Raw genomic sequence first — 56,121 nt, 5'->3', positions numbered from 1 at the left:
GAGTTGGAGCATCCTGCGCGGCACCCCGGTTCGTACTCACCCACACGGGGTGATGTATTCCGCCCGGCCGCGACGGAGGATTCGGGCACGTCCACCAGCCCGAACGAGGTGACGCCATGGTCGCACCCGGAAGCGGCTTCGAGATCCGGATCAACGGACGGGTGGTCGGGGCGCTGGAAGAAGCGTTCAGCGAGCTGACCATCACGGTTCATCCGGCGGAGACCGTGCTGCGCGGCAGCCCTCTGGACCAGGCGGCGCTGTACGGGATCCTGGACCGCATCCAGTCTCTCGGCCTGGAGCTTGTCGAAGTGCGCCGGCTGCCCGGCGGCAGACCCAATCAGGAGAGCGAATAGGGCAATTAGGCCCTATCGGCCGCGCCGCGGCGGGCGGAAGATGCATATGCGACAGTCCCCAGGAGGGGGTGAGCACATGCCTGCACCATTCGTCCGTCCGTTACGGCAGGCGCGGCCGGCGCTCAGTTCTCCCGGCCCCGGGCGCGCGGACACCCTGCGCAGCGAGCTCAGCGCGCTCGGCTGCGACCCGTTCACCGCGGAGGCGGTGGTGTCCCTGTTCGTGTCCTCGTTCGCCGACACGCTCTGCGACGCCGCCCATGTGATCCGCGATCCACGCCTCACCGAGCTGTTGCTGGACGAGTCCGCCGCGATCCTGGCTTCGGCCGACTACGGTCTGCCGCGGACGGCGCGGGCGGGGCGCGGCTCGCACCGGCCGGAGCCCGCCCCGCCGCTCACCGAGCGGGAAGCCATCGTGCTGCGGCACCTGTCGAGCGAGCAGTCGCTGCGGGAGATCGGCGACGCGCTGTACCTGTCGGTGAATACGGTCAAGAGCCATGTGCGTGCCATCTACCGGAAGCTGGACGTCACCACCCGGGAGGCCGCCGTCCGCCGCGCCCGCGGACTCCGGCTCGAGTGAACAAGGGGGTGCGTTCCCGGACTTCGTCCCGGAGCCTGCCGGCCCGGCCCCACTGCGCTGCCGGCGGAACAGGCTCCGGGAAGGCCTGGGTCAGGTCGATTTCCCCAGCCGCCTGGCCGCGAGACCTCCGGACGACTCCTCGGCGGTCATCGCGTCGAGTGCGAGCACGGCCTGCGCGACCTCGGAGGCCACCGGTCCGAGCGTGTCCGGGGTGAGGAACCCCTCCGCGGTGGGCACGCCGCCCGCTTCGCGGATCAGCCGCCGCAGCGTCCTCGCCCACACGTGCTCGAGCAGGACGTATCCCGCGGCGGCGCCCGGCTTGAGGTCGTTGCCCATCTCCTTGATGTCGTCTCCGGTCAGCCCGAAGGGGTAGCCCTCGTCCGCCATCTGCTCGAGCTCCGCGACCTCTTGACGCGTCCGTTCACCGAGGCCGAGCAGCGCGGCGATGGTGCTTCCCAGGCCTTCCGCCTGGTAGTCGCGGGCCATCAGGGTGCCGTCCTCCTGCTTGAGCACGAAGAGCAGATCGATGACCCGGATGAAGCCGAAGCGCTCGAGGCTCTCCAGCTCGCGGATGATCTTCCCTTCGAACTGTGCGTCGGGCCCGAACTCGACCGCCAGCATCTGTACCGGACCGATCTTGATCATGATGTCTCCTTCCGCTCGGCACTGCTGTCCATCCAGTCGGACGGCGGCCCGCGGCGCGTCACCCGGAAAGGGTGATGGGCGACGGGCCGCCAGGTCCGAGGGTGGGCCGCAGCGCCGCAAGGGCACAGCCGCGCGGCGCCCCGGCCGAGGGGGAGTCATGGCAGCACCCGAAACCAGCGGGCCGATCCCGCCGACGAGCCCGGGCAATGGCCAGGGCGAACTTGACCGGCTGCGGGCGGAGGTGGCCGCGCTGCGCGCCGAATCAGCGGCACGCACCCGGCGGCACGGGCTCGGGCTCGCGATCCGTAGGACCATCGCCGCTCTGCTGATCGCCGTCGTCGGCTTCTGCACGGTCGCTTCGGTGATCGGCGTATGGGGCGCGCGGACGACGCTGAACACCGACCGGTGGGTGGCCACCGTCGGACCGATGCCGGAGGAGCCGGCGGTCAACGCGGCGGTGACCAAGCTGGTCACCGAGCAGATCTTCACCGCGGTGGACGTCGAGGACCGGCTGGCCGAAGCCCTGCCGCCGAAGGCCGGGTTCCTCGCCGCGCCGGTCAGCGGGGCGGTGCGGGACTTCGTCAGGGACAAGGTCTCCGCGCTGCTGAAGACCGACGAATTCCAGCAGCTCTGGGAGAAGGCGAACCGCACCGCACACGCGCGTATCGTCGCGGTGCTGGAGGACCGCAACGACAACGTGTCGGTCCAGGGCAGCACGGTGACGCTGAATCTGCTGCCCCTGATGAACGACGTGCTGAACGTGCTCGAGAGCCAACTGCCCACGCTCTTCGGCAAGGACCTCGACCTGCCGGCCATCGGCTCGGGAGAGATCCCGCCGGGTCTGCACGACAAGATCGAGAGCGCCCTCGGGGTCTCGCTGCCCGCCGACTTCGGGAAGATCACCCTGTACGACCGCGACAAGCTCGGTCAACTGCAGGACGCGGTGCTGCTCTTCAAGCGCGGCGTGCTGGGACTGGTGATCGGCACCCTCGTGCTCCTCGGCATCGCCCTGTGGGTCTCGCCGAACCGCCGCCGGACGGTGCTCCAGCTCGGACTCGCGCTGGTGATCTCCGTAACCGTGCTCACGAGCATCCTGCGCGCGGTGAAGGACCAGGTCCTCCGCGAGCTGCCGGGAGGCGTCTACGAGGACGGCGCGCGATCCGCGATGTACACGCTCTTCACCACCTTGCGCGAACGCGGCGACCAGCTGCTCTGGCTCGGCATCGCCCTGGCCGTACTCGCGTATCTGGTCGGCCCCGGCCGGCTGCCCGTCGGCCTGCGCCGCTACACGGTGCAGGGCGCCAGGGCCACCGGCCGGCTGACGGCGCGGGCCACCCGCCAGGTCGCGGGCAGCACGGCCCTCAGGGCCTGGATCCGCCGGTACGTCGACGGGCTGCGCATCGCGGGCGCGGTGCTCGCCGCGATCGTGGCGCTGGCGCTGACCACCTGGACCGCTCTGCTGGTGGTGGCGGTGCTGCTGCTCGGATACGAGGTGCTCGTCACCGTACTCGCGCGATCGGGGGCCCCGGCCGACGGGCAGCACGCCGGGGCCGAGCCGACGGAGAACGGGCAGGCCGAGCAGGAGGAAGCGGAGGCGGAGCCGACCTCGGGTCAGTCCGCGAAGGCGGCGGTCACCGGGGCCCCGGGGTGACGCATCGGCTTCGGACACCACGGCGGCTCTCCGTGGCCAAGGGCGGGCTGATCGCCGCCCGCGGCGTGTACGGCTGCATCGTGGTCCTGGCGCTCCTGCTCGCCCTGGAAGAGCATCCGCCGCCGGCGTTCGAGGCCGCGTCGCTGCTCGCGGCCACGGTCACCGGAATCGTGCTCGCGGAAGGGTTCGCCACGGCGATCGGTCAGGAGGTGGAGCGCGGCCGGCCGCTCACGCGCGCCGAGCGGGCAAAAGCCCTGACCGAAGGCGCGGGCGCCTTCATGGCCGCGCCCGCGCCGCTGTGCTTCCTGCTGCTGGCCGGCTTCGGAGTCCTTTCCGAGGAACGGGCCCTGACGCTGTCCCGCTGGGTGACGCTGGCCCTCCTCTTCGGCTTCTGCAGCACGGCGGGCGGCCTGGCCGGCCGGACCCGCAAGAGCGCCCTGCTGGCCGGCGCCGGGGCAGCGGTCATCGGCGCCGTGCTGGCGAACTTCAAGTCCCTGACGCACGGCTAGCACGTACCGCCGACGCGCGCCCACTCCCGCTCCCACCAGTCGGCTCGCCGGCGCTCGAGACTCAGGCGGACGGTCACCAGGACCAGCACGAGCAGCAGCGCGTACATCAGCGCGACGCACACGCCCAGGGTGATCCCGCGCGTCACCGCCTGCCCGGGGGTGGGCGGTGCGGGGACGGCGTGCCGCCCCCCGTCGGCGGTCCAGATCGTCGCGCTCGCGCCTGCCCGTAACCCCGCCCGCACCTGGGTCTTGCCCGTACGCTCGACGCCCGCGGCATCCGTCCAGCGCACCTCGGCACGCACGCGGGTGCTGTGCGAGGAGCTCGGATACTCCTCCGTCACCTGCGACGCAGGGCGGTCGGCGTCCTCGAGCAGCACCGCGGCGGTCGGCAGCCGCTCGTGGCGCTGCCGGACCAGATCCTGGTGGTAGACCGCACCGGAGGCCACGCCCAGCAGCGGGCTGCCGATGACCAGCAGCACCCCGGCGATCAGCACAATCCACGCCTCGGCGACATCAATGCGCCTGCTGAGCGGGTGCCGCCGCCGGCGCCACAGCAGCCGGGTCCTACCGGGGCCCTCGGTCATCGCTGCCTCGTCATCCCGCCGACCGGTGCCTGACGTCGGCCGACGAAGCCGGAGCGGGTATCTGACACGCCTTACGAGACCGCGCGAGCGAAAGGGAGTCTATGGGCCATACAGGACATAGCCGTTGGTGAGCACGGCGTCCGCGGTCTCCGGCGCGGTGAGTCCGGTGGAGTCGAGGACGTTCGCCTCGTACGGGCCGAGGTCGGCGAAGCCGTCGTAGATCCGGGCGAGGATCTCGCGGTCGGTGAGCGGGTGCTGGGAGCGGGACGTGCCGCGCCGCAGCGCCGTCTCGCGGTCGGGGCGGAGCACCACATACGTCAGGCCGACGCCCGCGGCCTTCGCCGCCCGCTCGTACGCCTCCAGGAACCACGGGCCGACGACCCCGTCCACCACGGTGTGGTAGCCGCCCGCGGCGTAGCCGGCGGCGGCCCGGGCGATCACGCCGGTGACGGTCTCGTTCTGCGCCTGGGCCTCCGGCAGGTACGGCGCCAGCGCGCCCTGCTTGATCGCCGCGTAGAAGTCGTCCGTGTGCAGATGCACGGCGGGGGAGAGCCGGCTCTCGGCCAGGATGCGCGCGACGGTCGTCTTCCCCGAGCCCGAGGGGCCGCTCACCAGGATGATCCGCATGCCCTCCACCCTAGGCAGACGCGCGGGGGAGGGGTTAACCCCACCATCGATCCGGATGATCGCCCCATCGCTCCGGCGCGTCACCACAGGGATCGTGGAGGGCAGTTGACAACCCTGACGATCAAGGACGTGCAACGGTGATGAAGCACAAGCGTGCCCTGGGTGGCGCACTCACACTGGCCGTGGCGATCGGTGTCGTGGGCGGCGTACTGCCGGCCACCGCCACCGCGACTCCCGCCGCGAAAACCGCCGCCGAATCCCCGTCCCACGCGGACGACGCGCGGCTGCGTGCCCTGCTGCACCGGCTGACCACGGTCGACGGCGCACCCGGAGCGCTCGCCGAGGTGCGCGACCGGCACCGCAGCAGAGTACTGACCAGCGGCGTCGCGGACATCGAGAGCCGCACGCCGGTGCACCGCGACAGCAGGTTCCGGATCGGCAGCATGACCAAGACGTTCACCGCGACGATGATGCTGCAGCTGGCGGGGGAGGGGCGGGTCGACCTCGACGCGCCGGTGGAGCGCTATCTGCCCGGCGTCGTCCGCGGCAACGGCAACGACGGGCGCAGGATCACCATTCGGCAGATGCTGCAGCACACCAGCGGGCTGCCCGACTTCCTGGCCTACCTGAAGCCGCAGGATGTCGTCCAGGACCCGATGGCCGACCGCGACCCCCGGGACCTGGTGAAGCTGGCGCTCGCCCACCCGCCGACGTTCAAGCCCGGCACCGGCTGGAAGTACTGCAACACCGGCTATCTGCTGGCCGGGATGATCATCGAGAAGGTGACCGGCCGCTCGTACGGCGAGGAGCTGCAGCGCCGCATCGTCGAGCCGCTGCACCTGCGGGGGACGTCGTACCCGGACGACGACCCGGCGATCCCCGGCCCGCATCCGCGCGGTTACGCGCAGCCGGGCCCGGACGCGCCGCTGCTGGACATCACCGCGATCAACCCCACGGTCGGCGGCACGGCCGGCGGGATCATCTCCAGCGGCACCGACATCAACCGGTTCATGAGCGCGCTGGTGGGCGGCAGGCTGCTGCCCCCGGCGCAGCTCAAGGAGATGATGACGACCCGCCCGACCGGCGGCTCTGACGGCCGTGCGTACGGCCTCGGCCTGGAGAGCAAGCCGCTGCCCGGCGGCGGCGTCTACTGGGGGCACACCGGCGACTTCCTCGGTTACGAGACGGCCGCCGGCGTCACCCTCGACGGCAAGGCGGCCACGGTCATGGTGAACCTCGGTCCGGGCAGCTCGGACGCGCAGAGCGACGACATCCAGGCGGCGGTCGAGACGGCGCTGTCCTAGCCGGAACGGCCGGATATGGGCACGGCGGCGCGACGCGGGCAAACGTATGGGGGCAAGGGGCCCGTCAGGGTCACTGACCCGGGGCCGGCTTCGCAACGGCACCGAAGGGAGGCCGCGATGACCGTTCAGCGTCGCCACTTGAGCGTATCCGGCCTGGCCAGCAGTGACGGGTGCGCGGTCCTGCGCGTCTCCGGGCAGCTGGACCATCACTCCGAGCGGGACTTCCTCGTCACCATGGGATCGGCGGTGGCGGAGGGCCGCCGCTACGTCGTCCTCGACGTCACGGCCCTCGCGTTCTGCGACTCCCGCGGCCTGAACTGCCTGCTGGGACTGCACTGGATCCTCGACCGCCGCGGCGGGACCCTGCTGCTGGCCGGCGCCGGCAGCAGGCTCTCGCAGCTGCTGGAACTGACCGGCAGCGCGGCGCTGCTGCCGGCGCACACCGCCGTAAAGGAAGCGCTGCAGAACGTCCCGGAGGACGACCGGCCGGCCTGGCCGCCGGCCCCTCAGCAGGAGCGCTGAGCCCGTCCGGGGGACGGGATGTATGTCTGCGGAAAGGCGGGGCAAACGCCGCAATAGATCAGGTGACAGCGGCACTAGGAGAGATTCGACGTGGGCGGGTCAAGGAACCGGGACGAGGGTGAGGTCCTGCTGGCCGCGATGCAGGGCGAGCTGATGGTGACGCACTTCGCGGGCGGCACCTGCTGTGTGAGCCGTGCGCGGGACGTGGCCGAGACCTTCCTCGCCGACCTGAAGCGGGCCCGGCCGCCCAACTCGCGGGCGGCCGTGGATGACGTGCTCCTCGTGGTCAGCGAGCTCGCCGCGAACAGCGTGCGGCACGCTCCCGGACCCTTCGTCCTCACCCTCCGTGATCCCGGGGACGCCGTCCATATCACCGTCCGGGACACGAGCCCTGAATTCCCCAGGCTCCGCCCCATGGACCGATTCGGGAAAGGCGGCATCGGCTGGAATCTGATCCGCCTGCTGGCGAGCAACAGCTATGTCGTCGCCGAGCCCGACGGGAAATCGGTGCACGCCTTTCTGCCCTGGTGACGGTCGCTCGGGCGGCGCGCCCTCAGGAGTCCACGCGCTCCTCCAGGAGGACGGTCACGGTGTCCCCCTCCTCCTTGCCGATCGCCTTGCGCACATCCGCCTTCACCGGCAGCTTGTGCGTGCCGTCGCCGAGGGCCATGAAGGAACTGCGGAACGGGTGGCCGTCGATCGTGCCCCGTACCTTCACCAGGCCGCGGGTCCCGAAGAACTCCGCCGCCTCCGGCCACACGACGTAGGTCCAGCCGCCTTTGTTCGGGCTTTTCCGCAGGGTCGCGGTGAACTTCTTGTCCAGCATGGGATGCCGCCTTTTCAGGAGATCTCGTCGTCTTCGTCAAGGTAGACGGAGACGGGCGGCAAAACTCATCGGCCCTTCAGTTCTTCTTCAGTTCCTCGGCGAGCATCACCAGGATGCCGCTGGGGCCGCGGACGTACGTGAGCTTGTAGACGTCCTGGTACGTCGCCACCCCGCGAAGCGGCCGGCATCCGTGCCTGGCGGCCGTCTCGAGGGCCTGGTCGAGGTCGTCGACCGCGAAGGCGACGCGGTGCATGCCGATCTCGTTCGGAAGCGTGGGCTCCGTCTCGATCGCCTCGGGGTGGATGTACTCGAAGAGCTCGAGGCGGCCCTGGCCGTCCGGCGTCTGGAGCATCGCGATCCTGGCGTGATTGCCGTCGAGGCCGACCGCGGTGTCGGTCCACTCACCGCTGACCGTGTCCCGGCCGAGGACCGTCAGGCCGAGGTCGGTGAAGAAGGAGATCGCCGCTTCGAGGTCGCGGACGGCGATGCCCACGTTCTCAAGTCTGATGGCCATGCGCCGCATGCTAGCCGTACGGGACCGGAGTGCGTCATCCTGTGGCGGCCCCCCACGGATGCCGTCGCAGCACTGACACCCATCCGGGAGGACGCATGTCCCGCCGTCTGCTCACCGTTTGCATCACATCCGTGGCGCTGGCCACGCTCGGCTCGCTGGCCTCGGCGCCCGCCTCGGCCGCCGCCGCCGACCCGACCGGGCGGGTCTTCATGGTCAACCCGGTGCAGTCCTCCGGCACCCAGACCCTCACCGACCAGAAGGACTCCGATGCCGCGGTGCGGCCCTCCGACTACGCCGAGGCGCCGATCCGCAATCTCGACGGCAGCGGTGAACTGCACGGCAAGTGGGTGAGCGTGGTCTCCGACACCGGCAAATCCGCCACTGCCGGCGATGACGGCCGGTTCGACTACACCCGCAGCGCCGACCAGTTCGAGCAGGTCATGACGTATTTCTGGGTCAACGAGGCGCAGGAGTATCTGCAGGGCCTGGGCTTCGGCAGCGAGCTGCCCGGGGTCAATGACCGGCAGCAGCCGATGCGGATCAATCAGTGGGGCGCCGACAACTCCTTCTTCACCGACAAGAAGGCCGAGATCCGCCTCGGCAAGGGCGGCGTGGACGACGCCGAGGACGCCGAGGTGATCGTGCACGAGTACGGGCACGCCGTGCACCACGCTCAGGTGCCGGGATACGGCACCAGCGTGGAGGCCGGTTCGATCGGGGAGGCCTTCGGGGACTATCTGGCCGTCACCGTCGGCGACTTCGCCGACCAGCGGTACGGCTGGCCGCGCAAGGCCGACCTGGCCTGCGTCGCCGACTGGGACGCCGTCTCGTACACGAGCACCGCGCCGCACTGCCTGCGCCGGGTGGACGGGAACAAGGTGTACGGGGACCGGGTCGGCCAGGTGCACGCGGACGGCCAGATCTGGTCCCGGGCGCTCTACGACATCCGCGGGGCGCTGGGTGCCCGCGCCGCCGACCGCATCATCATCAACGCCCAGTTCGACTTCGCACCCGACACCAGCTTCACCGCCGCGGCGCGGGCCACCATCGCGACCGCGGCGGAGATGTACGGGGAGAAGGCGGCGGACGCGGTGCGCAAGGCGTTCCGGGCGCGGGAGATCCCCGGGGTCTGACCTGGTGGCTCAGGCGGCGGGCGCGTTCGTGCCCGGCTTGCCGTCGGCCGCCCCGGCGGTCAGTTCGCCGATGGCGTCGGCGATGTCCTTCCAGGCCGAATCGGGGAGGTCGTGGCCGACGCCGGGGAGGATCCGCAGGCGGGCGCCGGGGATACGGGCGGCGGTGCGCCTGCCGCCGGTGGGCTTGATCAGGGGGTCGTCCGCGCCGTGCAGCACCAGCGTGGGCACCGTGATCTCGGTGATCTTCGGGCCGTGCCACTGGGCGCCGATCTGGCGGCTCTGCGCCTTCGCGTCGTGCAGGCCGCTGTCGGCGACGCGCTCGGCCGTCTCGCGAGCCGCCGCCTCGTCGAAGGGGTGGTTCGGCGAGGCGAGCAGCCGCTGGATGGCGACCCCGGCCTCGACCGTGCCCTCCCGGGTGTCGGGGAACTTCAGGCGGGCGAACTTGCTGAGCGTGCCCGTCCGGATGTACTTCAGCGTGCCCATCCCCGCCGCGTCCCCGGGGATCGCGGACATCGAGGTCAGGGTGCGTACCCGACCGGGGTGCCGCAGCGCGATGCGCTGGGCCACGGCGCCGCCGAGCGACTGGCCGAAGAGATGCGCGGACTCCCAGCCCAGGGCGTCGAGCACGGAGATCGCGTCGTCCGCCATGTCCTCGGCCGTGTACGCCTCGCCGCGCTTGCGGAAGAGCGACGTGATCGGGTTGCTGGTGGCGGTGGGCGGCAGGTGGGTGGACTCGCCGGCGTCCCGGTTGTCGTAGCGGGCCACGGCGAAGCCGCGCGCGGCCAGCTCCGCGCACAGCCCGTCCGGGATCATCCGGCGGGAGGCGCCCAGGCCGGAGACGATCAGGAGCGGCTCGCCGCCGGCTTCCGGCTGCCACCGGTCGTAGGCGAGCTGCACCTGCCCGTTTCTGGCCCAGGCGACCGGTGTCCACCGCGATGTCGACGGAGTGCTCATGATCCTTTTCCCTTCCCAGATACTGCGAATGGCGTTCGCACTATTAGAGTGTACGGCATGAACGCTGAGGAGCCGGTGACGGTATGGACGCGCCCCGAGCGCGGCGCGCGCGGCCCCGCCGGCGGGTACAGCCGCGCGCGGATCACCGCCGCCGCGATCGAGCTGGCCGACGCCGACGGGCTCGCCGCCGTCTCGATGCGCCGGGTGGCCGGCAAGCTGGGCACCGGCCCGGCGTCCCTGTACCGGTACGTCGCAGGGCGTGACGACCTCCTGGACCTGATGAGCGACGAGGTCGCGGGGGAGGTCGACCTCGGCGTCCCGCTGACCGGGGACCCCGTCGAGGACCTGCTGTCCCTGGCCGTACGCACCAAGACGGCGCAGCTGCGGCACCCCTGGGCGCTCGACATCCCGCCCGAGCCGCTGCGCCTCGGCCCGCGCGGCCTGGACTATCTCGAGTACGCGCTGCGCGCACTGGAGCCCGCGCCTCTGTCGGGAGGGGCCAAGCTCGAAGCCATCGGGCTGCTGAACGCCCAGGTCACGGTCTTCGCCCGCACCGAACTGCAGGGCCGCCGCGCCGACACCGGCCGCCGCGCGGCCCAGGCCGCCTATCTCGCCCAGGCGGCCGCCGCGGGCGACCATCCGGTGCTCGCGGCGACGATGGCCGACGCGGCGGCCGCCCCTCCCGTCGAGGATCTTTTCGAGCGTTTGGTACGTCGCGTGCTCACCGGCCTGCTCGGCTGATCAGCCGCCCTGCAGCCCGAAGAACTCGGTAATGAAGTGGCTGGAGCAGATCGAGTCGAGGAAGTACGCCCCGGCCGTCCCGCACTGCTGCTCGCCGGAGCCCGGGTCCACCGGGGTGCCGTGACTGATGCCGGGCACCTTGTCGACCTCCACCGCGACGCTGCCGTCCTGGGCCAGATACTGCTCGCGCTGGGTTCTGTTCGGCCCGATCGTGGCTGTCTTGTCCGGCGTCTGGTCGGTGCCGTGCACCGCCGTCCACTGGTCGCGCAGCTCATCCGCGTTCTTCGGCACCACCGTGGTGTCGTTGTCGCCGTGCCAGATCGCGACCCGCGGATAGGCCCCCGAGTAGCCGGGATAGCCGTCCTTGACCTGCTGCGCCCACGCCTCCGGGGTCTTGTCGGTCCCCGGGCTCATGCACGTATACGGGGACGAGACCGCGCTGCAGTCGTACGGCAGCCCGGCCACCACGGCGCCCGCCTTGAACACGTCCGGGTAGGCGGCGAGCATCACCGCCGTCATCGCGCCGCCCGCCGACAGTCCGGTGACGTACGCCTTGCCGGTGTCCGCGCCGTACGCCGCGCCGGCGTGGGCGACCATCTGCGCGATCGAGGCGGCCTCGCCCTGGCCGTGCCGGATGTCGGCGGTCTGGAACCAGTTGAAGCACTTGTTGAGGTTGTTGGACGACGTGGTCTCGGCGAAGACCACGAGGAAGCCGTGCTTGTCGGCCATCTCCGGGAGCCCGGAGTGGTCGGCGTAGCCCTGCGCGTTCTGGGTGCAGCCGTGCAGTGCCACCACGACCGGCGCGTTGGCGGGCGCCGACGACGGCTTGTAGACGTACATGTTCAAGGCACCCGGATTGGCGCCGAAGTCGGCGACCTTTTCCAGGGTGACCGCCGCGCTTGCCCTTGACGACGGGATGACCAGGGTGGCGAGCGCGGCCAGCGCCGCCGCGATGGCGAGCAGTGCGTACGTGCGCACAGGAGACCTCCTAGGTGGGGGGATGAGACACCGTAGGAGGCGGTGCGGAGGGGCCGACATGGTGAGCGCGTCCACAGTCACCGGGCCCCGTACCGCCCGCGGGACTGTTGCCGCGGGCGGAACGGAGCTGCTACGCCGTCGTGTCCGGCTTCCAGTCCTCGGCGAGCAGGCCGAGCAGCACCGAGTCCATGAACCGGCCCATCACCCAGGTCGCGGAGCGCAGCACGCCCTCGCGGACGAAGCCGTTGCGCTCGGCGGAGCGCAGCATCGCGACGTTGTCCGACAGCGTCTCGATCTGCAGCCGGTGCAGGCCGCGGACGACAAAGCCGTAATGGCACAGCACCGCGACGACGTCGGTGCCGTAGCCCTTGCCGCGGGTGGACGGCAGCAGGCCGAGGCCGATGTGCGCGGACCGGTGGTGGGTGTCGATGCCCCAGAACGTCGCGGTGCCGACCAGGGTGTTGGTCTCCAGCTCCACCACAGAGAACGGGACCTTGCCCGCGTCCTTGTCGTCCACCACGAGCCGCGGATCGCTCGACCCCGGCGTGATCGGCCGCCACGGCGCGCCTTCGGCCCGGGCGGCGTTGACCACGTCGTCGTAGAGCTCGGTCCGCAGGATCGGTATGTCGTCGTCGTGCCGGGCCCGGAGCCCGATCTTGTTGCCTCTGAGCATGCAGGCTTCCTATCAGGCGTCCTGGAGGATGAGGTCGGCGGCATGCCACGCCAGGGCCGAGACCGGGCCGTTGAGATTGCCGGAGATCATGGTGGGGAACGCCGAGGCGTCCACGACGCGGAGTTGGGGCACGCCGCGTACGCGCAGTCGGGGGTCGAGGACGTCGGTGTCGTCCGGGCCCATGGCGCAGGTTCCGATGGCGTGGAAGCCGGTACTGCCCATGGTGAGCGCGGCGTCGATGATCTCCTGGTCCGTGCGTACGCCGGGCCCGGGCATCGTCTCGTGCGCGATCCGCTGGGCCAGCGGCTCGGCGGCGAACAGGCGGCGGATGCCGCGCAGGACGCCGACGGCTGTGGTGCGGTCGTGCTCGGTGGCGAAGAAGTTGGGGTCGATGTCCAGCGGAGCGTCGGGGCCCGCGGCCGTGATGCGGATGCTGCCTTCGCTGTCGGGGCGGAGGAGATAGGCCACGCAGCACATGCCCGGCTCGCGCTCCACCTGGACGGCTTCACCGGGTGCGGGCGGCCTGAACGACACCGGAGCGATCTGGAACTGGGCGTCGGGGCGATCGAGTTCCGGATGGGTCTTGAAGAAACCGGCGATCTCGAACGACGGCGCCGCCAGCGGTCCGTCAGCGTTCGCCTGGTACTGCGCGGTGACGTCCCGGAGGCCTTCCTCCGTGCCGAGCATCTTGTTGTAGCCGAGGTCCTCGGCGAGCCGGAACTGCAGCAGGAAAACGCGGTGTTCGCGCATCCGCGCTCCCACGTTCGGGCTGTCCACCACCACGTCGACGCCGGCGGCCCGCAGCGCGACCGCGGGGCCGACGCCGGAGAGCTGGAGGATCTTGGGCGTGGCGATGGCGCCGGCGGCCAGGATCACCTCGCGGCCGGCGCGGGCCTCGACGTCCTGCCCGCGTTGGCGGCCCCGGACTCCGACCGCGCGTCCGCCCTCGATCAGCACGCGGTCGACGACCGTCTCGGGCCAGACGCTCAGGTTGGGACGGTCCGTGACCGGGTGGAGGAACGCGGTGGCCGCGGTGACGCGCCGGCCGTCGCGGATGGTCGCGGTCGCGTAGCCGAGGCGTTCCTCGTCGGTCTCGTTCAGATCCCGCATCCGCCGCCAGCCGAGTTGGCCGCCGGCGGTGAGTACGTCCTCGAGCAAGGCGTCGCCACCGTCGCCGGTCGACACCTGCAGCGGGCCGTCCGCGCCGCGCAGGGCGGAGGCACCGAGCGAGTGGTCCTCGATCGTCCGGAAGACCGGGAGCACGTCGTCCCAGCCCCACCCGGGGTTGCCGAGGCGCTCCCACTCGTCGTAGTCCGCGCGGTTGCCGCGGTTGTAGATCATGCCGTTGACCGCGCTCGACCCGCCCAGCGTCTTGCCGCGCACCCAGACGTCGGTCTGCTTCGCCGGTCCGAAGGGGCGGGTGGGATAGTGCCAGGCGGTGTCCGGATCACCCAGCAACTGGGCGTATCCCTGGGGTACCGAGATGAGCGGGTTCGTATCCGGGCCGCCGGCCTCTATCAGCAGCACGCTGATCCCGGGATCCGCGGAGAGCCGGTTGGCGAGCACACACCCGGCCGGGCCCGCGCCGACGATGACGTAGTCGAACGGTGTCACAGACATCTCCTCTATGTGGGGGGCTGCTCCTCAAGGCCGGGGCGGACCGTCGACGGGGCGGTCGTCCCGGTGGGCGGCGTAGAAGTCGGTCTGGCGGGCCATGATCGTGCGCATCGGGGTGTCGCGGGGGACGCCGTAGACGGTGCCGGGGAAGTCCAGGGGGCGTTGCTTCTCCCAGAGTTCGGGGTGCCGGTCGGGGGAGAACAGCTCGGCCGGGTCCCCGGCGGCGATCCAGCCGATCGGGAGGACGGTGTCCGGGAGCAGCCGGGAGTTGACGTGCAGGATGCTGTTGATACGCAGTTCCGAGCCCGTCCCGGCCACCGCGCCGGGGAAGACCGACACGCCGGTGGCGATGAAGACCTCGTCCTCGACGGTGGCGCCGTTGACGTGCGCGTGCGGGCCGACGAGAACCGCGTCGCCCAGCGTCGCCGGGTGGTCGGCGCGGCCCCGGATCAGGGCGTTCTCCATGACGACCACGTCCGCCCCGGTGCGTACGGCGCCGTCCTCCGCGGTCAGCACCGCGCCGTGCAGGATGCGGGCGCGTTCGCCCAGCACGACCTCGCCGCAGAGGACCGCGGAGGGGGCGACATAGGCGGATTCGGGGACTACGGGCTGCTTGCCGCGGTGTTCGATCAACATGCCGCCGAGCCTAAGCGGGGCCGCCGGGTGTTGCCCTGGAAGGCCGGATGTTGTGGTTGAGGTGGAAGACGTTGTCCGGGTCCCAGGCGTCCTTCAGGGCGGTGAGCCGCGCGAGTTGTTCCGTGCGGTACGCGCTCCGGACGCCGGCGCTGCCCTCGTCGGCGAGCACGTTGACGTACGCGCCGCTGGCGAAGGGGCTCAGCGCGCGGCCGTAGCGGCGGGCCGCGGCCATCCGGGCCTCGTCCTCGGCCGGGTCGTCCCAGCGGGCGGCGGCGACGAACTCGAAGAGCGCGTCGCGCTGGCTGAACGCGGTGTCCGCGACCGGTACGGCCGCGATGGCGCCGCCGTAGGCCTGCAGGCTCGCGGCCGGCAACCCCTCGCCGCGGCCGTCGGGCGTGCCGCGCAGCAGGAACGCCTCGATCGCGGCGTCGGACAGCTCGCTGAAGTACTGGCCCTTCCAGTACCGGCGGAAGGTGTGGCCCTCGACGCTGTCGTCCATCGTCTGCAGTTCGAGATACGTCAGCTCCCTGACGCTCTCCGCGGCCGGGCGGCCCAGCGCCCGTAGCGCGGGCAGCAGCTTGCGCCCCTCGTCCGGGTCGCCCACCCAGACCAGGCCGACACTGGCCTGCGGGCGGCCGTCCTTGTCGCCGACCCATGCGGTGAAGGTGGCCTGGCGAGGCGCGGTGGCGTTGAGGTCGCGCCAGCCGCGGAAGGCGGCCGGGGCGTCGTCGAGTTCGAAGAAGAAGTCCGCGAGCAGGGTGCGGCCCGCTTCGGGGTGCAGCGCGAACTCGAAGTCGGTGACGACCCCGAAGTTCCCGCCGCCGCCGCGCAGCCCCCAGTACAGCTCGGGGTTGTCCTCGGCGTTGGCCTGGACTCTGCGGCCCTCCGCCGTCACGACCTCGAAGGAGACGACGTTGTCGCAGGAGAGGCCGTGCTGTCTCGCCAGCCAGCCCATCCCGCCGCCGAGGGTGAGACCGCCGACGCCGGTGTGCGAGACGTTCCCTGCGGTGGTGGCCAGGCCGTGCGCCTGCGAGGCCACGTCGAGCGCGCCCAGCAGGGCACCGCCCTGCACCCGCGCCCGGCGGGCTCGCGGATCGACCCGGACCGCGCCCATCGGCGTGAGGTCGATCATCAGACCGTCCTCGGGGACGGCCGCCCCCAGAATGCCGTGCCCGCCGCAGCGCACGCCGATCTCGAGGTCGTGCGTCCTGCCGAAGCGGATCGCCGCCGCGACGTCGGCGGTGTTCGCGCAGCGCGCGACGAGGCGCGGCCGGCGGTCGACCATGGCGTTCCAGACCGCCCGCGCCTCGTCGTATCCGTCGTCCCCGGGCAGCAGCAGCGGGCCGTCGAGCTCATCCCGCAGGGCCTTGGTGCTGATGTCGAAACCGCCTGGCATGGCGTCCCCCTCACGTCAACGCACAGCAACGGAAGGGACTCTGGCAGAGAACGCCGCGTCGCGTAAGGCGCCGGGCAGCGCTCAGGCCGGCGGCTCGAGGCTGCCGTCCTGGACCATGGCGTAGAGCTTCTCGCCGGGGCATTCGGTGGCCAGGTGGTCGCGGTGGCCGTTGAGGCCGGTCGCCGCGCCGCCCTGCTCGCGCAGGCGGCCGATGGCGTGGTGGAAGCCGTCGACGAGTTCCGCGGTGATGGTGTCGTAGTCCTGCGTGGTGCCGCCGACGAGGCCGCAGACCGCGTACCAGTTCTGGTTGCCGGGGTCGGTGCCGTTGGCGGCGGTGCGGCGGCCTTCGCCGCGGCCCTCGAAGACGTAGCCGTGGACGCAGGTGAGATGGCTGTAGGCGATGTCGGCCCAGCCGTTGCTGTCCATGTGGTCGTTCTGCACGGCGCGGACCTGGCCCGCGCACTCGGCGTGGTCCGCGGCCGCCCACTTGGTGCCGCTGTAGTGGTGGATGGTCACGCCGCCGTTCTCCGGCGTGATGTTGTTGTTGATGTTCGTCGGCGGGCGGGCGCCCCATTCGGCGCGGGTGACGAAGGTGGCCATCAGCCGATCCCCTCCCGGCGGCCGTGCAGCCCGCAGGCCACGGAGGCGTTCAGCGGCTCGGCGCCGGGCTCTGATTCGGTGCCGGGAGCGAAGTGGGCCGCGGGATGGCGGCGGTTGGTGACGACGGGGAGTTCGGCTCCCGCGGCGTACGAGGGTCCGGAACATATGACGGGCAGGGCGGCGGCGGTGCCGAGAGCGGCGGCGGCGCCGAGAAAGCCCCGTCTGCTGGGACGAGCGGACACGTCATCCTCCTGGGCAACGGTGGGGCGATGCCGTTCAGCGTTTGACGGTACAGAGTCAAACAGTCGGGTCAAGAGGGCACCTGTCCCTTGTGATCGACAGGGCCTGCGGCCAAGATGCTCCGCAAACGCGATGATCGGAGCCTCTCCATGCCCGCGTCCCGTCCCCGCCCGGCCCAGCTCGACTCCGCACTTCTCCCGAAGATCATGAAGTACATGTCGCGGACCCAGGTGTGGTTCTACCGGCGAACGCGCGGCAGGCTGGGCGGGAAGTGGCGGGTCGGCGCCGGCTTCCGCAAGCCCGTGCCGGTGCTGCTGCTGGAGCACCGGGGCCGTAAGACCGGCAAGGTCTTCACGACCCCGCTGCTCTACGTCACCGACGGCGACAACATCATCGTCATCGCCTCACAGGGCGGCCGGCCGCGACACCCGCAGTGGTTCCACAACCTGCGCGCCGCCCCGGACACGCACCTCCAGATCAAGGCGAACCGCAGGCCGGTACGCGCGGAGGTCGCCGAGCCGGAGGACCGCCCCCGTCTCTGGTCCCTGGCCACGGCGGCGTACGCCGACTTCGACAACTACCAGGCCTGGACCGAGCGGGAAATCCCGGTCGTGATCCTCAAGCCGCGGCCGTGACCACCGCGCACCTCAGTCGCGCAGCAGTTGGCGGGCCACCTCCGCGTCGGTGATGAGGGTGTTGATCCAGCCGCCTGCGACCGCGCCGCGGATTGCTGCCACTTTGTCCGGGCCGCCGGCGACGCCGATGCGGCGGTCGACTGCGCGGAGGTGGTCCGGGTCGATGCCGATGATGCGGTCGTTGAAGGGGGCGTCGACGAGGTTGCCGGTGGCGTCGAAGTAGCGGGCGCAGACATCGCCGACGGCGCCGAGCTTGGTGAGCTGGGTCTGGTCGGCGGCTGTGATGGCGTTGCCCGAGCGGCGGAGCAGCGGGGACGGGGCGAGGGTGCCGATGCCGAGGAGGGCCACAGTGATGCGGGACCAGGCGCGCATGGCTTCGGCCATGGCCGGCTCGCGCCAGAGCAGGTCGCGCAGTTCGCGGCTGCCGACCAGGGCGGCGGACGGGGCGAACACCGGCTGGGCGCCGGTGAGTTCGGCGAGGCGGCTGGTGAGCCGGGTGGCGTGCAGCTGGACCTCGGGGCTGCCGGCGCCGCCGATGACCTGGACCACCTCCTGGGCCGTGGTCGACGTCCTGGCGCGCATGACGTTGACCGATTCCAGGAGGGTCGCGCTCCAGGAGGAGACGCCGATGACGTCGCCGGTGGCGAGGGTGGCGTCCAGATAGGTGGCGGTGGCGGCGGCGAGCGCGGGGATGACGTCTGACACCGCGCTCTCCACCTCGACCACCAGCACGTCGCGCAGCCCGTAGCGCTCGATGAGGGCGTCCTCGAGCTCGGCGTGCACGCCCTCGGGGGAGACGACCACGGTGCGGACGACGCCGCGGTCGACCGCCTCCTTCAGCAGACGCGACACCCGCGGCTGGGACATGTGGAGATGCGCCGCGATCTCCGGCTGCCGCACCCCACGCTCGTGGTACATGCGGGCCACCTTGACCAGGAGCCGCATGTGATCAGGGCTCGGAGTGGACGACGAAGCCGCCACCGTACCTCCATCCATTGTCGATTCCGGCGTTACGGGTCCCTGCCGGGCTGCACACTACCGGCAGCGGATTCGGCGTCAGCGCCGCGCGAACAGGCCGAATTCGGCGGCGTTCTCCTTGGTGACGAGCTCGCAGTCGATGGCCTGCTTCTCGGGTTGCCCGGTCTTTCCGGTCTTGATGTACTTGTCCGCCTGCTGCACCGCCCGCTCGGCGCCCAGCGCCGCCGGCTGCAGCACGGTCGCGTGCATCTTCCCGGCCTTGATCTGTGCGATCGCGTCCGGGCTGCCGTCGAAGCCGACGACCACGACGTCCTTGCGCTTGTCCGCCTTCAGCGCGGCGACCGCGCCGAGGGCCATCGTGTCGTTGCCCGCGATCACGCCCTCGATGTCGGGGTGGCGCTGCAGGATGGTCTCCATCTTGCTGAACGCCTCCTGCTGGTCCCAGTTCGCCGTCTGCCGGGCCACCCGCTTCAGATCGGGGTACTGCGACAGCACGTCCTTGAATCCCTTGGACCGCACCCCGGCGTTGGTGTCGGATTCCTTGCCGGTGAGTTCTACGTAGTCGCCCTTGCCCTTCATCGCCTTGACGAACTCCTGCCCGGCGAGCTGCGCGCCCTGCGCGTTGTTGGAGACGATCTGGGCCTTGGCTATTCCGGTTTCATTGATCTCGCGGTCGATCAGGAAGACGGGGATGCCGGCCTTGGTGGCCTTGCGGACCGGGCCTATGGAGGCGTCGGCGCCGGCGTTGTCGAGAATGATCGCCGCGGATTTACGGGAGATGGCGCCGTCGATGAGTTCGCTCTGCTTGTTGGGGTCGTCGTCGTGCGAGGCCACGGAGGTCTGGTAGCCGAGCTTCTCGGCCTTCTTTTTCGCCGCGGCGGCCTCGGCCTTGAAGAACGGGTTGTCGGAGGCGGGGGTGATGATGGTGATCAGGTTGCTCTTTGACGACTTCGCTTCGGACGAGCCGCCGTCGTCACCGCAGGCGGTGAGGAGGAGGGCGCCGGCGAGCGCGGCGCTTCCCAGGGCGGTCGTGCGAGTGCGGGTACGGCTGGACATGCGGCTCTCCTAGGTTGCGGGTCGGATGGTGGGGACTCGGGACTTCAGGCTTTCGCCGGCGCAGTCGGCGGAGCCTCCGAGTCCTCGTGCTCGGCGGCGATGGCGGACGCGGCGGCCCGGTTCCGCTGGAAGCGCTGCTGGCTCTGGTCGAGCACGACGGCGAGGACGATCACGGCGCCCTTGATGAGCATCTGCCAGAAGGTCGAGACGCCGAGAATGACCAGGCCGTCCGCGAGAAAGCCGATGACGAAGGCGCCGACCAGCGTGCCGCGCACATTGCCGCGGCCGCCGGAGAGCGCGGCGCCGCCGATGACGACGGCCGCGATGGCGTTCAGCTCGAAGGTCTCGCCGGCCTGCGGCGCGGCCGAGGTCAGCTCGGAGGCGATGATGAGCCCGGACATCGCCGCGCAGGCGCCCGAGATCACGTACACGGTCACCTTGACCCGCTTGACCGGGACACCGCTGAGCTGAGTGGCGCGCTCGTTACCGCCGGTCGCGTAGAGCCAGCGGCCGAAGGGCGTCGAGCGCAGCAGCAGCGTGACGAGTCCGGCCAGCACGATCATGATCCAGACAGCGACGGGGAGGCCGAGCGGCCGGCCCTCGCCGAGCCAGCCGAAGCCGGTGTTGTTGGTGGCCGGGTCGCCCGCCAGGTCGGGGTAGGTGGTGCCGCCGGAGATCAGCATGGCGGCGGCGCGGGCCATGTAGAGCATGCCGAGGGTGGCGATGAACGGGGCCACGTTGAGGCGGGTGATGAGCAGGCCGTTGACCGCGCCGACCACCGCGCCCACCGCGATGCACAGCACGATCACGGCCCAGACCTGCGGATACGCGACGGCGTCGAGGAAGCCGATGTGCAGGCCCTGCAGCAGCTCGCCGGCGATGACTCCGGAGAGGCCGACGGTGGAGCCGACCGAGAGGTCGATGCCGCCTTTCAGGATGACCAGCAGCATGCCCAGGGCGAGCACCGCGTTGATGGCGACGTGCTTGGTCATGGTGATGACGTTGTCGACCGTAAGGAACGAGTCGGACAGCAGGCTGAAGACGACGATGAGCACGCCGAGCGCGATGAAGGCGCGCAGCTCGAAGAGCGATTCGAGGGTCTTCAGCCGCCGGGCCTGGGTGGCCGCGTCCCGGCGCTGCTGGAGTACGACCTCGTGGTCCTTGGCCAGGGTGTCAGTCATGTGGTGCCTCTTCACTCGGTGCGGCTCCGTCGGCCAGGCTCATCAGGCGGTCGCGGGTGAGCTCGCCGGGGCGCAGGTCGGCGATCAGCCGCCCGCGGGCGACGATCAGCAGCCGGTCGGGGATGTGCAGGGCTTCCTCCGGCTCGGAGGTGGTGAACAGCACGGCCAGGCCGCGCTCCGCCTGCTGGGCCATGAGCGCGAAGACATCGGCCTTGGCGCCGACGTCCACGCCGCGCGACGGCTCGTCCAGCAACAGCACGCGGGGGCCGGTCAGCAGCGCCTTGCCGATGACGACCTTCTGCTGATTGCCGCCGCTGAGCGAGCCGATGGGCGCGTCGGCGCCGGGGGTCTTGACCGTGACGTCGGTGATCATGGCGTCCACGGCGTCGCGCTCCGTCCCGCGGTGCACCAGCAGCCGGCGTACGAACCGGGGGACCGAGGCCAGCGACAGGTTCTGGCCCACCGTCATGGACTGAACGAGGCCATCGCGCTGCCGGTCCTCGGGGACGAGCACCACGCCGGTGCGGATGCGCCGCCGGACGTCGCCGGTGAGCGGCTCGCCGTGCAGCCGGACCGTGCCCGAGGCGGCGGGCAGCCGGCCGGCCAGGCACTCGAGCAGTTCGGTGCGGCCGCTGCCCATCAGGCCGTAGATGCCGACGGTTTCGCCGGCCCGTACGGTCGTCGAGATGTCGTGGACGGCGAGCCGGCCGGGGGTGGCTGGGTCGGCGACGGACAGCCCTTCGATCTCCAGCGCGGGCTCGCCGAGGGTGGGCGCGCGGTCCGGGAAGAGGTCGTCCTGATCGCGGCCGACCATGGTACGGACGATCCAGGCCAGGTCGACGTCGGCGGCGCGGGCGGCGGCGACCATGCTGCCGTCGCGCAGCACGGCCACGTCGTCGGCGATCGCCAGGGCCTCCTCCAGGTGGTGCGAGATGTAGACGATGGCGACGCCGGTGGCCTTGAGTTCGCGGATGACCCGGAAGAGGACCTCCACCTCGGGTGCGCTGAGCGCGGAAGTCGGCTCGTCCATGATCAGCACGCGGGCGTCCTGCAGCAGCGCGCGGGCGATCTCGACCAGCTGCTGCTGCCCCAGGCGGAGGTCGCCCACCGGGACTTCGGGGTCGATGGTGCCGTCGAGCCGGTCCAGGGCCCGGCGCGCGAGATCCTTCTGGCCGGCGCGGTCCAGGAGGGCGCCGCCGCCGCGGGTGTGCTCGCGGCCGAGGAAGAGATTGTCCTGGATGCTCAGGTTGGGGCAGAGGCTGAGCTCCTGGTGGATGATCGAGATGCCGTGGTCGGCGGCCTGCCGGGCGGCGCCGAACGCCACGGTGCGGCCGTCGAGTTCGATGTGTCCGGTACTGGGCGGCTCGACCCCGCTGAGGATCTTCATCAGGGTCGACTTGCCGGCGCCGTTCTCGCCGAAGACCGCGGTGGTGCGGCCGGCCGCGATGTCGAGCGAGACGCCCCTGAGCGCGTGCGTGCCGCCGTACACCTTGGTGACGTCCGCGGCGCGCAGGACGGGCGGGGCCGCCGTCATGACGCCTCTTCGATCGCGATGGGCGTGATGGTGAGGACGTCGGGGGTGAGCGGGGTCATGGCGCCGGTGACGGTGAGCTTGTCGCCCTTGGCCGCCGCGGCGTCGAAGCCCTTGAGCACCTGGCTCTTCACCCGGGCGTTCAGTGCGGTCGCGGCGTCGGCGTAGTCGACCTGATTGACGAACTGGCTGAACTTGATGAACCCGGCCGCGTCGCGCAGCGCCGTGCCGCTGACCGCCGGGCCGATCTGCACCGAGACCCGGGTGTCCTTGCCGAGCCCGGCCACGGTGACCGGCAGCAGCCCGCCGCGCGCCGTGCCGGCGGTGCCGGTGAGGGTGACGGCATAGCTGTACGCGCCGGCGCCGGCCCGGTGGCCGTAGCGCTTGCCCGCGGCGTTGGGGTCGTCCGTGAGCGCCTTGTGCAGGGTGGCGAGGTCCACGGCGTCCTTCTTGATGGCGGGCACGACCTTCGGCCCGTACGTCTTGGCCGCGTACTTCGCCGGGTCGAACGCGGGCTTGGCGCCGGCCTTCGCCTCGCTGTCCGAGCGATACGTCGTGGTCGTCGCGATCGCGATCGCGAGCAGCACGGCGGCGAGGAGGGAGCCGCGGCCGAGGGTCAGCCGGAAGCGGCCGACCGCCGCGCGTGGTGGGTCCGGTGTCGTCATGGTGTCTCCTGCTTGTCGCGTTGCCCGAGGTCGCGGGCGGCCGCGAGCCGGCGGTGCCAGCGCGCGAGCGCGCCGCGGCGCCGGGCGTCGTCCCAGGTGGGTGTGAAGGCCCGCATTCCGTCGTCCGCGCGACTCTCGAGCCCGTTGGCCGTCCACAGCCCGAGGCCGAGGCCGGCGAGCCGGGCGGCGCCCGCGGCAGAGAGTTCGTGGTGGTCCGTACGGAGCACGTCGACGGCCGCGACGTCGGCCTGGAGCTGCATCAGCGCGTCGCTGCGGCTCAGCCCGCCGTCGGCGACGACCTGCCGCACCCCCGGCAGCGCCGCGAGCACATCCGCCACCTGGTGGGCGACGGACTCCAGCGCGGCGCGCGCCAGTTGCCCGCGGCCCGTACCCAGGTCGAAGCCGGCCAGCACCGGCACGGCGTGCGCGTCCCACCAGGGCGCGCCGAGGCCGCCGAAGGCCGGGATCAGGCTTACGTCACCGGCGTCCGCGCCCGCCGCCAGCTCGAGCAGCTCCTCCGGCCCGGTGCCGAGCAGCTCCGCGAGCCAGGTCAGCGTGCGTCCGGTGGAGCGGATGTTGGCCTCGTGCGCATATGTGGTCCGGCCGCCGTGCGCCCAGGCGATCGTGCCGCACAGCCCCTCGGACGGGCGGGGCGACTCGGCCGCCGTCATGGCCGACGAGCCGGTGCCGTACGTGACCTTGACGACGCCGGGCCGCCAGCCCGCGTGCGCGAACAGGGCCGCGTGCGAGTCGCCGAGCACGGCGAGGACCGGGGTGCCGTCGAGCAGTGGGTCGAGGCCCCGCAGTTCGCCGAAGGGGCCGTCGGACGGAACGACCCGTCCCAGGGCTGTGGGCGGCACGTCGAAGAGGCCGAGGAGTTCGTCGTCCCAGTCGCCGGTGGCGAGGTTGAGCAGCTGGGTCCTGGAGGCGTTGCCGATCTCGGTGACGAGGTTCCCGGTGAGCGCGTACAGCAGGAAGGCGTCGACGGTGCCGAGACGCAGCTCGCCGGTGGCGCTGCGCCGCCGGGCGGGATCGTGCTCGTCGAGCAGCGCGGCCATCTTCAGCGCGGAGAACATCGGGTCGAGCGGAAGACCGGTACGCCGCCGGATCTCCTCGCCGGCGTCCGCCAGTTGCGCCATCCGCTCGCCGCCGCGCTGGTCCTGCCAGCTGACCAGGGGCGCTACGGGCTGCCCCGTAGCGGCGTCCCACAGCACGGCCGACTCGCGCTGGGTGCTCAGCGCGACCCCGGCCACAGCGGCGGGCTCGACGCCCTTCATGCAGTCCGCGACCGCGGTGCGCACGCCGTCCAGGAGCTCCTGCGCGTCCTGTTCGACCAGGCCGGGCTCCGGGTGGGTCTGGGACAACGGCGCGGACGCCCGGGCCACGACCTCACCCGCGTCGTCGAGCAGCAGCGCCTTGGTGGCGCTGGTGCCCTGGTCCACGGCGAGCAGCAGCGGCCTCATCGGGTCCGCCCGAGGACCGTACGGGCGGCGTCGGCGATGCCGGCGGCGTTCAGGCCGAAGTGGTCGAGCAGGAAGGAGGTGCCGCCGGTGGGTGCGAAGGCGGGTACGCCGACCATCCGTACCGGCACCGGCTGCTGCTCGGCCACGACCTTGGCGACGGCCGCGCCGAGGCCGCCGGAGAGCAGCCCCTCCTCCGCGGTGACGATGGCGCCGGTCTCCGCGGCGGCGGCCACCACGGCGGCGACGTCCAGCGGCTCGACGAACGTCATGTTCAGCACCCGTGCCGACACGCCCTCGTTGCGCAGGAGTTCGGCAGCGTCCAGGGCCCGCGAGACCATCGTCCCCACCGCGATCAGCGTGACATCGCCGCCCTCGGCGAGGCGTACGGCCCGGCCCGCCTCGAACGGCGCGTCGTCCGGGGTGACGGCGGGCACCTTGAAGCGCGGCACCCGCAGATACGTGGGCCGCCCCGACTCGGCGGCCCACCGCACCGCGGCGCGGGTCTGCGCCGGGTCGGCGGGCACGATGATGTCGAGCCCCGGCACCGCGCGCATCCAGGAGATGTCCTCCACCGCGTGGTGCGTGGGGCCGAGCGCGCCGTACGCCATGCCGGGGCTCTGGCCGCACAGCACGACGTGCCGGTGGCTGTAGGCGATGTCGGCCTTGATCTGCTCCAGGGCGCGGCCGGTCAGGAAGGGCGCCGCGGCCGAGGCGAAGGGGATGAACCCGGCGTTGGCGAGTCCGGCCGCGACGCCGACCAGGTCCTGCTCGGCGATGCCGACGTTGACCAGCCGGGTGGGGAACTCCTCCCGGAAGGCGACGAGATTGCTGGAGCCGACGGAGTCATTGCACACCGCCACGATGCGGTCGTCGGCGCGGGCCAGCTCGGCCAGCTCGGCGGCGAAGTCCGCCCGGCAGTCGAAGGTGGGCGCCGCGGTGGCCTGCGAGGTCATCGGCTCAGCTCCTCGAGCGCGCGGCGGACCTGCTCGTCGGTGGGCACCTTGTGATGCCACTCGACCCGGTCCTCCATGAACGAAACTCCCTTGCCCTTCACGGTGTTGGCGATCACCGCGACCGGCCGCCCGGTGGTGGACGGCCCGTACGCCTCCTTGATCGCCTTGTGGTCGTGGCCGTCGATGACCCGCACCTCCCAGCCGAAGCTCGCCCATTTCGCGTCCAGCGGTTCGAGCGACTTGGTGTCCTCCGTGCGGTCGCCCTGCTGCAGCCGGTTGCGGTCCACCACCGCGGTCAGGTTGGCGAGCCCGTGGTGGGCGGCGGTCATGGCGGCCTCCCAGTTGCTGCCCTCCTGTATCTCGCCGTCGCCGAGCACCACGAGGGTCCGCCACGGCTCGTCCCGCAGCCTGGCCCCGAGCGCGCAGCCCGCGGCGACGGGCAGCCCGTGTCCGAGCGGTCCGGTACTGGTCTCCACGCCGGGCACCTTGAGCCGGGCGGGATGGCCGTTGAGCGGGGAGAGCGGCGCCATGAACTCGCGCAGCCGGGCCTGCGGGAAGAAGCCGCAGGAGGCCAGCGCCGAGTACAGGGCGGCGGCGCAGTGGCCCTTGCTGAGCACGAGGCGGTCGCGCCCCGGGTGGCCGGGGTCCGCGGGATGCACCCGCAGCGTCCCCCACAGCGCGGTGACCAGCAGGTCGGTCACCGACAGGTCCCCGCCGACGTGCCCCATGCCGGCCGCCTGGATGGTGGTGAGGATGTCCCGCCGTACCGCCGTGGAGATCTCCGCGAGCTCGTCGGCGGCGGCGCCCGGCGGCGCTTCCCGCAGCCGCGCGCTGCGCTCGCGGTAGGCCTGGGCCGCGGCCTCGTCGGGCAGCAGCGGCGGGGGTACGTCCACGATGGCGGTCACGCGGTCTCGCTCTCCGCGAGCGCGCGGAACAGCGCCCGCTTCGCGATCCGCTGCGCGGCCAGGGCGTCCTGCCGCGCCTGGGCGTCGGCGAGCTGGTCGCGGTCGAGGTAGCTGAGCGCCCGATGGAAGGCGCGCATCGTGCGGATGCCCGCGCGGGCCGCCTCGACCGGGTCCTCCCGGAACGGGAACTGATCGAGCTGCCACACGCCCTCCCACCCGGCGTCGTGCAGCGCGAAGAAGAACTCGAACGTCTCCAGCAGATGCACCGAGCCGACGACCATGTCGTCGTCCCAGCCGCGGAAGTTGTCATTGACGTCGATGGCGAACAGCCGGTCGTGGGCGATCGCCATCCGCGCGGCCTCGGCCGGGGTCTCGCCGCCGTAGAGCGAATGGCCGAAGTCCAGCAGCACGCCGACGTTGTCCGCGCCCGTCTCCTGGATGGCCAGCAGGGTGCGGGCGACGGAGGACAGGATCATCCGGTTGCGCGGCTCGCGCGGCTTGTACTCGATGGCGAACTTCAGGTCGGGGAAAGCCTGGGCGAGTTCGCGCAGCGCGCCGGTGGTCTTGCCCCACAGGTCGGCGTAGTCGGCCTGGAAGGGGTAGTCGTAGCCGTCCTGGCCCGGCCAGAGCTTGATGTAGTCGACGCCCAGCTCGCGGCCGACCTCCGCGGCGGCGGCGACGAGTTCGATCGCCTCGGTGCGCACGGCGGGATCGGGGTTGGTGAAGCCGCCGCGGGCGAAGCGGCCGGTGTAGATCTCGGGCGTCAGGGCGATCGCGCGCAGCCGGTGTTCGTCGAGCGCCTTCTTCACCTCGGCTGTGCTGATGTCCCCTGGTGGAAACGGCCAGTTGAGGTCGAGAACCGACAGGTCACCCACGGATCCGGCGAGCGCGATGCCGTCGAGGACGGTGCGCGGCTCGCCGTATCCGTCGGTGGCGTAGCGGTCGACGTAGGTGGCGAAGTGCCAGACGCCGGCGCCGTAGACGGGTTCGTTGCCGCTCATCTGGCGCATATCCATTCGCTGTTGACTCGACATGCCTCGAAGCTACGAACGGGTGCCGGGCCGCGTCAAGACCCGTGCATCGTGAAGCCGGTTGCGATCAACCGCCGCTCGTGCCGGACCCGTTGACAGCGGCACACATCCCTCCCAGAATCCGCCGAGGCATTTCAATGCGCTGATGCATTTCTATTCATCGGGTGCGCGCGAGCACGCCCCGGAGAGCGGAGGAACGGGATGGCAACCGGGAAAACGCGAGGTGCGGCCGCGGCGGCCGCGCTCCTCGCCGTACTGACACTCGGCACCACCGAACCGTCCGCCGCGGCGGCGAAGCCCCCGACGCCCGCCCCCGCGCAGGGCGACCACCGACCGCGGACCATCGTGACCACCGACCCGGAGCTGGACGACTCGAACTCCCTGGTCCGATATCTGCTCCACAGCAGTGACTTCGACACCGAGGGCATCATCTACGCCAGCAGCCAGTTCCACTGGAAGGGCGACGGCAAGGGCACCAAGTGGTGGCAGCCGGGCCGCGAGTACGACCGCTTCGGCCTCAGCGGACTGTGCCCGTGCACCTCATGGCGCTGGTCCGAGGACGAGCGGTTCATCCACGACGCCGTCGACCGGTACGCGAAGGCGTACGGCAACCTCAAGACCCACGACCCCGGCTACCCGACGCCGGACTACCTGCGCTCCCGGATCAAGGTCGGCAACGTCCAGTTCGACAGCGACATCTCGCTCTCCGGCGACTCGCCCGGCTCGGACCGGATCAAGGACGTGCTCCTCGACGACGAGGGCGGTCCCGTCTACCTGATGGCCTGGGGCGGACCCAGCACCATCGCCCGCGCCCTGAAGTCGATCCAGCTCGAATACCAGGGCACCCCGCGCTGGCCGGCCATCCAGCGCAAGGTCACCGAGAAGGCCGTCATCGTCTCCTTCGGCACCCAGGACTACAGCTACCGCGACTACATCTCGGTGAGCTGGCCCGGCATCGAGCTGCGGCAGGCGTCGACGGACACCTGGGGCTACGGCGCCCGCGATGTCGCGCTGCCCGGGCACGCCAAGTACCTCACCGCGGACTGGACCCGGAAGAACGTCTCCGGCGTGGGCCCGTTCGGCGACTTCTACCGGGTCTGGGGCGACGGCAAGCAGATGGTGAAGGGCGACATCTTCGACCACTTCGGCTTCGCGGGCCTGACGACGGAGGAGCTGCGCGCGCGGGGCTATCTCGTCTGGACGCCGCCGCAGCAGCAGGGCTCCTGGATCTCCGAGGGCGACACCTCGACCTTCCTCAGCCTGCTCGACAACGGCCTGCGCAGCCGTGAACACCCGGGCTACGGCGGCTGGGGCGGACGCCTTGAGCGGAACCCCGACGACCCGTCGGAGTGGAGCAGCGAGGGTGTCGCCGACCGCGACGCCGATGGTGACACCCCGCCCGACTATGCGGCACAGCGGTGGTTCGGCGACGCCCAGCAGGACTTCGCCGCGCGGCTGCGGTGGACGGTGACGCCCGATTACGACGATGCCAATCACCATCCGGAGGTGTCGGTGCGGGGGCGCCGCGACGTGACCGCCCGGCCGGGGCAGCGCGTCGATCTCCACGCACGGGCGACCGACCCGGACGGCGATGCGCTCAGCTACCGGTGGTGGCAGTACCGGGAGGCCGGGAGCTACCCGAAGGCGGTGGACATCGGCCGGTCGGACTCGGCACGCGCGACGCTCGAAGTGCCCAGGGATGCCAAGCGCGGCCAGACGATCCACGCCATCGTCGAGGTCGCCGACGACGGCGAGCCGTCGCTGACGTCGTATCAGCGCGTGGTGATCACCGTCAGGTGAGGGCAACTCCCGTCCGGACCATTGCCCTTGGTTCCGCGCGGCCCGTAAAGTCGCCGAATGCCGGTGATTGAAACGATTCATGCCAGCTGTCGACGAGAGGAACCCGAGCCGTGCCCGAGGAGCAAAGCAGCGCCCTGAGCCGTCGCCACCTGCTCGGCGTCGTGACCGCAGCGGCGGCCGGGGCGGCGGTCCCGCTCGCGGGCCGGCCGGAGGTCGCGGCGGCTCTGGGCACGGCCGGGAGGTCCGCGCCGCGGGATCTGCAGGTCGGGTCGCGGATCGCGCCGCTGGGTACGGAGCGGGCCCCGGCGTTCAGCTGGGTGCCGCGGGCCGGGCGGCAGACCGCGTACGAGATCGAGGTGGGGACCGCGCCCGGCAAGGCGGACGTCTGGCGCAGCGGCAAGGTCGCGGGCGCCGACAGCATCGAAGTGCCGTACGGCGGCGGTGCGTTGCGCTCCGAGCAGCCGTACCACTGGCGGGTGCGGACGTGGGACGAGAGCGGGGAGCGCGGAGGCTGGAGCGAGACCGCGCGGTGGGAGACCGGGCTGCTGAAGGGGGAGGACGACTGGGCGGGCGCCGAATGGATCGGGGGGCGGCAGCCGCAGGATCACGACTGGAAGGACCTCACCGCGACGGTCGTCTTCCGCGGCGGCAAGGACCCCGGCACCGGTCTCTCGCTGCTGCTGCGCGCCGAGCCCATCGGCAAGACCTGGGGAGAGGCGCTCGACTGGACCATCCAGCGCGTCGACGGCGAGCTGCGGCTGGTGATGAGGACGCGGCACTACGCGGGCAACACCTGGGTGGACGACGGCGCCTCGGAGCCGGACTGGGGTGTCGATCACTACGACCCGCAGAGCGAGACCAACCCGACCGCGAGCGGCACCCGCACCGTCCCCGTCGCCACCGTCCCGCTGCCCGCCGCCGCGGGCCTCACGGCCGACATCTGGGCCGCCCGCGACCACACCGTCGAGGTCGAGGCCCGCGGCCTCACCGTCACCACCCGGATCAACGGCGTCGAGGTCGACCGCCGCACCCTCACCGGCGATCAGATACGCCGCCACGGGTCCTTCGGCTTCGGCCCCAGCGACGCGACCATCCGCTCGGTGGAGGTGACCGGCACCGGCGCCGCCGACTTCGCGGCCGACCTCACCACCGGCGCCAACCCCTTCGAGTCCGGTATCGGCACCCCTGAAGGCCTGACCTTCATCCCCGGCTCCCAGCGGGTGCCCGCCAAGAACGTCGTACTGCCCATCGCCAACCCGGCGCCGCTGCTGCGCCGTTCCTTCACCCTGCCCGGCAAGCGCATCGCCCGCGCCCGCCTCCATCTGAGCGCGGCCGGCAACGTCACCTTCACCGTGAACGGCGACCCGATCACCGTCGACGGCAAGCAAGCGGCGGCGGAGGGGGCCAACGTCCCCCGCCTCCTCACCGACCACACCACCTATGACCGCACGATCCTGTACGACACCTTCGACGTCACCCGGCTGCTGCGCACCGGGCGCAACGTCGTCGGCGCGGAGCTCGGCCGCGGCTGGTACGGCGTCACCACCCCGCAGGAGTGGTACTGGCAGCTCGCCCCGTACGCCGGGCCGCCCCGGATGCGCGCCAAGCTGGTCGTCACGTATACCGACGGCGACTCGACCACGCTGGTCACCGACCGCGACTGGCATACGGCGGACGGGCCGACGACCTTCGACTCGGTCTACTCGGGCGAGAAGTACGACGCCCGCCGGGCCGAGGCGCTGGGGGAGTGGCGCTCGGCCGGCCACCGCACCGGCCGCGCGTGGCAGCCGGCCACGGTGCTCATTCCGCCGGGCAGCTGCTCCGGCCCGTCCCCGAAGCATCACGGCATGCTGCCCGCCACCCGGGTGCCGGACGGCTTCGCCCCGGCCGTCGTACGCGCCCATGAGGCCGAACCGGTCCTGGTCGGCGAGCGGTTGCGGCCGGTCTCGCTCAAAGAGACGGCGCCCGGCTCCGGCGTGTGGCTGGCGGACTACGGCCAGATCGTGAGCGGTTTCGTCCGCGTGGCGCTGCGCGGCGTGCGTCCCGACAAGGAGGGCCTGACGCTGCGGATCCGGGCGAGCAATCGGCTGACCGGCGGCGACGGCACGGCCGCGTCCCCGTACACGCTGATCGAGGAGAACTTCCATCACGACGCCAACCTCGAGACGCACTACTACACCCTCGGCCGCCGCTCGCATCAGACCTGGGAGCAGCAGTTCAGCCACGTCGGCGCGCGCTACCTGGAGATCCGTAACCTCGAGGCGGTCCTCGGCCGCAAGCCCGAACTGGCCCGCGACGCCGACGCCTTCACCATCGACGTCGCCCGCTCCGGCTTCGCCCGCACCGGCACCTTCACCACCGGCAATGCACTGATCAACCGCATCCAGCGCAACCTGGAGTGGGCCGAGCAGAACAACCTGGTGCAGAAGCCCACCGACACCCCGTCCCGGGAGAAGAACGGCTGGACCGGCGACGCGATGGCCAGCTCCGAGTCGCAGTCGCTGACGTGGGACGTGAACGCCGCCTTCACCGCGTATCTGCGCGGCTTCCCCGACGGGCAGATCTCCACCGGCCAGCTGCCGATGATCCTGCCCGCGGCCAAGGGCGGCTACGGCTACGACCGCACGCCCGGCTGGAACTTCACCTGGAAGGCCGTGCCCGCCTGGGATTCCGCGTACTTCGTCATGCCGGCCGAGCTGCACACCTATTACGGCAACAGCAGCCTGTTCGCCGAGCTCTACGAGCATCAGGACCGGCTGCTGACGTACTACGAGACGCTGTTCACCGCCACGGACAACTACCGCTTCGAGGCGGCCCTCGGCGCCTACTCCGGCGCCGAGAACCCCGGCAGCAACGCCGTCATCAGCCTGGCCTTCTACATCCACTTCTGCGACTACATGGACACGGTCGGGCGGCGGCTGGGACGCACCGCCCGCGCGGCGCACTACGCGCGGCTGGCGCGGACCCTGCGCAAGGCGTTCATCGAGAACTACTGGGACGCCTCCGCCGGGCACTTCACCAAGGGCAGCATCTCCAGCGAGAACGCCATGGCCATCGCCTTCGACCTGGTCCCCGGCTCGGACCTGAGCCCGGACGATCCCCGGTACGTCGCCGGCGCGAAGCCGGTCGCGGAGAACCGGAAGGCGCTGGCGAAGCTGCTCGCCGACCGGCTGGTGGCCGCGGACCATCACATCCAGAGCGATATGTACGGCTCGCGCTATGAGTTCAACATCCTCAGCGACTACGGCTATACGGACATCGCGCTGAAGGCCATCACCCAGACCGGGCCGCCCGGCTACGTGGACCAGATCGCGCAGGGCGCCACCTCCCTGTGGGAGAGCTGGACGAACTCGGCGTCGGTGAACCATCACTACCGCTCGAACGTGGCCACGTGGTTCTACCAGAGCCTGGCGGGCATCCGGCCCACCGAGCCCGCCTACGCGGCGCTGCGGATCCGTCCGTACATCCCGGCGGTCGCGGTCAACAGCCGCGTCCCGAAGTCCCCTTCGGACACCGACCTGTCGCCGGCGACCCTCGACCACGTCGCCGCCTCGATCGATACGGTCCGGGGGCGGGTGTCCTCGGAGTGGTGGCGGCGGAAGGACGGCAGGATCGAGCTGGCGGTCACCGTCCCGTACAACACCGACGCGGAGATCTGGGTGCCGACGCGAGGCGAGTCCGTGAGTGCGCCGCGGGGCGTGGCGTTCGTCCGTGAGGCCACGGCGGGGGGTGCGGCTTACCGGGTGTACCGCGCCCGGGCCGGGGCGTATCGCTTCAACGCCTGAGCGGGGCGGACGGGACCCACGGCTTGATCCAGATTCGCGGGCGCCTGTCTCTTGATGATTGCGTGTGAGTGTGGCGCAATGGCCCGGCTGTTCCGAGGAGAGGATGTCGCCGTGTCCGACGCGGAGAACTGGGCCCTGCTGCTGGTCCGTCTTGGCCTGGGCGTGGTGATGCTGCTCCACGGCTGGAACCACTGGCGGGGCAAGGGCGGCATCGACGGCACGGCGGGCTGGTTCGGCGGGCTCGGGCTCACCCGGCCCCGGCTGCAGGCGTGGTTCAGCGTGCTCACCGAACTCGGCGCGGGTGCGCTGCTGATCCTCGGCCTCGGCACGCCGCTGGCTTGCGCGGCTGTGGTGGGCGTGATGCTGGTGGCGGGACTGCTGGCGCACCGCCGTAACGGCTTCTTCGTCTTCAAGGACGGCTACGAGTACGTGCTGGTGCTGTCGCTGGTGGCGATCGCGCTCGCCGCCTTCGGCCCGGGGGCGGCATCCATCGACGAGGCCGCGGACATCGCGGTCGTGGGCTGGGCGGGCGCGGGCATCGCGCTCGGCGGGGGAGTGGTGGGCACGGCGGCGCTGCTGGCGGCCTTCTACCGGCCGCAGGCGGCGGTCTCAGAAGAGAGCTGAGCCGGCGGACGGCAACGGCCGGAGCCGTGATAGGTGTGCGGAGTCCAGACCGCGCCGCCCGCGGTCCCGAGCATTGAACGGAACCGCCCATGCCCGCCTTCCACCTGACCCCCGCCGTCGCCGAGGCGTTCCCCGGCACGCTCATCGCCGTCGTCACCGCCGCCGGTCTGCGCGGACACGAGCCGTGGCCCGGCACCGTCGCCGCCGTGGCGGAGCTGGAGGGGCAGCTGGCCGATGGCAGCTGGCAGCCCGCGGACGAGAGTGATCCGCGCATCGAGGCGTGGCACACCGCGTACCGCTCCTTCGGCACCAACCCGCGCCGCATCCGCCCCAGCGTCGACGCGCTGGGCCGCCGCCTCGCCAAGAAGGGCGCGCTGCCGCGCATCAGCCCGGCGGTGGACTCGTACAACGCCGTGTCCGTCCGCCACGGGCTGCCGGCCGGGGCCTTCGACCTGGAGCAGGTCAGCGGCGACGTCGTCATCCGGTACGCGGACGGCAGCGAGGCGTTCACCCCGCTCGGCGAGCCGGACACCGTCGAGCACCCCAAGCCCGGCGAGGTCATCTACGCCGATGACGGTGGCGTCCTGACCCGCCACTGGAATCACCGCGACGCCCACCGCACCCGCGTCACCGAGGACGCCACCCACGTCGCCTTCGTCCTCGAGACGCTCCACGCCGAGCGTGACGGCCACCTCCTGAAGACGGCCGCGAGCGAGCTGCAGGACCTGCTCGCGCCCCACTCGGACCGGACCGCCGTGCACTATCTCAGCCCGGCGCAGCCCCAAGCCGCCGTCTGACGCCAGACCCCAGAGGCGCTCACCCCACTCGTTTTGTTAACAGCATTGACTTACCTCCGGCACATCCCTAACTTTCGTCGAAGCGCTTCGACAAACATAGCCAACTCACCCGGAGGCAGTCGATGTTGAAGGTACGGAGAAGGGCGCGGCTGCTGGCCGCCGCCCTGGCGGGGACCCTCTGGCTGAGCACGCTCGCCGCATGTGGGGACTCGGATGACGCAGGGTCCGGCGACACGCTGCGGCTCTGGCACTACGAGACGCCGGACAGCGCGATGGGCAAGGCCTGGACCCAGGCCATCGCGGAGTTCAAGAAGCAGCATCCGGACGTGAAGGTCGAGTTCGAGTCGAAGGGCTTCGAGCAGATCCAGAAGACCGCCCCGCAGGTGCTCAACTCCGACGAGGCGCCCGACCTGCTGGAGTACAACAAGGGCAACGCCACCACCGGCCAGCTCTCCAAGCGGCAGCTCCTCACCGACCTCACCGGCGAGGCGAAGAAGCGCGGCTGGGACAAGGCGATACCGCCGACCGTCGCCACCACCAGCCGCTACGACAAGAACGGCGTGATGGGCTCGGGCAACTGGTACGGCGTGCCCAACTACGCCGAGTACACGATGGTCTACTACAACAAGGACCTCTTCAAAGAGCACGACGTCAAGGTGCCCACCACCGTCGCCGAGCTCGAGACGGCCCTCGCCGCCTTCAAGAAGGCCGGGCTCACCCCGTTCGCCAACGGCGGCGCCGAGTACGTCGCCCAGCAGTACGTCTACCAGCTCGCCCTCTCCCAGGCCGACCGCTCCTGGGCCGAGTCGTACCAGATGAAGGGCAAGACCGACTTCTCCGACGAGGCCTGGACCTACGCCGCCGAGACCTTCGCCGACTGGGTCGACAAGGGCTACATCGCCAAGAACTCCAGCGGGCTGAAGGCCGAGGACACCGGCGTCTCCTTCATGCAGGGCAAGCACCCGATGTTCTTCTCCGGCAGCTGGTGGTTCGGCCGCTTCGACGCCGAGATCAAGAAGTTCGACTGGGACACCTTCATGTGGCCGGAGAGCAAGCAGACGCTCGGCTCCGGCGGCAACCTCTGGGTCGTACCCGAGGGCGCCGACAACAAGGAACTGGCCTACGACTTCATCGACATCACGATGAAGAAGAAGATCCAGAACACCCTCGGCAACGCCGGCGGGGTGCCGGTCGCCGCCGACGCCTCCGCCATCACCGAGCCGCGGTCCAAGAAGCTCATCGAGCGCTACGACGAGCTGGCGGGGAACGACGGCCTCGCCTATTACCCGGACTGGCCCGCCAACGGCTTCTACGACACCCTCGCCTCCGAGGTGCAGAAGCTGATCACCCAGAGCGCGAAGCCGGCGGCCGTACTCAAGTCGCTGCAGGCCGAGTACGACGAGAATGTGCTGCAGGAGTGAGGGGTCACAACAGCCGCCCCCGCGCCGAGGGCTCGTACGCGCTCTATCTGGTCCCCGGCGGGCTCGCGTTCCTCGTCGTCATCGTGGTGCCGTTCGTCATGAACACCGGGATCAGCTTCACCGACTGGTCCGGCGTCGGCACCCCGGAGTTCACCGGCCTGGAGAACTACGAAAAGCTCCTCGGTGACGAGGACTTCTGGGAGTCCTTCCGGCACAGCCTGGCGATGGTCGTGGCGATGGCGGTGGTGCCCACCGCCATCGGCCTCGTCCTCGCCTCCGCGCTCTTCGACGTCGTGGCCAAGCACGCCGGCACCCGCTGGGCGGCGACCCTGCGGGCCTGCTTCTACCTGCCGCAGGTGCTGCCGATCGCCGTCGCCGGCATCGTCTGGAGCTGGATCCTCGCCCCCGAGAACGGCTCGCTGAACGAACTGCTCGGCGCCGTCGGCCTCGACAGCCTGCAGCAGGACTGGCTCGGCGACCCGAACTGGGCGCTGTACAGCGTCATGGCGGTCATGGTCTGGGTGCAGATCGGCTTCCCGCTGGTCATCTTCATGTCCGGGCTGCAGCGCCTCGATCCGGCGCTGCACGAGGCGGCGGAGCTGGACGGCGCCGGCTGGTGGCGCAGGTTCTGGCACGTCACGCTGCCGCAGCTGCGCCCTGAGATCGCCGTGGTGCTGCTGTGGTGCACGATCGCCGCGCTGAAGGTCTTCGGCATGGTGTACGTGCTCACCGGCGGCGGGCCCGGCGGGGCGACGAACGTGCCCTCCTACTTCGCGTACCAGAACTTCTTCGAGAACTTCCAGGCATCGTACGGAGCCGCCATCTCGACCGTCCTCACCGTCCTGATCATGGTGCTGGCCGTCGTGGCGCTCCGTCTGCAGACCCGAGCGGAGGACGAGGCCTGATGACCGCCGTCAGGAAATACCCCGTGCTCGCGGCGCTGGCGCTCGGCGCGCTCTTCATGGTGCTGCCGTTCGTGGTCGTGGCCATGAATGCGGTGAAGTCGCCGGACGAGTACTCCGCCGACGGTCCGCTCAGCCTCCCCGACGGCCTGTACCTGGACGGCCTCGCCGACTTCTGGGAGCGGGTGAACTTCGGCGAGAAGCTGTGGAACTCCGTGCTGATCTCCGGCTCGGTGGCGGTGCTCGCGGTCGTCCTGTCCATCCTCAGCGCGTACGCCATCGGCATCGGCCGGATCAAGGGCCGCCCGTGGGTGCTCGCCTTCTTCGTGCTCGCGAACATGCTGCCGCAGGAGTCCCTGGTCTACCCGGTCTACTACCTCTCCAAGGAGGTCGGCCTCTACGACACCCGGCTCAGCGTCATCATCGTCTTCACCGTCGTCCAGTCCGCCTTCGGCACCTATCTGCTCTCCTCCGTCCTCTCCGGCTTCCCGCGGGAGATCATCGAGGCCGCCCGGATCGACGGGGCCACCAAGAGCCAGGTGCTGTGGCGGGTCGTGGTGCCGGTGAGCCGGCCGACCATCGGCGTGCTGATGGTGCTGTTCTTCATCTGGACCTGGAACGAGTTCCTGCTGCCGCTGGTCATGCTCGTCTCGAACGACGTCCAGACCGTCTCCGTCGCCCTCGGAGTGCTGCAGGGCCAGCGGGACATGGACGCCACGATGACGAACGCCGCCGCGCTGCTCGGCGTGCTGCCCAGCATCGCCTTCTTCCTGATCTTCCAGCGGACACTGACCCGCGGTATCGCCGCGGGCGCGGTCAAATAACCCGAAGGACAGCCGCAAATGAAGTTCACCGACGGCTACTGGATGCTGCGCAAAGGCATCCGCGCCGCCTACCCGGTCGAGGTCCTCGACGTGACCGGCACCGACGCCGGCACGCTCGAGATCCACGCCCCCACCCAGCCCATCCGGCACCGCGGCGACCTGCTCAAGGGCCCGGTCATGACGGTCCGGTGCCACTCGCCGATGCCCGACGTGATCGGAGTGACGCTGACCCACTTCGACGGCGAAGTGGACCGCGGCCCGCACTTCGGCTTCGCCGCGGGCGAGGGGCCCGCGCAGGTGTCGTACGACGAGGAGCACGCGCAGCTCACCGCGGGCAGCCTCGTGGTGCGGGTGGCGCGCGGCGGGCCGTGGCAGCTCGACTTCCGCACCACGGACGGGCGGCCGCTGACGTCGTCGGGGCCGAAGGCCATGGGCATCATGCAGACCGACGGCGGCGAGCACTACATGCGCGAGCAGCTGGAGCTCACCGTCGGCACCAGCGTGTACGGGCTCGGCGAGCGGTTCGGGCCGCTGGTCAAGAACGGCCAGGTGGTGGACATCTGGAACGCCGACGGTGGCACGGCCACCGAGCAGGCGTACAAGAACGTGCCGTTCTACCTGACCGACGCGGGCTACGGCGTCTTCGTCGATCATCCGGGCCGGGTGTCGTTCGAGGCCGGCTCGGAGGCGGTCTCGCGGGTGCAGTTCAGCGTCGAGGACCAGGAGCTGACGTACTACGTCATCCACGGGCCGACGCCGAAGGAGATCCTGCGCAAGTACACCGCGCTCACCGGGCGGCCAGCACTGCCGCCCGCGTGGTCGTTCGGGCTGTGGCTGTCGACATCGTTCACCACCTCCTACGACGAGGAGACGGTGACGTCCTTCATCGACGGGATGGCCGAGCGCGATCTGCCGCTGTCCGTCTTCCACTTCGACTGCTTCTGGATGCGCGAGTTCAACTGGTGCGACTTCACCTGGGATCCGCGGGTCTTCCCCGATCCGGCGGGCATGCTCGCCCGGCTGAAGGACAAGGGCCTGCGCATCTGCGTGTGGATCAACCCGTACATCGCGCAGCGCTCCCCGCTCTTCGCCGAGGGCCGCGCGCGCGGCTATCTGCTGCGAAAGCCCGACGGCGGGGTGTGGCAGTGGGACCTGTGGCAGCCGGGCATGGCGCTGGTGGACTTCACCAACCCCGAGGCGCGGGCCTGGTACGCGGGCAAGCTCGAGGCGCTGCTGGAGATGGGCGTCGACTGCTTCAAGACCGACTTCGGCGAGCGGGTGCCCACGGACGTGGCGTACCACGACGGCTCGGACCCGGAGCGGATGCACAACTACTACACGTACCTCTACAACCGGACCGTCTTCGACGTCCTGAAGAAGCAGCGCGGCGAGGGTGAGGCCGTGGTCTTCGCCCGCTCGGCGACCACCGGCAGCCAGCAGTTCCCCGTGCACTGGGGCGGCGACTGCGAGGCCACGTACGAGTCGATGGCCGAGTCGCTGCGCGGCGGGCTCTCGCTCGGCATGTCCGGGTTCGGCTACTGGAGCCACGACATCGGCGGCTTCGAGGGCACCCCGTCGCCCGCGCTGTTCAAGCGCTGGATCGCCTTCGGGCTGCTGTCCTCGCACTCCCGGCTGCACGGCTCGTCCTCGTACCGGGTGCCGTGGCTCTTCGACGAGGAGGCCGTGGACGTGCTGCGGCGCTTCACCAAGCTGAAGCTGCGGCTGATGCCGTACCTCGACGCGGTCTCCCGCCAGGCGCACGCCGAGGGCGTGCCGATGATGCGGTCGATGGTGCTGGAGTTCCCGGACGACCCGGCGTGCACGCACCTGGAGCGGCAGTACATGCTCGGCCCGGATCTGCTGGTGGCGCCGGTGTTCTCGGACGACGGCGAGGTCTCGTATTACGTCCCCGAGGGCACCTGGACGCACCTGCTGGCCGGCCACCAGGTGGGGGGTCCGCGCTGGGTGAAGGAGCGGCACGGCTTCGACAGCGCGCCGGTGCTCGTCCGGCAGGGCGCGGTGCTGCCCATCGGGGCCGTGGACGACCGGCCGGACTACGACTACGCGGACGGCGTCACGCTGCGCGCATACGAGCCGGCTGACGGCGACCGGGTGGAACTGACCGTGGGCGGCGTCGCCTTCACCGTCGCGTGCGAGGGCGCGACGGTACGGGCCACGGCCGGCGACGCGAGCCGCCCGTGGGCGCTGGAGCCGGCCGGCGGCACGACGGTGCGCGCGGAAGCAGGAACGTCCCACGTCGAAGCGATTCGATCAGACCGCAAGGAGACGCGTCAATGAAGCGTAGAACGGTCCTGTCCCTGCCCGTGGCCGCGATGCTGACGGCCGCCATGGCGAGACCCGCGGCCGCCGCCCCGACTGCCAGGCGGCGGGCGGCGGAATTACTCGGCAAGCTCACCCTTGACGAGAAGATCTCGCTGCTGCACCAGTGGCAGCCGGCGATACCGCGGCTCGGCATGAAGGCCTTCCGCACCGGCACCGAGGCCCTGCACGGCCTCGCCTGGCTGGGCAAGGCCACCGTCTTCCCGCAGGCGATCGGCCTCGCCTCCACCTGGAACCCGGCCCTGATCGAACAGGTCGGCTCCGCCGTCGGCGACGAGGTCCGCGGCCTGCAGCAGGAGCGGCCGAAGGGCTGGGGCCTGAACGTGTGGTCGCCGACCGTGCAGCTGCTGCGCGACCCGCGCTGGGGCCGTAACGAAGAGGGCTACTCCGAGGACCCGCACCTGACCGGCGTCATGTCGACCGCGTACGCGAAGGGCCTCAGCGGCGGCGACCCCGACCACCTCAAGACGGCCCCGCTGGTGAAGCACTACCTGGCCAACAACAACGAGGTCAGGCGCGACCGGACGTCCTCGGACATCCGGCCGCGGGTGTACAAGGAGTACGAGGAACCGGCGTACAAGGCGGCCATCTCCGCCGACGTCGCGTGCGGCGTGATGACCGCGTACAACCTGGTCAACGGCCGCCCCTGCACGGTCACCGACCTGAACAACTCGGTGCGCACCTGGACCGACCGGGCGCTGCTGAACGTCACCGACGCCTGGGCGCCCAACAATCTGCCGGCCACCGGCTCGCAGAAGTACTTCGACACCCTGGCCGAGGCGGACGCCGCGATCCTCAAGGCGGGCCTCGACAGCTTCACCACGGACGACACGGACCCGTCGAAGACCATCGCCGCGATCAATGAGGCGCTGGAGAAGGGCCTGTTGGAGGAGTCCGACATCGACACGGCCGTCGGGCACGTCCTGGACATCCGCGACCGGCTCGGCGACTTCGACGAGGACGGCGGCCCGTACGGACACATCGACAAGTCCGTCATCGACAGCCCGGCGCACCGCAAGCTCGCCCGCCGCGCCGCCACCGAGGCGATCGTGCTGCTGAAGAACGCCGGCGGCGCGCTGCCGCTGAACGCAGCGGCGCTGCGGAAGGTGGCCGTCGTCGGGCCGCTGGCCGACACCCTCTACGCCGACTGGTACTCCGGTGAGCTGCCGTACAAGGTGACCCCGAAGGAGGGCATCGCCGAGCGGCTCGGCGCGGGTGCGACCGTCACCGCGTACGAAGGCGTCGACCGGATCGCGCTGAAGAACGCCGCCACCGGCGCGTACATCACGGCGGGCGGTGCGGAGACGGCGCTGAAGGAGCGTGCGGGTGAGCCCGGGGAGGCGCAGCACTTCGACGTCTTCGGCTGGGGCCAGGGCGTGGTCACGCTGCGGGCCGCCGCCAACGGCAAGGTCGTCGGCATGCGCGACCCGGACGGCAGCGGGCCCGAGGGGAATCAGTTCTTCAACGACCAGGACCAGCCCAATGGCTGGTTCGTCTCCCAGCTGTTCAAGCTCGAGGCGCAGGACGACGACACCGTCCTGCTGAAGTACTCGGGCTACGAGGACTGGTTCGGCGACAGCGTCTATCTGCGGGCGCGGGAGGACGGCACGCTCGTCCTCGGCCCCGCCGCCGACGCCGGCCGCTACACCCGCGAGGTCGTCAAGGACGGCACCGAGGAGGCGGTCGCCGCGGCCCGGGCCGCGGACACGGCGATCGTCGTGGTCGGCTCGATGCCGTTCATCAACTCCCGCGAGACCGACGACCGCGAGGTCATGGGCCTGGCGGAGACCCAGGCGGCGCTGGTCAAGGCGGTGCTGGCGGCCAATCCGAAGACCGTGGTGGTCGTGGAGAACAACTACCCGACCACCCTGAACTGGGAACAGGAGCACGCCCCGGCCCTGCTCTGGACCACCCACGCGGGCCAGGAGACCGGCAATGCGCTGGCGGACGTCCTCTTCGGCGATGCGAACCCGTCCGGCCGGCTCACCCAGACCTGGTACCGCTCCGAGGACGACCTGCCGTCGATCCTCGAGTACGACAACATCAAGCACGACCGCACCTACCAGTACTTCACCGGCGAGGTGCTCTACCCGTTCGGGCACGGGCTGTCCTACACCACCTTCCGCTACGGCCGCCCGCGGGCGGTGCGCGACGGCGTCGAGGTCGCGGTCACCAACACCGGGCGCCGGGCCGGCGCCGAGGTCGTGCAGCTCTACACCCGGCAGCGGGAGTCGCGGGTCAAGCAGCCGCGGAAGAAGCTGCAGGCGTTCCGGAAGGTGACGCTGAAGCCCGGCCAGACGCGCACCGTGACCCTGCCGCTGTCGCGCGACGACCTGGCGCACTGGGACGTCACCCGCTCCCGGTGGGTGGTGGAGCGCAGCACGTACGAGCTCATGGTCGGCCCCTCGTCCGGGGACATCCGCGGCCGCACCACGCTGGACGTACGCGGCGAGACCGTCCCGCCGCGCGATCTGTCGCGCGTGACCCGGGCGGAGAACTTCGACGACTACGACGGCGTGCGGCTGGTCGACGAGGCCAAGCCCCGCGGCACGGCGGTCGGGGCGGAAGCCGCCGGGGCGTGGCTGCTGTTCGACGACGCCGACCTGGGTGGGGGCGCGAAGCGCCTGACGGCGCAGGTCGCCAAGGAGTCGTCGGGGGAGGGGACGCTCGAGGTCCGCCTGGGCGCGCCGGACGGCAAGTCGGTCGGCCGGGCGACGGTGGCGAGCACCGGCTCGCGCTACCAGTACGCGGAGGTGACGGCCGCGCTCTCGGGTGGGACCGGCCGCCAGGCCGTATACCTCGTCCTTTCCGAAGGGCTGCGCCTCTCCACCTTTTCACTGCGCTGACCTACGGTGGCGGCGGAGGGAGCACACCGCCCCCAGCGAAGGGACCCGGTCATGACCGCTCCGCTCGCCTATCGCGGCGTCCGCGCCGCCTCCGCCGTCACCTCGCGCCTGCCGGTCCGCAGCCGGCCGCTGGCGTTACCGCCGCCCGGCTCCGGCCTCAAGCCGGTGCCGGGCGACCACGGGCCGCCGCTCGTCGGCCACACCTTCAGCCTGCAGGTCGACTCGCTGCGCTTCAGCCGGCGGCGGTACGAGCGCTACGGCCCGGTCGCGTGGTCGGGGGTGCTCGGCACCCGGATGGTCGGCGTCGTCGGCCCGGAGGCGATCCAGACCGTGGCCGCCAACCGCGACCGCGCCTTCGGCAACGCCGGCTTCTACGGCTATCTGATCGGCGCGTTCTTCCACCGCGGGCTGCTCCTGCTGGACTTCGCCGAGCATCTGCACCACCGGCGGATCATGCAGCACGCCTTCACGCTGCCCCGCCTGGACGGCTATCTGGCGGCGATGAACCCGCGCATCGAGCAGGGCCTGGAGCGCTGGCGGCCCGGCGACCGCTTCCCGGTCTACGCCGCCGCCAAGGCGATGACCCTCGACATCGCGAACGCGGTGTTCGCCGGCGAGTCAGCGTCGCCACGGTCCGCCGAGGCCAAGCGCCTCACCAAGGCCTTCGTGGACGCGGTGCACGGCGGGCAGGCGATCGTGCGGGCCGACGTGCCGGGTGGCGTGTGGGCGCGCGGGCTGCGCGGGCGGCGGTACCTGGAGACGTATTTCCGGAGCCGCCTGGCGGACAAGCGCGACAGCAAGACCGACGACCTGTTCAGCGTGCTGTGCCGGGCCGAGAGCGAGACCGGGGACGCCTTCGGCGACGACGACATCGTCAACCACATGATCTTCGCGATGATGGCGGCGCACGACACCAGCACGATCACCCTCGCGATGATGGCGTACTACCTGGGCCGCAATCCGGAGTGGCAGGAGCGGGTCAGGGCCGAGTCCGAGGCCCTGGGCAAGGACGCGCTCGACTATGACGACCTCTTGCGGCTGCCGCTGCTCGACCTGGTCTTCAAGGAGACGCTGCGCATCAACGCGCCGGTCGGCGGCCTCTTCCGCGAGGCGGTCAAGGACACGGAGATCCTCGGCTATTACATCCCCAAGGGCACCCGGGTGCTGGCGAGCATCTATCAGACGCAGCGCATGGAGCCGTGGTGGCGGGACCCGGACGTCTTCGATCCGGAGCGCTTCGCCGAGGAGCGCCGCGAGGACAAGTCCCACCGGTATGTGTGGTCGGCCTTCGGGGGCGGGGCGCACAAGTGCATCGGGCTGTACTTCGGCGGCATGGAGGTCAAGGCGATCATGCACCGGATGCTGCTCCGCTATCGCTGGCGCGTCCCTGGCGGGTACGAGCCGCCGCTGTCGTACGGGACCGGGCCGATGCCGGTCGACGGGCTGCCACTTGAGCTGCGGCGGCTGGAGTCGGCCTGATCAGACCGTGTAACCGCCGTCCACCGCCAGATGCTGGCCGGTGATGAATCCGGCCAGGTCCGAGGCCAGGAAGGCGGTCGCCTCGGCGATGTCCTGGGCGGAGCCGAAGCGGCGCAGCGGGATGTTGCGGCGGGTCACCGCCAGTGCGGCGTCGTCGAGTTCGCCGTCCGCGACCAGGCGGGCGGCCATGCCGTCGGTGAGCATGCCGGGGCCGACACAGTTGACGCGAACGCCGTAGCGGCCCTCCTCGGCGGCGAGCGCCCGCGCCACGGCCTCGACCGCGCCCTTGGCGCCGGAGGAGAGACCGTCGCGTACGGGATAGCGCTGGGTGGCGGCCGTGGTCACCGCGACGACGCTGCCTTCGCTCTCCCGGAGGGGGGTGAGGGCGGGGTGGACGAGGTTGTAGAAGGCCACGGCGTCGGCTTGCAGCTGCTCCCGGTAGCGGGACGGCGGCACGGCGCTGAGGTGCCGCATCGGCACGTGCGGCCCCGCCGCGTAGACGAGGGTGTGCAGCCCACCGTCGCCCGCCGCCTCCCGGATCGCGCGGGCGGCCGCCTCCTCGTCACCGAGATCGGCCCGCAACGCCCGGGCCCCGCACTCCCGTTCCAGCTCGCGTGCGGCCTCGGCGCTGCTGCGATACGTGAAAGCCACCTGGCTGCCGTACCGGGCGAGCGTGCGCACCACCGCCGCCCCGATCGCACCCGTACCACCGGCGACCAGCGCCACACCTTTGCGTCCGGAAAAGTCCACGCGCCCTCTATAGCCGCAACCGCCGCAGACTTGAAGAGATCTACGTGCCGAGCGTCCGGTCCAGCTCGCCGACCGACGTCAGCTTCGTCGGGAGTGGCACCAGGAGTACGTCCCAGCTCACGGCCTCCCGCCCTCCGCCAGGTAGGCGAGGACCAGGTCGCCGAGCATCGTGCGGTAGTGGTCGCGGCGGTCCGGGGCGGTCAGGTCGCGGCCGAAGATGGTGTGGAAGGTGTGGCGGTTGGCTACGCGGAAGAAGCAGAAGGAGCTGATCATCGCGTGCAGGTCGACGGCGTCGACGTCGGCCGTGAAGACGCCCTGGGTGCGGCCCTCGTCGAGGATCCGGCCGATGACCTCGATCGCGGGGGAGTTGAGCGAGCTCAGCGACTCGGAGGCGGCGATGTGCGCGGCCTCGTGGATGTTCTCGATGCTGACGAGGCGGATGAAGTCCGGGTGCGCCTCGTGGTGGTCGAAGGTGAGCTCGGCGAGCCGCCGGATCGCGGAGACCGGATCCAGGTGCTCGACGTCGAGCTCCTGCTCCTGCCGCCGGATGACCGCGTACGCACGCTCCAGCACCGCCGTGAAGAGCTGCTCCTTGCTGCCGAAGTAGTAGTAGAGCATCCGCTTCGTGGTGCGCGTGCGATCGGCTATCTCGTCGACGCGCGCGCCCGCGTAGCCCTGGCGGGCGAAGACCTCCGTCGCCACGTCCAGGATCTCCGCCTGGGTCCTGGCCGCATCCCGCGTGCGCTTGGCTGACCCGGTCGGCGGGTGGACGGCGGCTGCCATGCGGCTCCTTGAAAGGGGACGGTTCGGCGCCGTCAGTCTAGCTCCGGCACTCAGCGGGTGACGTTGGAGTGCTGCGCGGCCAGCCGGACCGTCGCGTTGTGGGCGCCGTAACCGCGGTAGCCGCCCGTGCGCTGGACGATCTCGAAGAAGAAGCGGCCGACAGTGGCGGTGTAGAAGTGCCGGAACTCGCCGTATTCATCCCGGTCGTAGAGGATGCCGAGCTCGCGCAGCGTCGCCAGCTCCGCCGGGGCCGGCTCGTGGCGGGCGTCCAGGTCGTCGTAGTAGTTGGCGGGGACCGGCAGCAGAGCCGCGCCCCGTTCCCGTAGCCGACGGGCGGCCGCCACCGCGTCGTCGGTGGCGAGCGCGATGTGCTGCAGCGGGACGCCTGGGTCGCCGGGGCCGGGGGCGACGCTGAGCGCGATCCGCAGCGAGCCGTCGGCGTTGGCCATCGCGCGGCTGCGGAAGAGGCCATACGGGTCGGCGATGTCCAGGCTCTCGTCCGCGTGCAGCCCCAGCACGCTCCGGTAGAAGAGGGACGCCTCGTCGAAGTGGTGCCACGGCTGGGTGAGCGCGATGTGGTCGATACGGGAGATGCCCACCGGCTCGGCCGGCTCGTGCGGCACCGGCTCGAAGTCGTCGGTCCAGGTGGCGTGGCCCGGCCACCGGGTGCGGCAGAAGAACAGCTCGGTTCCGTCCGGCGCGGCCACCGCGTCGAGCGGCGCCTCGCCCGCGGTGCGGCGGCGCGGCAGTACGGGCGCGAGCAGCGCCTCGGCGCGCCGTACCGAAGCGGTGGGGTCGGCGGTCTCCAGGCCGATGGCGGCCAGGGCGGGGCCTTCGCGGCCGGCGCCGGAGGAGGGAACGGAATGGCCCGCGGACGGCGCGGTGTTGAGCAGCACCCGGGCCTCGCCCTGCTCCCACAGCTCCACCGGCTTCGCCGAGTGCCGGCCGGTCCTGGAGAAGCCGAGCGCGGCGAGCATGCCGTGCAGCGGCTCCGTATCCGCGACGGCCAGCTCGGCGAAGGCGACGCCGGCGGGGACGACCGGCGCGGGCAGCGGGGCGAGGCCCGTCGAGTCCTCCAGGGCGCGCAGCGAGCGCATCGCGTCGACGGCCGTACGGGAGGCGTCGGCCTGCCGGAAGACGTCGTTGAAGACCTCGAGGGACAGCGGCCCGGCGTAGCCGGCGTGCACGGCGAGTGACGCCAGGCCCGCGACGTCGAAGCCGCCCTGGCCGGGGAAACAGCGGTAGTGGCGGCTCCACTGCAGCACGTCCATCGCGATCCGGGGCGCGTCGGCCAGCTGCAGGAAGAAGATCTTCTCGCCGGGGATCTCCTCGATCCCCTTGGGGTCGCTGTCCCGGGAGAGGATGTGGAAGCTGTCCAGGCAGGTGCCGAGCGCGGGATGGTCCGCCAGCTCCACGATCCGCCAGGCGTGGTCGTACGTGCTGACGTGCCGCCCCCAGGCCAGGGCCTCGTACGCGATCCGGATGCCGTGCCGCCGCGCCCGCTCGGCGAGGGCGTGCAGGTGCTCGGCGGCGAGGGCGTCGTCGTCGATCGCGGCGGGGGAGACGCTGGAGCAGACCAGGAGCAGATCCGCGCCGAGCCGCTCCATGACGGCGAACTTGCGCTCCGCGCGCCGGAGATTGCGGTCCAGTACGTCGTCGCTCGGGTCGGCCTCGAAGTCGCGGAAGGGCTGGTACAGGTCGATGGTCAGGCCGAGGTCCGCGGCGCGCCTGCGGACCTCCTCGGGGTTGAGCGGGCTGGCGATCAGATCGTTCTCGAAGATCTCCACGCCGTCGAAGCCGGCGCCGGCGGCCGCGGTGAGCTTCTCCGACAGCGAGCCGCTGAGCGACACGGTGGCGATGGATTTACGCATGGCTGGTTCTCCTCACAGGGACGTGGCGCGGGCGAGGTCGGCGAGCATCAGCTCGGTGTGCGGTTCCAGGCCGGTGAAGAGCCGGAAGGCGTCGGCGGCCTGGAAGGCGGCCATGCCGCCGCCGTCGAGCGTGCGGCAGCCGCGCAGCCGGGCCTGGCGCAGCAGCTCGGTCTCCAGCGGCCGGTAGACGACCTCGGCCACCCACAGGTCCGCGCGCAGCAGTTCGGCGGGCAGCGGGAGGCCGGGGTGGGCGGCCATGCCGGTGGGGGTGGCGTGGACGAGGCCGTCGGCGCGGGCGACCTCGTCGGCCGCACCGGCCGCGGGGATGACGGCGCGGCCGGGGCCGAAGCGGCCGCAGAGCGCCTTGGTCAGCTGCTCGGCCCGGCCCCGGTCGGTGTCGATCACGGCCAGCCGGTCCACGCCGATGGTCAGCAGCGCGTGCGCCACCGCCGCCCCGGCGCCGCCCGCGCCCAGCTGGACCACGCGCCGGGTCGGCGCCTCGGGCAGGCCCAGGGCGAAGGAGCGGGCGAAGCCGGTGACGTCGGTGTTGTGCCCGATGGCCCGGCCGTCGCGGAAGACGACGGTGTTCACCGCGCCGAGCTCGGCGGCCTCGGGGGTCAGCTCGTCGAGGTGCTCGATCACCAGCTGCTTGCACGGGTGGGTGATGTTCAGGCCGTCGAAGCCGAGCGCGCCCGCGGCCCGTACCAACTCGCCGACCGCCTCCGGCGCGAAGCCGAGCGCGTCGATGTCGATGGTGCGGTAGAGCAGGCGGACGCCGTGCCGGTCGGCCTCGCGCTCGTGCAGCGCGGGGCTGAGGGAGGGGCCGATGCCGGCGCCGATCAGGCCGGCGAGGTACGAGGCCCCGGTGATACGCGTCATCGGGCGGTCTCCGTCAGGTCGCGGCCGAGCGGGCCGCGGGTGTCGGGGCGGGCGTGGTGTCGGGCCGCTCGCCGAGCTGCGCGGTGGGCACCTTGTGGGTCTCGCGGCCGGTCGCGATGGCGATGGAGCTGAGGACGCAGAAGGCGGCCGTGAAGACCGCGACACCGATCCAGTTCTGCCCGGACTTGCCGTCGATCTCCGCCGCGAAGGTGACGGCGAAGCCGGCGATGGCGAAGCCGATCTGGGTGCCGATGGCCATGCCGGACAGGCGGACGCGGGTGCTGAACATCTCGCCGTAGAGCGACGGCCAGATGCCGTTCGCCGCGCTGTAGACGACGCCGAAGAAGAGGATGCCGGTGGTGAACACCAGGGCGTAGCTGCCGGTGGAGATCGCCCACAGATAGACGAAGATCATCACGCCGCAGCCCAGGGTGCCGAAGAGGAACACCGGCTTTCTGCCGATCCGGTCCGACAGCGTGGCCCACAGCGGGATGGCCAGCAGCGCCACGGCGTTGGCGAGGCCGTTCACCCACAGCATGGCCGTCTTGTCGAGGCCGACGCCGTCGCTGGTGGCGTACGACAGGGCCCACACCGAGAAGATGGTGCTGACCGTGGCGATGGTCGCCGCCGCGATCACCCGCAGCACGTCCGCCCAGTGGTGGACCAGCAGGTCGATCAGGGGCAGCTTGGCCACCTCGTCGTTCGCGGCGGCCCGCTCGAAGACGGGGGTCTCCTCGAGCTTGCGCCGGATGACGTAACCGACGACCGCCACGACGAAGCTGAGCAGGAACGGGATCCGCCAGCCCCACGTGTACAGCTGGTGGTCGGGCAGCGCGGCGACCGGGATGAACACGACGGTGGCCAGGATCTGCCCGGCCTGGGTGCCGTTGAGGGTGAAGCTCGTGTAGTAGCCGCGGCGGTCCTCGGGGGCGTGCTCCAGCGTCATGGAATTCGCGCTCGCCTGCTCGCCGGCTGCCGAGAGGCCCTGCAGCACGCGCATCAGGACCAGCAGCACGGGGGCGGCGGTGCCGACCTGCGCGTACGTCGGCAGGCAGCCGATGAGGAAGGTCGAGACGCCCATCAGGACCAGGGTCGCCACCATGATCCGGCGGCGGCCCAGCCGGTCGCCGAAATGCCCGAGGAACAGGGCGCCGACGGGGCGGGCGGCGTAGGCGACGCCGAAGGTCGCCATGGAGGTGAGCGTCGCGGTGGCCGGGTCGTCGGGGTTGAAGAAGACCTTGGGGAAGACCAGCGCGGCGGCGCTGCCGTAGATGAAGAAGTCGTAGTACTCCAGGGCGCTGCCGATCCAGGCGGCGATGGCGGCCTTCTTCGGTTTGCCCTGGGGGATGGCGGGTTGGGACACGGCTGCTCCTCTGGGAACGAGGGAGGAGGTGCGTCCAGTGAACTCACTGGATAGTTAATTACTGACCCGAGATGCTGGAGCGGGTCAGGGCCGCTGTCAAGGTGGGCGGACGAACAATCTGCGGATGCCAACTGCGCAACGGCGGGCAGGCGTTGGGGGCCGCATTGGCACCGGTCTACCAGGAACCGCGATGCCCGGCCCGGGGGCATTGACCTTCGCGCCGTTCGATGAGTTACTGCTCGGTACGTTTTCGACGGGGAGGTCTTTGTGCTGGCGCACGAGCGTTTCGGAAGCGGCGAGCCTCTGGTCCTGCTGCACGGGGTCGGGCACCGCCGGCAGGCCTGGGAGCCGGTCGTCGCGCGGCTGGCCGAGCACCGCGAGGTGATCGTCGTGGACCTGCCGGGCCACGGCGAGTCGGGCCGGCTGCGGACCGGCGGCCGGCCGGCCGCGGACGCGGTGCGCGCGCAGGTCGTCGAGTTCCTCGCCGAACAAGGGCTGGACCGCCCGCACTTCGCGGGCAACTCCCTCGGCGGCCTGATCGCCCTGGAGATCGCCGCGGCGGGTGGCGCGCGCAGCGTCACCGCGCTGTCCCCGGCCGGCTTCTGGTCCTCCCGCTTCGACGCCTCCTACACCATCGGCCTCTTCGGGACGATGCTCGCCGGCGCCACGCTGGTCGCCCCGATCGCCCCGCGGATGGTGAAGTCGGCGTTCGGCCGCTGGGTCCTGCTCAGCTGGATAGCCGCCAAGCCGTCGCGGCTGAGCCCGGAGCGGGCCCTGGGCGACTTCCGCGACTTCCGCCGCTCGGCCGGCATCGTGTTCCGCTACGCCCGGGGCGGCGCCCCGTTCGACGAGGAGATGCCGGAGGGCGTGCCGGTCACCGTCGCCTGGGCGGGCCGCGATGTCGTCCTGCCGCGCTACCAGCGTCGGCGCGCCCGCAGGGTGCTGCCCGCCGCCGACCATCATCTGCTGCCGGGCTGCGGGCACGTGCCGATGTCCGACGACCCGGAGCGGGTCGCCGATCTGATCCTCCAGGGCAGCGCACCGGTCGTGCCGGGCCGGCACCTGCGCGCGAGCTAGGCGGTGGGACTTACCCCGGGCGCAGGTCCGTGACCGGCAGGTCGTGCTCGGCGCGCAGGCGCGCGGTCACCAGCGAGCGGTGGCAGGCCTCAGGATCGCGCTCGACGCAGAGGAGAGCGGTGGGGGAGTCCCCGGGAAGCTCCGTCACGAGAGCGCCGAGGTCGAACGGGTCGAGGATTTCCCGGGTGTAGCGCTCGGCATACTCGTCGGCGAGTGCGCTGCGGTTGCGCTTGCCCACGCCCTGGCGGTCGTCCTCGCGGTACTGGAGCCGGCGCAGCTCGGTCGTAGGCGCCAGCTCCTTTACGTGCCGATAGCCGAAGTCCGCCGCGGCGAGCGCGCGCTGGAGCCGCAGCGAGTTCGCCCAGGCGTATTCGGGGCCCCGGACGCCGCGGCGCTGACGGAGGTCGAGCAGTAGTCCCACGCCCTCGCCGGCGAGCTTCTCGAGGAAGGCGCCGGCGGTGAAGCCGTAGACGCCGATCGTCACGATGCGCCTCTTGTCGGTCATGCGGGTCATGTGGGTCATGCGGGTCAGCCTCGCAAGGCATATACGACACGGGGTGTCACGTATTCCTGAGAAACTTACATGCAGGCTTGCATGCTTGTTTGTTGCGGCCGTACCGTGTGCGCATGCCCGTAACGAGCGGTGGCGGTACGGAAGTTGCGCCCGTTGGTCGGCGCACCCAGCAGGAGCGGCGGTCGCGGACGCAGACACTGCTGCTCGATGCCACCGTGGAGTGCCTCGCCGAGGTGGGGTGGTCGGGGACCTCGACCACCGAGGTGGCGCGGCGGGCCGGCGTCTCGCGGGGGGCGCAGCAGCATCACTACCCCACGAAGATGGAGCTGGTCGACGCGGCCGTCGAGCATCTGCTCGAGCGGCAGCGGCAGGCCTACGAGGCGGCCTTCGCGGAGCTGCCGCCCGAGCGGCACAACATCGAGGGCGCGCTCGACCTGCTCTGGGACGTCTTCCGCTCGCCCCCGGCCCGGGCGCTGCTCGAGCTGGCAGTGGCGTCCCGTACCGACGCGGAGCTGCGCGCGCTCTGCAGCGACCTCAATGACCGGGTCCTGCAGCTCATCCTGGACACCTTCGAGCAGCTCTTCCCGCGTACCCACCTGCCCGACGACTCCATACCGACGGCGCTGCGCACCGTGTACGCGGTGTACGTGGGGCTGTCGGTCCAGAACGCGCTCGACGACGACGTCAGCGGCCATCAGCGCGCGGTGCACGACCAGTTCAAGTCGCTGGCCAGGCTGCTCATCCCCGACCCCGATGCCGATGCGAGGGACACCCGACATGAAGCAGGCCCCCAAGGAACTGGCCCAGGAGATTCGCACTGAGGTCAAGGACAAGCGGTCCTATCTCAGCGTCATCGAGCGCCTGAACAAGGCGTCGGTGGACAAGCACTGGGAGGCGTACGCGGACATCGCCTGGGACGATCCCGAGCTGCAGATCGACCGCAACGACCCGCGCTGGATCCTCCCGGACATCGACAAGCTGGGCCGCACCGAGTGGTATCGCTCGCAGCCGGCGGAGATCCAGGCGCAGATCGGGCTGTGGCGGGTGGCCACGGCGATGAAGATCGGCCTGCAGTTCGAGAATCTGCTGAAGCGAGGGCTGCTCAACTACGCGTACCGGCTGCCGAACGGGCGCCCTGAATTCCGGTACGTCTACCACGAGACGACCGAGGAATGTCATCACGGGATGATGTTCCAGGAGTTCGTGAACCGGACGAAGATGCCGATCCGCGGCATGCCGCGCTCGCTGCGGCTGATCGCCGAGGTGACGCCGCTGATCCCGCTGATCAACACCGAGCTGTTCTTCGTCTTCGTGCTCGGCGGTGAGGACCCGATCGATTACGTCCAGCGCAAGTCCCTCAAGGAGGGGCACATCAAGCACCCGCTGGAAGAGACGATCATGCGCATCCACATCGCGGAGGAGGCCCGGCACATCTCCTTCGCCCGGCATTATCTGAAGCACCGGGTGCCGGGCATGGCTCCCTTCCGCCGCCGCTACCTCGGCCTCGTCACCCCGGTCATCCTCGGCGTCATGGCACGGATCATGCTCTCCCCGCCCGGCACGATGGTCCGCCGCTTCCGCATCCCACCGGAGGTCATCCGCGAGGTCTACGCCTCCCAGGAGGCCCAGGACGAAATCCGCAACTCGGTCGGCAAGGTCCGCGACCTGATGGCGGAACTGGGCCTGATCACCCGGGCCAACAAGCGCCTCTGGAAGGCCTTCGGCATCTGGTCCGAGCCCCGCGCCCGACGCGGAGGGAGCGCGGCGAAGGCCGCCTAGTCCGGGACGCCGAGATCGGCCCAGCCATGCCCCAGCCGCCAGTGGCCGCCTGAGCGCAGCTGGGCGACGATCGCTCGTTGCAGGGTGCTGTGCTGCGGTAGGCGGGTGAGGTCTGCCGTGCCGGGCGGTGTGCCGAAGACGAATTCCAGGATGTCGTCGTCGCACACCGGGCGGTCGCCGAACAGGTGGAAGCGGTGCTGGAAGCGGAGGATGTTCGCGTCCGTGGGCAGGTGGGCGGCTAGTTGGGTGTCCAGTAGCCAGGAGTGGCAGGTCGCGTGCGGGTACGGGGTGGCCGGGAAGTGGTGGGCGTAGAAGTCGCGGGCGGTGGTGAAGGATGTGTCGCAGTGGGCCGGGGGCAGCGGGCCGTCGGCGGGGATGTGTACGTCGAGGACGGGGGCGCCGTCTTCCGGGCCGCCGGACTCCTCCGCCTTGCCGCCGCAGGCCGTCGCGTCGAGTGTGGTGCGTTCGAACTGCAGCCGGCCCAGCCGGTGCAGCGTGCCGCGGAAGTGGCGGACCAGCCATGTCTGGCGGTCGAGGCCTCCGGTGCCGTGGGCACGGCGGTGCGTGACCAGTTTCGCGCCCAGGTCGGTGAGGGTCGCCCGCGTCACGTCCGCCGGGATGCCGTAGCGGTGCTGCCATTCCAGGGTGAGCGGCAGCGCCAGCACGTAGAGGTGGACGTAGAAGTAGCGGCCTGCCGCGCCGAGGGACGACGGGGCGTTCGGCCAGTTGACCCGGGCGTCCGTGAAGAGCGCGCGGTGGCAGTGCAGCAGGGCCTGCCACAGGGTGGGCGTTCGTATCGGGTCGGGGAGGGTCGTCAGGACGGCCGTCCGGTCGGCTTCCGGTACGGCGAGCAGCCGCAGGCGGTCCCAGACCTCGGCGGAGGTCGGCAGAGAAGGGTCGGGGGTGCCGGTCGTCGCCGGCTGAGTGCCGAGGACGTCCAGCCAGCGCTCCAAGGTCGGGTCCCGCGTCATCCGCGCGCCGCCTTCAGCAGCTCGTGTCGCACGTGATCCATGCGCGCCAGGCTGTCGTCCAGGCCGCCGGGGCGGGAGCGCAGCAGCCAGCACGCGCGTTGCTCGGCGAGCAGCGGCTCGAGCTCGCGGAGCAGGCGCCGCGCCGTCCCCGCCTCGATGGCATCCGCCCCGCCGTCCGCCTCCGCGCGGGCTCGCAGCAGCTCCACCGCGAAGTGCGACAGTGCGATGGCATGGGTGAGTTCACGTCGTACGACATCGCCGTCGCCCGCCGCCGGATCGGCGGCGCCGAGGTCGCGGCGGCACTGGTCCAGGGTGCGCGCGACATCGTCGAGCGCCTGCCGCGTCGGATACGCCGGCAGCGGCGGCCCGACGTGCGGGAACAACACCCGGGCGATCGGGGAGGCATTCAGCAGCGGCACGCCGAAGGAGCGGGCCACCCGCCCCAGGCGATCCAGCACGGCGCCCGTGCGGCCGGTCGCGTCCAGCAGCACGTGCTCGTTGAGCACCCCCGCGATATCGAGGCCGCGATTGGTCTCCAGACACCAGCTCACCGCACCGCCGCAGACCGCCGGGCCGAAGGCCACCGACGGCGGGTCCCACATGCCGTGGTCGCCCCACGAGGTGAGCAGATAGCCCGCCGCCGCGGTTTCCAGGCCCACCTCCGCGGCGTCGGTCATGTTCTCCACCGCGTTGTCGAGCCGGCCGAGGATCGAGTTCCAGTTGCCGGTGCCCGGCGCCACCCAGAACGGCACGCCCGCCTCGCGCAGCAGCTTCGCCCGGCCGCGGAAACCGTCCCGCAGCCGCTCGATATCGGCACCCAGATCTCGCCAGGCCCGCAGCTCGCCGCCGTCCGCGGCAAGGACCTCCGCCACGCTCCCCGGCGCGTCGTACTGCCAGACCACCGGCACCGCACCGGCCGGCACCCGGTCCATCAGCTCGGGGTGGTCGCCGAAGACGTCGGCCCAGAACTCGACGGTGTAGCCCTCCTCCAGCCACGGCCGCATCACCGAGGTCACGTAGGAGAGATAGACCTCGCCGAGGCCGCCGTCCCGCTCCACCTCCTGCCGCGACCGTCCGGTGCCCAGCTCGAAGGGCTCGTCCGCGCCGATATTGATGCGCTTGCTACGGACATGGCCGGTCATCTCCTCCAGCAGCCCGGTCGCGAAGGCGGCATTCTCCGCGGTCGGGGCCAGCGTGCTCGGCGGGTGGTGCCGTCCGCCGCGCTCGAAGCCGTCCGGATTCTCGGCGCGATGGGCGTACGGCTCGCAGGCCAGAAAGCGCTCCATGTGGCCGAAGGTGTTCTGGTTGGCCACCAGCTCGATGCCGAGCGCCGCGCAGCGGGCGTCCAGCCACCGCAGGTCCTCGGCGGTGAGCGGGGAGGCGTCCTGCCAGACCTGCCGGTGGTCGCGGTACGCGAAGACATGCTCGCAGTACAGCTCCAGCTGGTTGAAGCGGGCCAGGGCGAGGATGCCGAGCCAGCGCTCCAGGGTGCGGCGGGTCGGCACCCGGTCCCGGCTGATGTCGAGGTGGAAGCCGCGGACCGGGAAGTCGGGGTGGTCGGCGATGTCGTAGCCGACCTCGGCGAAGTCGGAGGCGGCGCGCAGCTGGTCGAGGGTCTGGAGGGCGTAGCGGAGGCCGGCCGCGTCGCGGTGGGCGATGGTGATGCCGTCGGGCGCGGTGCGCAGCCGGTAGCCCTGGGCGGGCAGCGCGGCGTCGGCGGTCGCGGTGACGGGCGCGTCGGGGGCGGCGCCGCCGGAGGTGGTGGTGAGCGAGCGGGGCCTCGGGAAGGGGGTTACGGGCACGTGGCTGCTCCGGTGATCGGATACGCGGGGCGGGCG

At 71.2% G+C, this 56,121-nt stretch carries 52 protein-coding genes and 1 pseudogene; 23 read left to right on the top strand and 30 right to left on the bottom strand.

From position 1 onward, the window contains the following. Positions 1-116: 116 nt before the first annotated feature. Together G5C51_RS01715 and G5C51_RS01710 are read left to right on the top strand one after the other, a co-directional pair. Positions 117-353 carry a hypothetical protein gene (locus tag G5C51_RS01715; RefSeq protein ID WP_165230294.1) on the top strand — a complete coding sequence of 79 codons (237 nt, stop codon included), beginning with the start codon at positions 117-119 and terminating at the stop codon, positions 351-353. A 76-nt stretch (positions 354-429) separates the two neighbouring features. Continuing rightward, entirely contained in the window at positions 430-930 is a 501-nt protein-coding gene (locus G5C51_RS01710; RefSeq protein ID WP_240929312.1) for a helix-turn-helix transcriptional regulator, read from the top strand. A gap of 90 nt (positions 931-1,020) precedes the next feature. Here G5C51_RS01710 and G5C51_RS01705 read toward each other — a convergent pair whose 3' ends face one another. Beyond that, entirely contained in the window at positions 1,021-1,575 is a 555-nt protein-coding gene (locus G5C51_RS01705; protein ID WP_206313303.1) for a DUF1269 domain-containing protein, read from the bottom strand. Between the two features lie 157 nt (positions 1,576-1,732). Here G5C51_RS01705 and G5C51_RS01700 point away from each other — a divergent pair, with 157 nt between their 5' ends. After that, the gene (locus G5C51_RS01700; protein WP_165230291.1) at positions 1,733-3,226 is read left to right on the top strand and encodes a hypothetical protein; all 1,494 of its coding nucleotides are present in this window, start codon (positions 1,733-1,735) and stop codon (positions 3,224-3,226) included. Positions 3,227-3,258: 32 nt separating this feature from the next. Then, the gene (locus tag G5C51_RS01695; RefSeq protein WP_165230288.1) at positions 3,259-3,735 is read left to right on the top strand and encodes a hypothetical protein; all 477 of its coding nucleotides are present in this window, start codon (positions 3,259-3,261) and stop codon (positions 3,733-3,735) included. On the opposite strand, the gene G5C51_RS01690 is transcribed toward G5C51_RS01695, so the two are convergent. Both G5C51_RS01690 and G5C51_RS01685 read right to left on the bottom strand, forming a co-directional pair. Next, the gene (locus tag G5C51_RS01690; protein ID WP_165230285.1) at positions 3,732-4,319 is read right to left on the bottom strand and encodes an Rv1733c family protein; all 588 of its coding nucleotides are present in this window, start codon (positions 4,317-4,319) and stop codon (positions 3,732-3,734) included. The two genes, G5C51_RS01695 and G5C51_RS01690, sit on opposite strands and share 4 nt — an antisense overlap. A gap of 99 nt (positions 4,320-4,418) precedes the next feature. Continuing rightward, on the bottom strand, positions 4,419-4,946 hold the full coding sequence (locus tag G5C51_RS01685) for an AAA family ATPase (protein WP_165230282.1): 528 nt from the start codon (positions 4,944-4,946) through the stop codon (positions 4,419-4,421). 140 nt (positions 4,947-5,086) lie between these two features. Between G5C51_RS01685 and G5C51_RS01680 the strand changes: the two genes are divergently transcribed. The 3 genes from G5C51_RS01680 to G5C51_RS01670 all read left to right on the top strand — a co-directional run bounded on the left by G5C51_RS01680 (position 5,087) and on the right by G5C51_RS01670 (position 7,303). Further along, on the top strand, positions 5,087-6,250 hold the full coding sequence (locus G5C51_RS01680; RefSeq protein ID WP_206313302.1) for a serine hydrolase domain-containing protein: 1,164 nt from the start codon (positions 5,087-5,089) through the stop codon (positions 6,248-6,250). A 117-nt stretch (positions 6,251-6,367) separates the two neighbouring features. Beyond that, entirely contained in the window at positions 6,368-6,772 is a 405-nt protein-coding gene (locus G5C51_RS01675; RefSeq protein WP_165230276.1) for an STAS domain-containing protein, read from the top strand. Between the two features lie 90 nt (positions 6,773-6,862). After that, positions 6,863-7,303, top strand: a complete 441-nt coding sequence (locus G5C51_RS01670) for an ATP-binding protein (protein WP_338117976.1) — start codon at positions 6,863-6,865, stop codon at positions 7,301-7,303. A gap of 22 nt (positions 7,304-7,325) precedes the next feature. Here G5C51_RS01670 and G5C51_RS01665 read toward each other — a convergent pair whose 3' ends face one another. Together G5C51_RS01665 and G5C51_RS01660 are read right to left on the bottom strand one after the other, a co-directional pair. Beyond that, positions 7,326-7,598: a DUF1905 domain-containing protein gene (locus G5C51_RS01665; protein WP_165230273.1), complete on the bottom strand. Its 273-nt coding sequence runs from the start codon at positions 7,596-7,598 to the stop codon at positions 7,326-7,328. A gap of 76 nt (positions 7,599-7,674) precedes the next feature. Further along, a complete protein-coding gene (locus G5C51_RS01660; protein ID WP_165230270.1) occupies positions 7,675-8,112 on the bottom strand; it encodes a VOC family protein in 438 nt (145 codons plus the stop codon). Between the two features lie 95 nt (positions 8,113-8,207). Between G5C51_RS01660 and G5C51_RS01655 the strand changes: the two genes are divergently transcribed. After that, positions 8,208-9,245, top strand: coding sequence for a M4 family metallopeptidase (locus G5C51_RS01655; RefSeq protein ID WP_165230267.1), 1,038 nt, complete (start codon positions 8,208-8,210; stop codon positions 9,243-9,245). Between the two features lie 9 nt (positions 9,246-9,254). On the opposite strand, the gene G5C51_RS01650 is transcribed toward G5C51_RS01655, so the two are convergent. After that, positions 9,255-10,199, bottom strand: a complete 945-nt coding sequence (locus tag G5C51_RS01650) for an alpha/beta fold hydrolase (RefSeq protein WP_165230264.1) — start codon at positions 10,197-10,199, stop codon at positions 9,255-9,257. A gap of 57 nt (positions 10,200-10,256) precedes the next feature. Here G5C51_RS01650 and G5C51_RS01645 point away from each other — a divergent pair, with 57 nt between their 5' ends. Next, the gene (locus tag G5C51_RS01645) at positions 10,257-10,940 is read left to right on the top strand and encodes a TetR/AcrR family transcriptional regulator (RefSeq protein WP_165230261.1); all 684 of its coding nucleotides are present in this window, start codon (positions 10,257-10,259) and stop codon (positions 10,938-10,940) included. Between the two features lie 6 nt (positions 10,941-10,946). Here the strand turns inward: G5C51_RS01645 and G5C51_RS01640 are convergent. From G5C51_RS01640 to G5C51_RS01610, 7 genes and pseudogenes are all read right to left on the bottom strand, one after another. Further along, positions 10,947-11,978: pseudogene (locus tag G5C51_RS01640) on the bottom strand (extracellular catalytic domain type 1 short-chain-length polyhydroxyalkanoate depolymerase); the annotation flags it as partial. Positions 11,979-12,048: 70 nt separating this feature from the next. Beyond that, complete coding sequence (locus G5C51_RS01635) at positions 12,049-12,591, bottom strand: GNAT family N-acetyltransferase (protein WP_165230255.1); 543 nt, start codon at positions 12,589-12,591, stop codon at positions 12,049-12,051. 12 nt (positions 12,592-12,603) lie between these two features. After that, positions 12,604-14,205, bottom strand: a complete 1,602-nt coding sequence (locus G5C51_RS01630) for a GMC family oxidoreductase N-terminal domain-containing protein (RefSeq protein ID WP_165230252.1) — start codon at positions 14,203-14,205, stop codon at positions 12,604-12,606. A gap of 30 nt (positions 14,206-14,235) precedes the next feature. Then, positions 14,236-14,844 (bottom strand): gamma carbonic anhydrase family protein, encoded by a 609-nt coding sequence (locus tag G5C51_RS43640; protein WP_165230249.1) that lies wholly within the window; start codon positions 14,842-14,844, stop codon positions 14,236-14,238. A 10-nt stretch (positions 14,845-14,854) separates the two neighbouring features. After that, positions 14,855-16,240 (bottom strand): FAD-binding oxidoreductase, encoded by a 1,386-nt coding sequence (locus G5C51_RS01620; protein ID WP_165230246.1) that lies wholly within the window; start codon positions 16,238-16,240, stop codon positions 14,855-14,857. An 81-nt stretch (positions 16,241-16,321) separates the two neighbouring features. After that, positions 16,322-16,840 carry a peptidoglycan recognition protein family protein gene (locus G5C51_RS01615; RefSeq protein ID WP_165230243.1) on the bottom strand — a complete coding sequence of 173 codons (519 nt, stop codon included), beginning with the start codon at positions 16,838-16,840 and terminating at the stop codon, positions 16,322-16,324. Beyond that, positions 16,840-17,082, bottom strand: a complete 243-nt coding sequence (locus G5C51_RS01610) for a twin-arginine translocation signal domain-containing protein (protein ID WP_165230240.1) — start codon at positions 17,080-17,082, stop codon at positions 16,840-16,842. The genes G5C51_RS01615 and G5C51_RS01610 overlap by 1 nt, the downstream gene beginning before the upstream one ends. Before the next feature lie 147 nt (positions 17,083-17,229). On the opposite strand from G5C51_RS01610, the gene G5C51_RS01605 reads away from it, so the two are divergent. After that, a complete protein-coding gene (locus G5C51_RS01605) occupies positions 17,230-17,715 on the top strand; it encodes a nitroreductase family deazaflavin-dependent oxidoreductase (protein WP_165230238.1) in 486 nt (161 codons plus the stop codon). A gap of 12 nt (positions 17,716-17,727) precedes the next feature. Here the strand turns inward: G5C51_RS01605 and G5C51_RS01600 are convergent, their stop codons facing one another. The 9 genes from G5C51_RS01600 to G5C51_RS01560 all read right to left on the bottom strand — a co-directional run bounded on the left by G5C51_RS01600 (position 17,728) and on the right by G5C51_RS01560 (position 27,448). After that, positions 17,728-18,660 carry a sugar-binding transcriptional regulator gene (locus G5C51_RS01600; protein WP_276617576.1) on the bottom strand — a complete coding sequence of 311 codons (933 nt, stop codon included), beginning with the start codon at positions 18,658-18,660 and terminating at the stop codon, positions 17,728-17,730. Between the two features lie 111 nt (positions 18,661-18,771). Next, positions 18,772-19,749 carry a D-ribose ABC transporter substrate-binding protein gene (locus G5C51_RS01595; RefSeq protein WP_165230232.1) on the bottom strand — a complete coding sequence of 326 codons (978 nt, stop codon included), beginning with the start codon at positions 19,747-19,749 and terminating at the stop codon, positions 18,772-18,774. Positions 19,750-19,793: 44 nt separating this feature from the next. Then, positions 19,794-20,930, bottom strand: a complete 1,137-nt coding sequence (locus G5C51_RS01590) for an ABC transporter permease (RefSeq protein WP_165230229.1) — start codon at positions 20,928-20,930, stop codon at positions 19,794-19,796. Beyond that, positions 20,923-22,464 (bottom strand): sugar ABC transporter ATP-binding protein, encoded by a 1,542-nt coding sequence (locus G5C51_RS01585; protein WP_165230226.1) that lies wholly within the window; start codon positions 22,462-22,464, stop codon positions 20,923-20,925. Before G5C51_RS01585 ends, G5C51_RS01590 begins: the two co-directional genes overlap by 8 nt. Then, on the bottom strand, positions 22,461-23,126 hold the full coding sequence (locus G5C51_RS01580; RefSeq protein ID WP_165230223.1) for a DUF2291 family protein: 666 nt from the start codon (positions 23,124-23,126) through the stop codon (positions 22,461-22,463). The genes G5C51_RS01585 and G5C51_RS01580 overlap by 4 nt, the downstream gene beginning before the upstream one ends. Then, on the bottom strand, positions 23,123-24,589 hold the full coding sequence (locus G5C51_RS01575) for an FGGY family carbohydrate kinase (RefSeq protein ID WP_165230220.1): 1,467 nt from the start codon (positions 24,587-24,589) through the stop codon (positions 23,123-23,125). The genes G5C51_RS01580 and G5C51_RS01575 overlap by 4 nt, the downstream gene beginning before the upstream one ends. Continuing rightward, on the bottom strand, positions 24,586-25,542 hold the full coding sequence (locus tag G5C51_RS01570; RefSeq protein ID WP_165230217.1) for a transketolase family protein: 957 nt from the start codon (positions 25,540-25,542) through the stop codon (positions 24,586-24,588). The genes G5C51_RS01575 and G5C51_RS01570 overlap by 4 nt, the downstream gene beginning before the upstream one ends. After that, on the bottom strand, positions 25,539-26,447 hold the full coding sequence (locus G5C51_RS01565) for a transketolase (protein ID WP_338117975.1): 909 nt from the start codon (positions 26,445-26,447) through the stop codon (positions 25,539-25,541). The genes G5C51_RS01570 and G5C51_RS01565 overlap by 4 nt, the downstream gene beginning before the upstream one ends. After that, positions 26,444-27,448 carry a sugar phosphate isomerase/epimerase family protein gene (locus G5C51_RS01560; protein ID WP_165230215.1) on the bottom strand — a complete coding sequence of 335 codons (1,005 nt, stop codon included), beginning with the start codon at positions 27,446-27,448 and terminating at the stop codon, positions 26,444-26,446. The genes G5C51_RS01565 and G5C51_RS01560 overlap by 4 nt, the downstream gene beginning before the upstream one ends. 231 nt (positions 27,449-27,679) lie before the next feature. Between G5C51_RS01560 and G5C51_RS01555 the strand changes: the two genes are divergently transcribed. From G5C51_RS01555 to G5C51_RS01510, 10 genes are all read left to right on the top strand, one after another. Continuing rightward, complete coding sequence (locus G5C51_RS01555) at positions 27,680-29,278, top strand: DUF1593 domain-containing protein (protein ID WP_165230211.1); 1,599 nt, start codon at positions 27,680-27,682, stop codon at positions 29,276-29,278. A 110-nt stretch (positions 29,279-29,388) separates the two neighbouring features. Continuing rightward, the gene (locus tag G5C51_RS01550; RefSeq protein WP_338117974.1) at positions 29,389-33,063 is read left to right on the top strand and encodes a family 78 glycoside hydrolase catalytic domain; all 3,675 of its coding nucleotides are present in this window, start codon (positions 29,389-29,391) and stop codon (positions 33,061-33,063) included. Between the two features lie 111 nt (positions 33,064-33,174). Further along, the gene (locus G5C51_RS01545; RefSeq protein WP_338117973.1) at positions 33,175-33,687 is read left to right on the top strand and encodes a DoxX family protein; all 513 of its coding nucleotides are present in this window, start codon (positions 33,175-33,177) and stop codon (positions 33,685-33,687) included. 89 nt (positions 33,688-33,776) lie between these two features. Next, the gene (locus tag G5C51_RS01540; protein WP_165230205.1) at positions 33,777-34,484 is read left to right on the top strand and encodes a B3/B4 domain-containing protein; all 708 of its coding nucleotides are present in this window, start codon (positions 33,777-33,779) and stop codon (positions 34,482-34,484) included. Positions 34,485-34,606: 122 nt separating this feature from the next. Next, entirely contained in the window at positions 34,607-35,905 is a 1,299-nt protein-coding gene (locus tag G5C51_RS01535) for an ABC transporter substrate-binding protein (protein WP_165230202.1), read from the top strand. Further along, positions 35,902-36,810, top strand: coding sequence for an ABC transporter permease subunit (locus G5C51_RS01530; RefSeq protein ID WP_165230198.1), 909 nt, complete (start codon positions 35,902-35,904; stop codon positions 36,808-36,810). The genes G5C51_RS01535 and G5C51_RS01530 overlap by 4 nt, the downstream gene beginning before the upstream one ends. Further along, positions 36,810-37,631, top strand: a complete 822-nt coding sequence (locus tag G5C51_RS01525; RefSeq protein WP_420824778.1) for a carbohydrate ABC transporter permease — start codon at positions 36,810-36,812, stop codon at positions 37,629-37,631. Before G5C51_RS01530 ends, G5C51_RS01525 begins: the two co-directional genes overlap by 1 nt. 18 nt (positions 37,632-37,649) lie before the next feature. Further along, positions 37,650-39,929, top strand: coding sequence for an alpha-xylosidase (yicI, locus tag G5C51_RS01520; protein ID WP_165230195.1), 2,280 nt, complete (start codon positions 37,650-37,652; stop codon positions 39,927-39,929). Further along, entirely contained in the window at positions 39,926-42,817 is a 2,892-nt protein-coding gene (locus tag G5C51_RS01515; RefSeq protein WP_165230192.1) for a glycoside hydrolase family 3 protein, read from the top strand. The genes yicI and G5C51_RS01515 overlap by 4 nt, the downstream gene beginning before the upstream one ends. A gap of 51 nt (positions 42,818-42,868) precedes the next feature. After that, positions 42,869-44,296, top strand: coding sequence for a cytochrome P450 (locus G5C51_RS01510; protein WP_165230189.1), 1,428 nt, complete (start codon positions 42,869-42,871; stop codon positions 44,294-44,296). On the opposite strand, the gene G5C51_RS01505 is transcribed toward G5C51_RS01510, so the two are convergent. The 5 genes from G5C51_RS01505 to G5C51_RS01485 all read right to left on the bottom strand — a co-directional run bounded on the left by G5C51_RS01505 (position 44,297) and on the right by G5C51_RS01485 (position 49,942). Next, complete coding sequence (locus G5C51_RS01505; RefSeq protein WP_165230186.1) at positions 44,297-45,046, bottom strand: SDR family oxidoreductase; 750 nt, start codon at positions 45,044-45,046, stop codon at positions 44,297-44,299. Positions 45,047-45,163: 117 nt separating this feature from the next. After that, entirely contained in the window at positions 45,164-45,829 is a 666-nt protein-coding gene (locus G5C51_RS01500) for a TetR/AcrR family transcriptional regulator (RefSeq protein ID WP_165230184.1), read from the bottom strand. A gap of 50 nt (positions 45,830-45,879) precedes the next feature. After that, entirely contained in the window at positions 45,880-47,700 is a 1,821-nt protein-coding gene (locus G5C51_RS01495; protein WP_165230181.1) for a bifunctional sugar phosphate isomerase/epimerase/4-hydroxyphenylpyruvate dioxygenase family protein, read from the bottom strand. Between the two features lie 12 nt (positions 47,701-47,712). Next, positions 47,713-48,579 carry a shikimate dehydrogenase gene (locus tag G5C51_RS01490; protein WP_165230178.1) on the bottom strand — a complete coding sequence of 289 codons (867 nt, stop codon included), beginning with the start codon at positions 48,577-48,579 and terminating at the stop codon, positions 47,713-47,715. Positions 48,580-48,592: 13 nt separating this feature from the next. Continuing rightward, complete coding sequence (locus G5C51_RS01485; RefSeq protein WP_165230175.1) at positions 48,593-49,942, bottom strand: MFS transporter; 1,350 nt, start codon at positions 49,940-49,942, stop codon at positions 48,593-48,595. A 267-nt stretch (positions 49,943-50,209) separates the two neighbouring features. On the opposite strand from G5C51_RS01485, the gene G5C51_RS01480 reads away from it, so the two are divergent. Beyond that, positions 50,210-51,019: an alpha/beta fold hydrolase gene (locus G5C51_RS01480; RefSeq protein WP_165230172.1), complete on the top strand. Its 810-nt coding sequence runs from the start codon at positions 50,210-50,212 to the stop codon at positions 51,017-51,019. A 10-nt stretch (positions 51,020-51,029) separates the two neighbouring features. On the opposite strand, the gene G5C51_RS01475 is transcribed toward G5C51_RS01480, so the two are convergent. Beyond that, on the bottom strand, positions 51,030-51,542 hold the full coding sequence (locus G5C51_RS01475; RefSeq protein WP_240929309.1) for a DUF488 domain-containing protein: 513 nt from the start codon (positions 51,540-51,542) through the stop codon (positions 51,030-51,032). A 104-nt stretch (positions 51,543-51,646) separates the two neighbouring features. Here G5C51_RS01475 and G5C51_RS01470 point away from each other — a divergent pair, with 104 nt between their 5' ends. Then, on the top strand, positions 51,647-52,354 hold the full coding sequence (locus G5C51_RS01470) for a TetR/AcrR family transcriptional regulator (RefSeq protein WP_165230169.1): 708 nt from the start codon (positions 51,647-51,649) through the stop codon (positions 52,352-52,354). Further along, entirely contained in the window at positions 52,311-53,312 is a 1,002-nt protein-coding gene (locus tag G5C51_RS01465; protein ID WP_165230166.1) for an AurF N-oxygenase family protein, read from the top strand. The genes G5C51_RS01470 and G5C51_RS01465 overlap by 44 nt, the downstream gene beginning before the upstream one ends. On the opposite strand, the gene G5C51_RS01460 is transcribed toward G5C51_RS01465, so the two are convergent. Further along, complete coding sequence (locus G5C51_RS01460) at positions 53,309-54,283, bottom strand: acyltransferase domain-containing protein (RefSeq protein ID WP_165230163.1); 975 nt, start codon at positions 54,281-54,283, stop codon at positions 53,309-53,311. The two genes, G5C51_RS01465 and G5C51_RS01460, sit on opposite strands and share 4 nt — an antisense overlap. Then, positions 54,280-56,121: glycoside hydrolase family 20 zincin-like fold domain-containing protein (locus G5C51_RS01455; RefSeq protein WP_206313299.1), on the bottom strand; the 1,842-nt coding region annotated here is incomplete at its 5' end. The genes G5C51_RS01455 and G5C51_RS01460, both read right to left, overlap by 4 nt.

The organism is Streptomyces coryli, from assembly GCF_011044975.1.
Classification (GTDB): domain Bacteria; phylum Actinomycetota; class Actinomycetes; order Streptomycetales; family Streptomycetaceae; genus Streptomyces; species Streptomyces coryli.
The sequence above is the reverse complement of the archived record's forward strand: the minus strand, read 5'-3'. Positions and strand labels throughout refer to the sequence as shown.

Excerpts from the sequence above, each read along its gene's own strand:
- G5C51_RS01715 (WP_165230294.1), top strand. The coding sequence starts at position 117 with ATGGTCGCACCCGGAAGCGGCTTCGAGATCCGGATCAACGGACGGGTG.
- G5C51_RS01710 (WP_240929312.1), top strand. The coding sequence starts at position 430 with ATGCCTGCACCATTCGTCCGTCCGTTACGGCAGGCGCGGCCGGCGCTC.
- G5C51_RS01705 (WP_206313303.1), bottom strand. The coding sequence starts at position 1,575 with ATGATCAAGATCGGTCCGGTACAGATGCTGGCGGTCGAGTTCGGGCCC.
- G5C51_RS01700 (WP_165230291.1), top strand. The coding sequence starts at position 1,733 with ATGGCAGCACCCGAAACCAGCGGGCCGATCCCGCCGACGAGCCCGGGC.
- G5C51_RS01690 (WP_165230285.1), bottom strand. The coding sequence starts at position 4,319 with ATGACCGAGGGCCCCGGTAGGACCCGGCTGCTGTGGCGCCGGCGGCGG.
- G5C51_RS01685 (WP_165230282.1), bottom strand. The coding sequence starts at position 4,946 with ATGCGGATCATCCTGGTGAGCGGCCCCTCGGGCTCGGGGAAGACGACC.
- G5C51_RS01680 (WP_206313302.1), top strand. The coding sequence starts at position 5,087 with ATGAAGCACAAGCGTGCCCTGGGTGGCGCACTCACACTGGCCGTGGCG.
- G5C51_RS01675 (WP_165230276.1), top strand. The coding sequence starts at position 6,368 with ATGACCGTTCAGCGTCGCCACTTGAGCGTATCCGGCCTGGCCAGCAGT.
- G5C51_RS01665 (WP_165230273.1), bottom strand. The coding sequence starts at position 7,598 with ATGCTGGACAAGAAGTTCACCGCGACCCTGCGGAAAAGCCCGAACAAA.
- G5C51_RS01660 (WP_165230270.1), bottom strand. The coding sequence starts at position 8,112 with ATGGCCATCAGACTTGAGAACGTGGGCATCGCCGTCCGCGACCTCGAA.
- G5C51_RS01655 (WP_165230267.1), top strand. The coding sequence starts at position 8,208 with ATGTCCCGCCGTCTGCTCACCGTTTGCATCACATCCGTGGCGCTGGCC.
- G5C51_RS01650 (WP_165230264.1), bottom strand. The coding sequence starts at position 10,199 with ATGAGCACTCCGTCGACATCGCGGTGGACACCGGTCGCCTGGGCCAGA.
- G5C51_RS01645 (WP_165230261.1), top strand. The coding sequence starts at position 10,257 with ATGAACGCTGAGGAGCCGGTGACGGTATGGACGCGCCCCGAGCGCGGC.
- G5C51_RS01635 (WP_165230255.1), bottom strand. The coding sequence starts at position 12,591 with ATGCTCAGAGGCAACAAGATCGGGCTCCGGGCCCGGCACGACGACGAC.
- G5C51_RS43640 (WP_165230249.1), bottom strand. The coding sequence starts at position 14,844 with ATGTTGATCGAACACCGCGGCAAGCAGCCCGTAGTCCCCGAATCCGCC.
- G5C51_RS01620 (WP_165230246.1), bottom strand. The coding sequence starts at position 16,240 with ATGCCAGGCGGTTTCGACATCAGCACCAAGGCCCTGCGGGATGAGCTC.
- G5C51_RS01615 (WP_165230243.1), bottom strand. The coding sequence starts at position 16,840 with ATGGCCACCTTCGTCACCCGCGCCGAATGGGGCGCCCGCCCGCCGACG.
- G5C51_RS01605 (WP_165230238.1), top strand. The coding sequence starts at position 17,230 with ATGCCCGCGTCCCGTCCCCGCCCGGCCCAGCTCGACTCCGCACTTCTC.
- G5C51_RS01600 (WP_276617576.1), bottom strand. The coding sequence starts at position 18,660 with ATGCGGCTCCTGGTCAAGGTGGCCCGCATGTACCACGAGCGTGGGGTG.
- G5C51_RS01595 (WP_165230232.1), bottom strand. The coding sequence starts at position 19,749 with ATGTCCAGCCGTACCCGCACTCGCACGACCGCCCTGGGAAGCGCCGCG.
- G5C51_RS01590 (WP_165230229.1), bottom strand. The coding sequence starts at position 20,930 with ATGACTGACACCCTGGCCAAGGACCACGAGGTCGTACTCCAGCAGCGC.
- G5C51_RS01585 (WP_165230226.1), bottom strand. The coding sequence starts at position 22,464 with ATGACGGCGGCCCCGCCCGTCCTGCGCGCCGCGGACGTCACCAAGGTG.
- G5C51_RS01580 (WP_165230223.1), bottom strand. The coding sequence starts at position 23,126 with ATGACGACACCGGACCCACCACGCGCGGCGGTCGGCCGCTTCCGGCTG.
- G5C51_RS01575 (WP_165230220.1), bottom strand. The coding sequence starts at position 24,589 with ATGAGGCCGCTGCTGCTCGCCGTGGACCAGGGCACCAGCGCCACCAAG.
- G5C51_RS01570 (WP_165230217.1), bottom strand. The coding sequence starts at position 25,542 with ATGACCTCGCAGGCCACCGCGGCGCCCACCTTCGACTGCCGGGCGGAC.
- G5C51_RS01560 (WP_165230215.1), bottom strand. The coding sequence starts at position 27,448 with ATGAGCGGCAACGAACCCGTCTACGGCGCCGGCGTCTGGCACTTCGCC.
- G5C51_RS01555 (WP_165230211.1), top strand. The coding sequence starts at position 27,680 with ATGGCAACCGGGAAAACGCGAGGTGCGGCCGCGGCGGCCGCGCTCCTC.
- G5C51_RS01540 (WP_165230205.1), top strand. The coding sequence starts at position 33,777 with ATGCCCGCCTTCCACCTGACCCCCGCCGTCGCCGAGGCGTTCCCCGGC.
- G5C51_RS01535 (WP_165230202.1), top strand. The coding sequence starts at position 34,607 with ATGTTGAAGGTACGGAGAAGGGCGCGGCTGCTGGCCGCCGCCCTGGCG.
- G5C51_RS01525 (WP_420824778.1), top strand. The coding sequence starts at position 36,810 with ATGACCGCCGTCAGGAAATACCCCGTGCTCGCGGCGCTGGCGCTCGGC.
- yicI (WP_165230195.1), top strand. The coding sequence starts at position 37,650 with ATGAAGTTCACCGACGGCTACTGGATGCTGCGCAAAGGCATCCGCGCC.
- G5C51_RS01515 (WP_165230192.1), top strand. The coding sequence starts at position 39,926 with ATGAAGCGTAGAACGGTCCTGTCCCTGCCCGTGGCCGCGATGCTGACG.
- G5C51_RS01510 (WP_165230189.1), top strand. The coding sequence starts at position 42,869 with ATGACCGCTCCGCTCGCCTATCGCGGCGTCCGCGCCGCCTCCGCCGTC.
- G5C51_RS01500 (WP_165230184.1), bottom strand. The coding sequence starts at position 45,829 with ATGGCAGCCGCCGTCCACCCGCCGACCGGGTCAGCCAAGCGCACGCGG.
- G5C51_RS01495 (WP_165230181.1), bottom strand. The coding sequence starts at position 47,700 with ATGCGTAAATCCATCGCCACCGTGTCGCTCAGCGGCTCGCTGTCGGAG.
- G5C51_RS01490 (WP_165230178.1), bottom strand. The coding sequence starts at position 48,579 with ATGACGCGTATCACCGGGGCCTCGTACCTCGCCGGCCTGATCGGCGCC.
- G5C51_RS01475 (WP_240929309.1), bottom strand. The coding sequence starts at position 51,542 with ATGACCCACATGACCCGCATGACCGACAAGAGGCGCATCGTGACGATC.
- G5C51_RS01470 (WP_165230169.1), top strand. The coding sequence starts at position 51,647 with ATGCCCGTAACGAGCGGTGGCGGTACGGAAGTTGCGCCCGTTGGTCGG.
- G5C51_RS01465 (WP_165230166.1), top strand. The coding sequence starts at position 52,311 with ATGAAGCAGGCCCCCAAGGAACTGGCCCAGGAGATTCGCACTGAGGTC.
- G5C51_RS01460 (WP_165230163.1), bottom strand. The coding sequence starts at position 54,283 with ATGACGCGGGACCCGACCTTGGAGCGCTGGCTGGACGTCCTCGGCACT.